Source organism: Nocardioides sp. SR21, assembly GCF_022761125.1.
GTDB lineage: Bacteria > Actinomycetota > Actinomycetes > Propionibacteriales > Nocardioidaceae > Nocardioides.
In genome coordinates this window covers 283009-338016 of sequence record NZ_JAKWJR010000007.1, presented here as the reverse complement: position 1 = coordinate 338016, position 55008 = coordinate 283009, and the positions used below count along the sequence as shown (strand labels likewise).

61 protein-coding genes (2 of these 61 cut by a window edge) are annotated in these 55008 nt (G+C 71.2%); 21 read left to right on the top strand and 40 right to left on the bottom strand.

The features are described 5' to 3' along the window. Both MJ604_RS15695 and MJ604_RS15690 read right to left on the bottom strand, forming a co-directional pair. Window positions 1–788 carry the 5' portion of an ABC transporter permease subunit gene (locus MJ604_RS15695; RefSeq protein ID WP_243059431.1) on the bottom strand. 16 nt of this gene lie to the left of the window's left edge, so only the first 788 of its 804 coding nucleotides appear in the window; the start codon lies at window positions 786–788; its stop codon lies off the left edge, out of view. Continuing rightward, window positions 785–1696 (bottom strand): ABC transporter ATP-binding protein, encoded by a 912-nt coding sequence (locus tag MJ604_RS15690; RefSeq protein WP_243059430.1) that lies wholly within the window; start codon window positions 1694–1696, stop codon window positions 785–787. Before MJ604_RS15690 ends, MJ604_RS15695 begins: the two co-directional genes overlap by 4 nt. A 128-nt stretch (window positions 1697–1824) precedes the next feature. On the opposite strand from MJ604_RS15690, the gene MJ604_RS15685 reads away from it, so the two are divergent. Together MJ604_RS15685 and MJ604_RS15680 are read left to right on the top strand one after the other, a co-directional pair. Continuing rightward, window positions 1825–2973: a sensor histidine kinase gene (locus MJ604_RS15685; protein ID WP_243059429.1), complete on the top strand. Its 1149-nt coding sequence runs from the start codon at window positions 1825–1827 to the stop codon at window positions 2971–2973. Continuing rightward, window positions 2970–3626: a response regulator transcription factor gene (locus MJ604_RS15680; protein ID WP_243059428.1), complete on the top strand. Its 657-nt coding sequence runs from the start codon at window positions 2970–2972 to the stop codon at window positions 3624–3626. The genes MJ604_RS15685 and MJ604_RS15680 overlap by 4 nt, the downstream gene beginning before the upstream one ends. Here MJ604_RS15680 and MJ604_RS15675 read toward each other — a convergent pair whose 3' ends face one another. The 3 genes from MJ604_RS15675 to MJ604_RS15665 all read right to left on the bottom strand — a co-directional run bounded on the left by MJ604_RS15675 (window position 3627) and on the right by MJ604_RS15665 (window position 5649). Then, complete coding sequence (locus MJ604_RS15675) at window positions 3627–4385, bottom strand: MBL fold metallo-hydrolase (RefSeq protein ID WP_243059427.1); 759 nt, start codon at window positions 4383–4385, stop codon at window positions 3627–3629. It abuts the gene before it with no gap. Next, a complete protein-coding gene (gene murI / locus MJ604_RS15670; protein WP_243059426.1) occupies window positions 4382–5197 on the bottom strand; it encodes a glutamate racemase in 816 nt (271 codons plus the stop codon). The genes MJ604_RS15675 and murI overlap by 4 nt, the downstream gene beginning before the upstream one ends. A 62-nt stretch (window positions 5198–5259) precedes the next feature. Then, entirely contained in the window at window positions 5260–5649 is a 390-nt protein-coding gene (locus tag MJ604_RS15665) for a helix-turn-helix domain-containing protein (RefSeq protein WP_243059425.1), read from the bottom strand. A gap of 98 nt (window positions 5650–5747) precedes the next feature. Here MJ604_RS15665 and MJ604_RS15660 point away from each other — a divergent pair, with 98 nt between their 5' ends. Together MJ604_RS15660 and MJ604_RS15655 are read left to right on the top strand one after the other, a co-directional pair. Then, window positions 5748–6602: an SDR family oxidoreductase gene (locus tag MJ604_RS15660; RefSeq protein ID WP_243059424.1), complete on the top strand. Its 855-nt coding sequence runs from the start codon at window positions 5748–5750 to the stop codon at window positions 6600–6602. A gap of 4 nt (window positions 6603–6606) precedes the next feature. Further along, window positions 6607–7584, top strand: coding sequence for an alkaline phosphatase family protein (locus MJ604_RS15655; protein WP_243059423.1), 978 nt, complete (start codon window positions 6607–6609; stop codon window positions 7582–7584). Here the strand turns inward: MJ604_RS15655 and MJ604_RS15650 are convergent. The 9 genes from MJ604_RS15650 to clpS all read right to left on the bottom strand — a co-directional run bounded on the left by MJ604_RS15650 (window position 7581) and on the right by clpS (window position 13595). Further along, a complete protein-coding gene (locus MJ604_RS15650) occupies window positions 7581–8558 on the bottom strand; it encodes a ribose-phosphate pyrophosphokinase (protein ID WP_243059422.1) in 978 nt (325 codons plus the stop codon). The two genes, MJ604_RS15655 and MJ604_RS15650, sit on opposite strands and share 4 nt — an antisense overlap. A gap of 97 nt (window positions 8559–8655) precedes the next feature. Beyond that, window positions 8656–9606 (bottom strand): PLP-dependent cysteine synthase family protein, encoded by a 951-nt coding sequence (locus MJ604_RS15645; RefSeq protein ID WP_243059421.1) that lies wholly within the window; start codon window positions 9604–9606, stop codon window positions 8656–8658. Then, entirely contained in the window at window positions 9603–9878 is a 276-nt protein-coding gene (locus MJ604_RS15640; protein ID WP_243059420.1) for a MoaD family protein, read from the bottom strand. The genes MJ604_RS15645 and MJ604_RS15640 overlap by 4 nt, the downstream gene beginning before the upstream one ends. Window positions 9879–9902: 24 nt before the next feature. Next, window positions 9903–10337 (bottom strand): Mov34/MPN/PAD-1 family protein, encoded by a 435-nt coding sequence (locus MJ604_RS15635; protein ID WP_243059419.1) that lies wholly within the window; start codon window positions 10335–10337, stop codon window positions 9903–9905. Beyond that, complete coding sequence (locus MJ604_RS15630) at window positions 10331–11575, bottom strand: MFS transporter (protein ID WP_243059418.1); 1245 nt, start codon at window positions 11573–11575, stop codon at window positions 10331–10333. The genes MJ604_RS15635 and MJ604_RS15630 overlap by 7 nt, the downstream gene beginning before the upstream one ends. A 47-nt stretch (window positions 11576–11622) precedes the next feature. After that, window positions 11623–12114 (bottom strand): MarR family winged helix-turn-helix transcriptional regulator, encoded by a 492-nt coding sequence (locus tag MJ604_RS15625; RefSeq protein WP_243059417.1) that lies wholly within the window; start codon window positions 12112–12114, stop codon window positions 11623–11625. Window positions 12115–12182: 68 nt separating this feature from the next. Beyond that, complete coding sequence (locus MJ604_RS15620) at window positions 12183–12650, bottom strand: NUDIX domain-containing protein (RefSeq protein ID WP_243059416.1); 468 nt, start codon at window positions 12648–12650, stop codon at window positions 12183–12185. Further along, window positions 12650–13234, bottom strand: a complete 585-nt coding sequence (locus MJ604_RS15615; RefSeq protein WP_243059415.1) for a DUF2017 domain-containing protein — start codon at window positions 13232–13234, stop codon at window positions 12650–12652. The genes MJ604_RS15620 and MJ604_RS15615 overlap by 1 nt, the downstream gene beginning before the upstream one ends. 70 nt (window positions 13235–13304) lie before the next feature. Beyond that, window positions 13305–13595, bottom strand: a complete 291-nt coding sequence (gene clpS, locus MJ604_RS15610) for an ATP-dependent Clp protease adapter ClpS (protein ID WP_374458353.1) — start codon at window positions 13593–13595, stop codon at window positions 13305–13307. A gap of 18 nt (window positions 13596–13613) precedes the next feature. On the opposite strand from clpS, the gene MJ604_RS15605 reads away from it, so the two are divergent. The 3 genes from MJ604_RS15605 to MJ604_RS15595 are packed head-to-tail and all read left to right on the top strand — an operon-like array spanning window position 13614 to window position 16265. Then, window positions 13614–14906 (top strand): nicotinate phosphoribosyltransferase, encoded by a 1293-nt coding sequence (locus tag MJ604_RS15605; RefSeq protein WP_279236104.1) that lies wholly within the window; start codon window positions 13614–13616, stop codon window positions 14904–14906. Between the two features lie 17 nt (window positions 14907–14923). After that, complete coding sequence (locus tag MJ604_RS15600; RefSeq protein ID WP_243059414.1) at window positions 14924–15499, top strand: isochorismatase family protein; 576 nt, start codon at window positions 14924–14926, stop codon at window positions 15497–15499. After that, the gene (locus tag MJ604_RS15595; protein WP_243059413.1) at window positions 15492–16265 is read left to right on the top strand and encodes an enoyl-CoA hydratase; all 774 of its coding nucleotides are present in this window, start codon (window positions 15492–15494) and stop codon (window positions 16263–16265) included. Before MJ604_RS15600 ends, MJ604_RS15595 begins: the two co-directional genes overlap by 8 nt. An 88-nt stretch (window positions 16266–16353) precedes the next feature. On the opposite strand, the gene MJ604_RS15590 is transcribed toward MJ604_RS15595, so the two are convergent. Continuing rightward, the gene (locus MJ604_RS15590) at window positions 16354–17358 is read right to left on the bottom strand and encodes a type IV toxin-antitoxin system AbiEi family antitoxin domain-containing protein (RefSeq protein WP_243059412.1); all 1005 of its coding nucleotides are present in this window, start codon (window positions 17356–17358) and stop codon (window positions 16354–16356) included. 151 nt (window positions 17359–17509) lie between these two features. Beyond that, on the bottom strand, window positions 17510–19348 hold the full coding sequence (locus MJ604_RS15585) for a bifunctional UDP-sugar hydrolase/5'-nucleotidase (protein ID WP_243059411.1): 1839 nt from the start codon (window positions 19346–19348) through the stop codon (window positions 17510–17512). Between the two features lie 85 nt (window positions 19349–19433). Between MJ604_RS15585 and MJ604_RS15580 the strand changes: the two genes are divergently transcribed. Then, a complete protein-coding gene (locus MJ604_RS15580; RefSeq protein ID WP_243059410.1) occupies window positions 19434–20687 on the top strand; it encodes an MFS transporter in 1254 nt (417 codons plus the stop codon). On the opposite strand, the gene MJ604_RS15575 is transcribed toward MJ604_RS15580, so the two are convergent. Then, window positions 20659–21183 carry a DUF1697 domain-containing protein gene (locus tag MJ604_RS15575; RefSeq protein WP_243059409.1) on the bottom strand — a complete coding sequence of 175 codons (525 nt, stop codon included), beginning with the start codon at window positions 21181–21183 and terminating at the stop codon, window positions 20659–20661. The two genes, MJ604_RS15580 and MJ604_RS15575, sit on opposite strands and share 29 nt — an antisense overlap. 55 nt (window positions 21184–21238) lie before the next feature. On the opposite strand from MJ604_RS15575, the gene MJ604_RS15570 reads away from it, so the two are divergent. Genes MJ604_RS15570 through MJ604_RS15560 form a run of 3 tightly spaced genes read left to right on the top strand, consistent with a single transcriptional unit; the run spans window position 21239 to window position 23562 of the window. Beyond that, complete coding sequence (locus MJ604_RS15570) at window positions 21239–21649, top strand: MarR family transcriptional regulator (protein WP_243059408.1); 411 nt, start codon at window positions 21239–21241, stop codon at window positions 21647–21649. A gap of 3 nt (window positions 21650–21652) precedes the next feature. Then, window positions 21653–22876, top strand: a complete 1224-nt coding sequence (locus tag MJ604_RS15565) for an MFS transporter (protein WP_243059407.1) — start codon at window positions 21653–21655, stop codon at window positions 22874–22876. A 26-nt stretch (window positions 22877–22902) separates the two neighbouring features. After that, entirely contained in the window at window positions 22903–23562 is a 660-nt protein-coding gene (locus MJ604_RS15560; RefSeq protein ID WP_243059406.1) for an SIMPL domain-containing protein, read from the top strand. Window positions 23563–23634: 72 nt separating this feature from the next. Here MJ604_RS15560 and hppD read toward each other — a convergent pair whose 3' ends face one another. Continuing rightward, complete coding sequence (hppD, locus tag MJ604_RS15555) at window positions 23635–24828, bottom strand: 4-hydroxyphenylpyruvate dioxygenase (protein WP_243059405.1); 1194 nt, start codon at window positions 24826–24828, stop codon at window positions 23635–23637. Window positions 24829–24909: 81 nt separating this feature from the next. On the opposite strand from hppD, the gene MJ604_RS15550 reads away from it, so the two are divergent. From MJ604_RS15550 to MJ604_RS15525, 6 genes are all read left to right on the top strand, one after another. Further along, window positions 24910–25386, top strand: coding sequence for an Lrp/AsnC family transcriptional regulator (locus MJ604_RS15550; protein ID WP_243059404.1), 477 nt, complete (start codon window positions 24910–24912; stop codon window positions 25384–25386). A gap of 57 nt (window positions 25387–25443) precedes the next feature. Next, window positions 25444–27774, top strand: a complete 2331-nt coding sequence (locus MJ604_RS15545; RefSeq protein WP_243059403.1) for an arylsulfatase — start codon at window positions 25444–25446, stop codon at window positions 27772–27774. 4 nt (window positions 27775–27778) lie between these two features. Then, window positions 27779–28000: a DUF2007 domain-containing protein gene (locus tag MJ604_RS15540; RefSeq protein ID WP_243059402.1), complete on the top strand. Its 222-nt coding sequence runs from the start codon at window positions 27779–27781 to the stop codon at window positions 27998–28000. A 70-nt stretch (window positions 28001–28070) separates the two neighbouring features. Next, on the top strand, window positions 28071–28748 hold the full coding sequence (locus MJ604_RS15535; protein ID WP_243059401.1) for a response regulator transcription factor: 678 nt from the start codon (window positions 28071–28073) through the stop codon (window positions 28746–28748). After that, entirely contained in the window at window positions 28741–30084 is a 1344-nt protein-coding gene (locus tag MJ604_RS15530) for a cell wall metabolism sensor histidine kinase WalK (protein WP_243059400.1), read from the top strand. Before MJ604_RS15535 ends, MJ604_RS15530 begins: the two co-directional genes overlap by 8 nt. Window positions 30085–30170: 86 nt before the next feature. Then, the gene (locus tag MJ604_RS15525; RefSeq protein ID WP_243059399.1) at window positions 30171–30731 is read left to right on the top strand and encodes a PepSY domain-containing protein; all 561 of its coding nucleotides are present in this window, start codon (window positions 30171–30173) and stop codon (window positions 30729–30731) included. A 14-nt stretch (window positions 30732–30745) separates the two neighbouring features. On the opposite strand, the gene MJ604_RS15520 is transcribed toward MJ604_RS15525, so the two are convergent. From MJ604_RS15520 to MJ604_RS15495, 6 genes are all read right to left on the bottom strand, one after another. Next, window positions 30746–31183, bottom strand: a complete 438-nt coding sequence (locus tag MJ604_RS15520) for a hypothetical protein (RefSeq protein WP_243059398.1) — start codon at window positions 31181–31183, stop codon at window positions 30746–30748. Then, window positions 31170–31586, bottom strand: a complete 417-nt coding sequence (locus MJ604_RS15515; RefSeq protein ID WP_243059397.1) for a hypothetical protein — start codon at window positions 31584–31586, stop codon at window positions 31170–31172. Before MJ604_RS15515 ends, MJ604_RS15520 begins: the two co-directional genes overlap by 14 nt. Before the next feature lie 7 nt (window positions 31587–31593). Next, window positions 31594–32232 (bottom strand): IclR family transcriptional regulator, encoded by a 639-nt coding sequence (locus tag MJ604_RS15510; RefSeq protein WP_243059396.1) that lies wholly within the window; start codon window positions 32230–32232, stop codon window positions 31594–31596. Window positions 32233–32280: 48 nt separating this feature from the next. Then, window positions 32281–33963, bottom strand: coding sequence for a DEAD/DEAH box helicase (locus MJ604_RS15505; protein WP_243059471.1), 1683 nt, complete (start codon window positions 33961–33963; stop codon window positions 32281–32283). Window positions 33964–34070: 107 nt separating this feature from the next. Beyond that, complete coding sequence (locus MJ604_RS15500) at window positions 34071–34331, bottom strand: DUF3039 domain-containing protein (protein ID WP_374458352.1); 261 nt, start codon at window positions 34329–34331, stop codon at window positions 34071–34073. 15 nt (window positions 34332–34346) lie between these two features. After that, complete coding sequence (locus MJ604_RS15495; RefSeq protein ID WP_243059395.1) at window positions 34347–34892, bottom strand: PadR family transcriptional regulator; 546 nt, start codon at window positions 34890–34892, stop codon at window positions 34347–34349. A gap of 73 nt (window positions 34893–34965) precedes the next feature. Between MJ604_RS15495 and MJ604_RS15490 the strand changes: the two genes are divergently transcribed. Together MJ604_RS15490 and MJ604_RS15485 are read left to right on the top strand one after the other, a co-directional pair. Continuing rightward, on the top strand, window positions 34966–35106 hold the full coding sequence (locus tag MJ604_RS15490) for a hypothetical protein (RefSeq protein ID WP_243059394.1): 141 nt from the start codon (window positions 34966–34968) through the stop codon (window positions 35104–35106). Beyond that, entirely contained in the window at window positions 35091–35831 is a 741-nt protein-coding gene (locus MJ604_RS15485; protein ID WP_243059393.1) for a PIG-L deacetylase family protein, read from the top strand. Before MJ604_RS15490 ends, MJ604_RS15485 begins: the two co-directional genes overlap by 16 nt. 95 nt (window positions 35832–35926) lie before the next feature. On the opposite strand, the gene MJ604_RS15480 is transcribed toward MJ604_RS15485, so the two are convergent. Together MJ604_RS15480 and MJ604_RS15475 are read right to left on the bottom strand one after the other, a co-directional pair. Then, window positions 35927–36484: a YqgE/AlgH family protein gene (locus tag MJ604_RS15480; protein ID WP_243059392.1), complete on the bottom strand. Its 558-nt coding sequence runs from the start codon at window positions 36482–36484 to the stop codon at window positions 35927–35929. Window positions 36485–36617: 133 nt separating this feature from the next. Further along, complete coding sequence (locus MJ604_RS15475; protein WP_243059391.1) at window positions 36618–37076, bottom strand: hypothetical protein; 459 nt, start codon at window positions 37074–37076, stop codon at window positions 36618–36620. A 136-nt stretch (window positions 37077–37212) separates the two neighbouring features. Between MJ604_RS15475 and MJ604_RS15470 the strand changes: the two genes are divergently transcribed. Beyond that, window positions 37213–37911 carry a TetR/AcrR family transcriptional regulator gene (locus MJ604_RS15470; protein WP_243059390.1) on the top strand — a complete coding sequence of 233 codons (699 nt, stop codon included), beginning with the start codon at window positions 37213–37215 and terminating at the stop codon, window positions 37909–37911. 1 nt (window position 37912) lies between these two features. Here MJ604_RS15470 and MJ604_RS15465 read toward each other — a convergent pair whose 3' ends face one another. The 4 genes from MJ604_RS15465 to MJ604_RS15450 all read right to left on the bottom strand — a co-directional run bounded on the left by MJ604_RS15465 (window position 37913) and on the right by MJ604_RS15450 (window position 41875). Then, on the bottom strand, window positions 37913–38923 hold the full coding sequence (locus MJ604_RS15465) for a DUF3048 domain-containing protein (RefSeq protein ID WP_243059389.1): 1011 nt from the start codon (window positions 38921–38923) through the stop codon (window positions 37913–37915). Between the two features lie 138 nt (window positions 38924–39061). Further along, window positions 39062–39829: an SDR family NAD(P)-dependent oxidoreductase gene (locus MJ604_RS15460; RefSeq protein ID WP_243059388.1), complete on the bottom strand. Its 768-nt coding sequence runs from the start codon at window positions 39827–39829 to the stop codon at window positions 39062–39064. Between the two features lie 54 nt (window positions 39830–39883). Further along, entirely contained in the window at window positions 39884–40291 is a 408-nt protein-coding gene (locus MJ604_RS15455; protein ID WP_243059387.1) for an HIT family protein, read from the bottom strand. Between the two features lie 183 nt (window positions 40292–40474). Further along, complete coding sequence (locus MJ604_RS15450; protein ID WP_243059386.1) at window positions 40475–41875, bottom strand: M15 family metallopeptidase; 1401 nt, start codon at window positions 41873–41875, stop codon at window positions 40475–40477. A gap of 162 nt (window positions 41876–42037) precedes the next feature. Between MJ604_RS15450 and MJ604_RS15445 the strand changes: the two genes are divergently transcribed. Further along, the gene (locus MJ604_RS15445) at window positions 42038–45073 is read left to right on the top strand and encodes an OmpA family protein (protein ID WP_243059385.1); all 3036 of its coding nucleotides are present in this window, start codon (window positions 42038–42040) and stop codon (window positions 45071–45073) included. Between the two features lie 45 nt (window positions 45074–45118). Here MJ604_RS15445 and MJ604_RS15440 read toward each other — a convergent pair whose 3' ends face one another. From MJ604_RS15440 to MJ604_RS15395, 10 genes are all read right to left on the bottom strand, one after another. Beyond that, a complete protein-coding gene (locus MJ604_RS15440; RefSeq protein WP_243059384.1) occupies window positions 45119–45517 on the bottom strand; it encodes a DUF6325 family protein in 399 nt (132 codons plus the stop codon). Beyond that, entirely contained in the window at window positions 45514–45759 is a 246-nt protein-coding gene (locus tag MJ604_RS15435) for an SHOCT domain-containing protein (protein WP_243059383.1), read from the bottom strand. The genes MJ604_RS15440 and MJ604_RS15435 overlap by 4 nt, the downstream gene beginning before the upstream one ends. A gap of 17 nt (window positions 45760–45776) precedes the next feature. Beyond that, complete coding sequence (locus MJ604_RS15430) at window positions 45777–46184, bottom strand: hypothetical protein (RefSeq protein WP_243059382.1); 408 nt, start codon at window positions 46182–46184, stop codon at window positions 45777–45779. Continuing rightward, window positions 46184–48142 carry a clostripain-related cysteine peptidase gene (locus tag MJ604_RS15425; RefSeq protein WP_243059381.1) on the bottom strand — a complete coding sequence of 653 codons (1959 nt, stop codon included), beginning with the start codon at window positions 48140–48142 and terminating at the stop codon, window positions 46184–46186. Before MJ604_RS15425 ends, MJ604_RS15430 begins: the two co-directional genes overlap by 1 nt. A gap of 69 nt (window positions 48143–48211) precedes the next feature. Beyond that, window positions 48212–48532, bottom strand: a complete 321-nt coding sequence (locus MJ604_RS15420; protein ID WP_243059380.1) for a hypothetical protein — start codon at window positions 48530–48532, stop codon at window positions 48212–48214. 32 nt (window positions 48533–48564) lie between these two features. After that, window positions 48565–49797, bottom strand: coding sequence for a nitrate/nitrite transporter (locus tag MJ604_RS15415; RefSeq protein ID WP_243059379.1), 1233 nt, complete (start codon window positions 49795–49797; stop codon window positions 48565–48567). Further along, the gene (gene narI, locus MJ604_RS15410; RefSeq protein WP_243059378.1) at window positions 49794–50549 is read right to left on the bottom strand and encodes a respiratory nitrate reductase subunit gamma; all 756 of its coding nucleotides are present in this window, start codon (window positions 50547–50549) and stop codon (window positions 49794–49796) included. The genes MJ604_RS15415 and narI overlap by 4 nt, the downstream gene beginning before the upstream one ends. Beyond that, the gene (gene narJ, locus MJ604_RS15405) at window positions 50546–51169 is read right to left on the bottom strand and encodes a nitrate reductase molybdenum cofactor assembly chaperone (protein WP_243059377.1); all 624 of its coding nucleotides are present in this window, start codon (window positions 51167–51169) and stop codon (window positions 50546–50548) included. Before narJ ends, narI begins: the two co-directional genes overlap by 4 nt. Next, on the bottom strand, window positions 51166–52836 hold the full coding sequence (gene narH, locus MJ604_RS15400) for a nitrate reductase subunit beta (RefSeq protein ID WP_243059376.1): 1671 nt from the start codon (window positions 52834–52836) through the stop codon (window positions 51166–51168). The genes narJ and narH overlap by 4 nt, the downstream gene beginning before the upstream one ends. Window positions 52837–52971: 135 nt before the next feature. Beyond that, window positions 52972–55008, bottom strand: the 3' portion of a protein-coding gene (locus tag MJ604_RS15395) for a nitrate reductase subunit alpha (RefSeq protein ID WP_243059375.1). The gene runs 1629 nt beyond the window's last position; the window shows 2037 of its 3666 coding nt (coding positions 1630–3666); the start codon falls outside the window, past its right edge; its stop codon occupies window positions 52972–52974.

Here is a 55008-nt window from a genome sequence, read left to right as displayed (position 1 = left end):
CGGAGCACCCGCCAGATCCCGACGGCCAGCGGGATCACCAGCCAGATGATGCCGGTGACCACCAGCTGTGCCCACTCCTCGCCCGAGACGGAGCCGTCGATGAGCGGCACCTGGGCGTTGTTGAAGTCGATCCAGGGGTGGATGTCGGCGAACCAGCCGATCAGCTCGGCACCGATGCCGAAGATCGTCGGGAGGATGAACGAGTAGGCGAAGTAGACGACGATCGCGGCCGGGGAGTTCAGCAGCAGCGCGGCGAACGCGAAGCCGGTCAGCATGCCGATCACCTGCAGCAGCAGGAAGAACGAGGTCTGCTTGATGCCGAAATCCCAGTCCGCCGGGATGTCGGAGAGCGCGCCGTAGATGCCGGTGCACACCGCAGCCAGCGCCAGGGTCACGAGCACGGCCGCGATGGCGAAGAGGATGCCCACGACCATCTTCGCGGCGATCACGTGACCCCGCCGCGGCTCGAGCGAGAACGACACCATCGCGGTGCGCTGGCTCCACTCGCTGGTGAGCAGCAGGATGCCGAGCACCGGCAGGAGGAACCCGATCGAGAACGTGGTCGAGGTCAGGAAGTCGTTGTACGAGACGGCGATGTCCTGCGCGATGGCCACCGAGACCTGGATGACCATCACCAGGGCGGTGACGATGCCGATGGAGATCAGCAGCCACAACCCGGAGCGGGTGTCGTAGGTCTTGCGGAACTCGGTGCGCAGCAGCCTGCTGAACGGCGTGGGCTGGGTGCCCGACAGGTCGATGGTCGCCGGGGCGACCGCGGTGGCGCTCACGAGATCGCCTCCCGCTGGGTCTCGGCGGTGAGCTCGAGGAACAGGTCCTCGAGGCCGCCCTCTCCCCCGCGCAGGTCGGTGAGCACGACGCCGGCCTCGAGGGCAGCGCGGCCGACCTCGACCGACTCGGCCTCGATGCGCAGACCGTCGCCGGCCCCGGCGACGGTGATGCCCTTGGCGGTCAGCGCCGCCGCGAGGGCGGCGTTGTCGAGCGCGGTCGCGTACGAGTGCACGCCACCGCCCTTGGCAGCGGCGCCGGCGAGCAGCGTCTTCTTGTCGCCCTGGGCGACGATCTTGCCGTTGCCGATGAGGATCATCTCGTCGGCGATCTGCTCGACCTCGTGCAGCAGGTGGCTGGAGAGCAGCACGGTGCCGCCGCGCTCGGCGTACCCCTTGAGGAGACCGCGCATCCAGCGGATGCCGGCGGGGTCGAGACCGTTGGCGGGCTCGTCGAGGATGAGCACCGACGGGTCGCCGAGCAGCGCATGCGCGATGCCGAGGCGCTGCTTCATGCCGAGCGAGTAGTTGCGCAGCCGGCGCTTGGCCTCGGTCGGCGTGAGCGAGACCAGCTCGAGCATCTCGTCGACGCGCGACGAGGGCAGTCCCATGGTCGTGGCGCCGAGCTCGAGGATCTCGCGACCGGTGCGCCCGGCGTGCTGGGCGGACGCGTCCAGCAGGACGCCCACGTGCCGGCCCGGGTTCGGGATGTCCTTGTACAGGTGGCCACCGATCGTGACCTTCCCGGAGCTGGCCGGCGTGAGGCCGACCATCACCCGCATCGTCGTGGTCTTGCCGGCGCCGTTCGGGCCGAGGAATCCGGTCACCGTCCCCGGGACGCAGCTGAAGCTGATGTTGTCGACGGCGGTGAACGTGCCGTAGGTCCTGGTCAGTCCTTGCACTTCGATCATGGCCCCAGCCTGCCGGATCGGGGCAGCCGTCACATCGGACGCGCGGATGGAGCTGGGCTGACCAAAGTAGGGGTGGGCCACGACCCCGGCATCGTGTACGTCGCGCTCGCGACGCCTAGCCTTGCCGCGTGGAGCGTCCCGACCCGGCCGAGTACCAGCCGCCGTTGCGCTGGTGGAGCCACGCCTGGCGGTTCGTGGCCATGCTCTCGATCAGCACCGTGGTGTGGCTGACGGTCGTCGACTGGCAGACAGATGCGCGGTTCGTGCTCGACATCGCGCTCGGCGTGCCGACGTTCGTGCTCGTCTTCTTCCGGCGCCGTTGGCCGGTCACCATCGCCGTCGTGCTCACCTTGGCGAGCGGGTTCTCCTCGATCGCCGCAGGCCCGGCCACCCTCGCCGGCGTCTCGCTCGCAACGCGTCGCCGGTGGCGGGAGATCGTCCCGATCGCGGTGCTGTCGCTCGTGTGCGCGCAGCTGTTCACGGTCGTTCATCCCAGCAACCCGACCGACCCCGACTGGCTGATCTTCGTCACCAACCTGGGCGCGGTGTCCGCGACGTTGGCGTGGGGCATGTACATCGGCTCGCGGCGCGAGCTGTTCTGGACGCTGCGCAACCGCGCCGAGCGCGCCGAGGCCGAGCAGGAGCTGATGGTGCGCCAGGCGCGCAGCCAGGAGCAGGCCCGGATCGCCCGCGAGATGCACGACGTGCTCGCACACCGGATCTCCCAGATCTCCATGCACGCCGGGGCTCTGGCCTACCGCACCGACCTCACGCCCGAGGAGGTCCACACCAGCGCCGAGGTCATCCGCGACAAGGCGCACGAGGCGCTCAACGACCTGCGCGGCGTGCTCGGGGTGCTGCGCGACGGCGCCACCGGCGAGCCGATGCTCGCGCCGCAGCCGACGTACGCCGACCTGCCGGGACTGGTGGCCGACGCGCAGGCGTCGGGGATGCGCATCGAGTTCGAGGACCTCGTCGAGGGCACGGTGCCGGACGCGGCGGGCCGCACGGTCTACCGGATCGTGCAGGAGGGCATCACCAACGCCCGCAAGCACGCGCCCGGCGCGCTGCTGAGCGTGCAGGTGAGCGGCACGCCGGACGACGGCATCGACGTGTCCCTGCGCAACCCGGTCGGCTTCGGCCCGACCAGGACGCCCGGCGCCGGCCTCGGCCTGGTGGGGCTCACCGAGCGCGCGCAGCTGCGCGGCGGCCGGCTCGACCACGGCCGCGAGGGCTCGTCGTTCGTGCTGCACGGCTGGATACCGTGGGCCGCATGACTCGCGTGCTTGTCGTCGACGACGACCCGCTGGTGCGCTCCGCGCTGGCCCTGATGCTCGGCGGCCACGACGACATCGACGTCGTCGGCGAGGCCGCGGACGGCCGCGAGGGCGTCCGGCTGGCCGGCGAGCTGCGGCCCGACGTGGTGCTGATGGACATCCGGATGCCGCGCCTCGACGGCCTCGGCGCGACCCGCGAGCTGCACTCCCGGCCGAGCCCGCCGCGGGTCATCGTGCTGACGACGTTCGACGCCGACGAGCAGGTGGTCGAGGCTCTCGCGTCCGGTGCCGACGGCTTCCTGCTCAAGGACACCCCGCCGCCGCAGATCGTCGACGCGATCCGCAAGGTCGTCGACGACGAGCCGATGCTCTCCCCCTCGGTGACGCGCACGCTGATCCGCCGGCTGCGCGACGAGCCCGACGACGGCGCGGACGCCGCGGCCGAGGCCGTCGCCCGGCTGGCCCAGCTCACCGACCGTGAGAGCGAGGTCGCCGACGCCGTCGGCCGGGGGCTGAGCAACGCCGAGATCGCCGGCGAGCTGCACCTGTCCGTGCCGACCGTGAAGGCGCACGTGTCGCGGCTGTTCGACAAGCTCCAGGTCACGAACCGCGTGCAGATCGCGATCGTGGTCCACGACGCCCAGAAGGGCTAGTCAGAACTCGTAGACAGCGCCGCACACCGCGAGCTCGGTGGGGCCGTCGTACGTCGTGGCCGCCTCGGCCAGCGCGTCCGCGGGGTCGTGCCACGGCGGGACGTGCGTGAGCAGCAGCCGCTTCACGCCCGCGCGGGCGGCGACCTCGCCGCCGTCGGCGCCGGTGAGGTGCAGGTCCGGCGGGTTCGTGTGGCCGACGCGGAACGACGCCTCGGCGAGGAACACGTCGGCGTCGCGCGCGACGTCCTCGAGCGACGAGCACGGACCGGTGTCGCCGCTGTAGGCGACGGTGGCGCCGTCCGCGGTCACCCGCAGCCCGAACGCGTCGACCGGGTGCAGCACCGGGATCGGCTCGATCGAGAACGGCCCGAGCTCGATCGTCTCGCCCCAGTCACGGAAGTCGAACTCCTCGTGCATCCCGGGGTCGAGCGGCAGGTCGTAGGCGCGCGCCATCCGGTCCGCGGTGCCCTCCGGCCCGTAGACCGGGATCCGCGGCTGCGCGCCGGTCGGGTGGTACTTGCGCATCACGTAGTAGCCGGACAGGTCGAGGCAGTGGTCGGCGTGCAGGTGGCTGAGCAGCACCGCGTCGATCGTCAGCGGGTCGACGTACTTGTGCAGCGCGCCGAGGGCGCCGCTGCCGAGGTCGAGCAGCACCCGCCACGTCCGGCCGTCGGCGTCGTCGGCCTCGAGCAGGTAGCAGCTGGCGGGCGAGTCCGGGCCGGGGTACGAGCCCGAGGAGCCCACGATGGTCAGCCTCATGCCAGACCTCCGACGAACTGGGACGCGGCGACCATCTCAGGCCCGAGGAAGCGCTTCCCGATGGACTCGAACTCACCGGGCGTGCCCGTGGTGAGGAAGGAGTACGACGGCTCGCCGCCCGGCCGGATCAGGTCGGTGCGGACCAGCATCTTGTAGACGTCCTTCGCGCACTCCTCGGCGCTGCTGACCAGCGTGACGCCGTCGCCCATCACGTAGGAGATGACGCCGGTGAGCAGCGGGTAGTGCGTGCAGCCGAGCACCAGCGTGTCGACTCCGGCGCGGATCAGCGGGTCGAGGTACTCGTGGGCGTGGTCGAGGAGCTCGTCGCCCGAGGTGACGCCGGCCTCGACGTACTCGACGAACTTCGGGCAGGCCTGGACGTGCAGGTCGATGTGGGGCGCGGCGGCGAACGCGTCCTCGTAGGCCATCGACTCGGCGGTGGCGCGGGTGCAGATCACGCCGATCCGGCCGGAGTGGCTGGCCGCCACCGCGCGGCGCGTCGCGGGCAGGATCACCTCGACGACGGGGACGTCGTAGCGCTCGCGGGCATCGCGGAGCATCGCCGCGCTGGCGGAGTTGCACGCGATGACCAGCGCCTTCACGCCGCGGTCGACGAGGTGGTCGAGGCACTCGAGGGCGTACTCGCGCACCTCGCCGATCGGCTTCTGGCCGTACGGCTGGCGGGCGGTGTCGCCGACGTACACGATCGACTCGTGCGGCAGCTGGTCGATGACCGACCGGGCGACCGTGAGTCCGCCGAAGCCGGAGTCGAAGATGCCGATGGGGGCATCGCGCAGCTCAGGCGTGGTCATGGTCGGCACGAGAAGAAACGGTAGGGGGTCGGACGGGTCCGCGCACGGAGTCGCGACGTACCTCACGCGTGCTCGTCGTCACCCTCGCCCTCCCCGCGGTCGAGGATCTGGTCGGCGTGGTGGGTCACCCAGATCATCAGCGGGACCAGCTTCTCGACGAGGCCCGCGCCGAGCGGGGTGAGGGAGTACTCGACGTGCGGCGGCACGACCGGCTTCGCGACCCGGAGCACCAGACCGTCCCGCTCGAGGGTACGCAGGGTCTGGGCGAGCATCTTCTCGCTGATCCCGTCCGCCCGGCGCCGCAGCTCGCTCCACCGCAGCGGCTCCCCGTCGCCGAGGGCGGCGAGCACGAGCGGCGCCCACTTGCTCATCACGTGGTCGAGGACCTCGCGCGTCGGGCAGTTGCGGGTGAAGACCTGGTCGGGGAACGCGGCCGAGAGACTAACCGTCATGCCAGTACCTTACTTCAAAGTGGGTACTAACTTTCGGGAAGTAAGCCAGGGCGCCGCTCGTTCCACCGGGTGACAGCACCTCTCCCGAAAGGTTCACCATGACCGTCCTCGTCACCGGCGCCTCCGGCCACCTCGGCCGCCGTACCGTCCTCGCCCTGCTCGACCGCGGCGTCCCCGCGGCCGAGATCGTCGCCACCGCCCGCGACCTCGACGCGGTCGCCGACCTCGCCGGCCTCGGCGTCCAGGTCCGCCGCGCCGACTACGACGACCCCGCCTCCCTCGACGCGGCGTTCGCCGGCGTCGACCGAGCCCTGCTCGTGTCGTCCAACGCGGTCGGTGCCCGGGTCCCCCAGCACCGCAACGTGATCGAGGCCGCCGTCCGCGCCGGCGTCGAGCTGCTCGCCTACACGAGCCTGCTGCGCGCCGACACCAGCGGCCTCGGCCTGGCCGCCGACCACCTCGCCACCGAGGACCTGCTGAAGCAGAGCGGCCTGCCGGTCACCCTGCTGCGCAACGGCTGGTACGTCGAGAACTACACCGAGAACGCCGCACCGGCGCTCGCCACCGGCCAGGTCATCGGCGCCGCCGGCACCGGCCGGATCAGCGCCGCGACCCGCCAGGACTTCGCGGAGGCAGCCGCCGTGGTGCTCGCCGGTGGCGAGCACGCGGGCGCGGTCTACGAGCTGGCCGGCGACGAGGCGTTCACGATGGCGGAGTACGCCGCCGCCCTCGGCACCGCGACCGGACGCGAGATCGGCTACACCGACCTGTCGGCCGCCGACTACGCCGCGACCCTGACGTCCGCGGGCGTGCCGGCGGCCTTCGCCGAGCTGCTCGCCGACTCCGACCTGGGTGTCGCCCGGGGCGACCTCGAGGACCACTCAGGCGACCTGGCGCGGCTGATCGGCCGGCCGACCACCCGCCTGGCCGAGGCGGTCGCCGACGTAGCGTGACCGGGTGCGCACCCCCGCAGCCCTGGTACTCGCGGCCGCCGTCCTCCTCGGCGGCGCCGCACCCGCTCACGCGATCACCCCGGAGCCGGTCGCCCCGCCGTCGAGCGTCGTGGCGATCTCCGTCGACGGCCTGAACGTCGAGGCGGTCCGGCAGCTCGGGGCCGCGGGGGCGCCGACGCTCCACCGGATGCTCGACGAGGGCGCCGGCACCCTGAACGCGCGCACGGAGCTCGAGCAGACCGTGACGCTGCCCAACCACACCAGCATGCTGACCGGGCGGCGGATCGACGCGGACGCGGGCGGGCACGGCGTGACCTGGGACGGCGACCGCCCGGGCACCACCGTCCAGGGCGCGGCCGGTCATCCGGTCGGGTCGGTGTTCAGCGCCGTGCACACCGCCGGCGGCAGCGCCGCGCTGTACACGACCAAGGAGAAGTTCGAGCTGTACGAGCGGTCCTGGCCCGCCGGTGTCGACACCTGCCGCTTCACGGCGAACCAGCGCCGCCTGGTCCGGCTGGCCCGCGCCGACCTGGCCGACGGGGCGCCGACGTTCACCTTCCTGCACGTCTCGCTGCCCGACCGCGCCGGGCACGCGTACGGCGGGATGTCGCCGCAGTACCTCGACGCGGTGCGGCGTACCGACAAGCAGCTCGGCACGGTCCTGCGTGCGGTGGCGGGCCACGAGGTCACGGTGATTCTCACCGCCGACCACGGGTTCGCGACCGGCGCGACCGACCACTCGGCGAAGCGGAACGTCGAGAACTACCGGATCCCCTTCCTGGTCTGGGGATCCGGCGTCGCGCACAGCGACCTGTACGCGACCAACCCGACGTTCCGCGACCCGCGCGGCAGGCGACCGGCGTACGCCGGGAAGCAGCCGGTGCGCAACGGCGACGTCGCGAACCTCGCGCTCGACCTGCTCGGCCTCGGGCCGGTGCGCGGCAGCGGGATCGACCCGGAGCAGACGCTGAGCGTGGACTAGCCGAAGAGCCGTGCCTGCGGCGGCCCGAGCGACGGGTCGACGCCGTCGAACATGCTGCTGACCGACTCTCCCGCGTGCGAGCGGGCGATCGCCTGGGCGAACAGGCCGGACACCGAGAGGACCTTGAGCTCGGGCCAGTCGGCCGGCGGCGGGACGGTGTCGGTGGTGACGACCTCGGTGACCATCGGGTGGTCGCGCAGGCGCTCGATCGCCTTCCCCACGAACAGGCCGTGGGTGCAGGCGATCGCGGCCTCGGTGCAGCCCTGCTCGGCCAGCCGGTCGAGCAGCTCGACGATCGAGCCGCCGGTCGCGATCTCGTCGTCGAGGACGATCGCGCGGCGCCCTTCGACGTCGCCGACGATCGTGTCGATGACGACCTGGTCGTCGCCGAGGCGCTTCTTGCTGCCCGCGGCGACCGGGACCCCGAGCAGCCGGGCGAGCTGGCCCGCGGTCTTGGCGTTGCCGAAGTCCGGCGAGACCACGACGGCGTCGGTCAGGTCCTGGCCGAGGAAGTGGTCGGCGAGCACCCCGAGCGCGGTGAGGTGGTCGACCGGCACCGAGAAGAACGCGTGCACCTGGGGCGCGTGCAGCGTCATCGTCAGCACCCGGTCGACGCCGGCCGCGACCAGCATGTCCGCGACCAGCCGGCCGCCGACGGAGAGCCGGGAGGCGTCCTTCTTGTCCGAGCGCGCGTAGGAGTAGTACGGGATCACCGCCGAGATCCGCTCCGCGGACGCGCCGCGCGCGGCGTCGATCATCAGCAGCAGCTCCATGAGGTGCTCCTGCGTCGGCGGGCACAGCGGCTGCACGAGGTAGACGTCGCGCTGGCGGCAGTTCGTCTGCAGCTGCGCCTGCAGGCAGTCGTTGCTGAACCTCGTCATCTCGACCGACGACAGCTCGACGTCGAGGTCCTCGCAGATGGCCGTGGCCAGGCCTCGGTGGGCGGATCCGCTGAAGACGACGATCTCGCGCAAGGCTGCTCCCGGGTCGGCGGGTGGCGGTCATGGCCACCGTAGCCAACGGGGTGTGAACCGGCCCATCCCCCGGAGGGGGTGATCTTCGGGCCTGGGGTCAGGCCCAGAGCTGCCCTTCGAGGCGGTCCTCCGCCTCGTCGATGGTGCCCTCGTAGGCGCCCGTCGAGAGGTACTTCCAGCCGCCGTCGGCGACCACGAAGGCGATGTCCGCGGACTCCCCCGCCTTGACCGCCTTGGCGGCCTGACCGATCGCGGCGTGCAGGATCGCGCCGGTGGAGATGCCGGCGAAGATGCCCTCGAGCTCCAGCAGCTCGCGGACGCGGCGTACGGCGTCGCGCGGGCCGACCGAGAACCGGCTGTCGATCAGGTCGGCGTCGTACAGCTCGGGCACGAAGCCCTCGTCGAGGTTGCGCAGGCCGTAGACGAGCTCGCCGTACCGCGGCTCGGCGGCGACGATCCGCACCTCGGGCTTGGCGGAGCGGAAGTACCGGCTGACGCCCATCAGCGTGCCGGTGGTGCCGAGGCCGGCGACGAAGTGCGTGATCGACGGCAGGTCCGCGAGCAGCTCCGGCCCGGTGCCCTGCTCGTGCGCGAGAGCGTTGGCGGCGTTGCCGTACTGGTAGAGCATCACCCAGTCGGGGTGCTCCGCCGCGACCTGCTTGGCGACCCGGACGGCTTCGTTCGAGCCACCGGCGGCGGGCGAGGAGATGATCTCGGCGCCCCACATGCGGAGCAGCTGGCGGCGCTCCTCGGAGGTGTTCTCCGGCATCACGCAGACGATCCGGTAGCCCTTGAGCTTCGCGGCCATCGCCAGCGAGATGCCGGTGTTGCCGGACGTCGGCTCGAGGATCGTGCAGCCGGGACGCAGCGTCCCGTCCTTCTCGGCCTCCTCGATCATCTTCAGGGCCGGGCGGTCCTTGATCGAGCCGGTGGGGTTGCGGTCCTCGAGCTTCGCCCAGAGGCGTACGTCGGGACTGGGCGACAGCCTCGGGAGGCCGACCAGCGGGGTGCCGCCGACCGACGAGAGGAGGTTGTCGTAGCGGGTCACTGGCCGCCGGCGACAGCCGGGAGGACGACGACCTGGTCGCCGTCGCTGAGCTCGGCCCCGAGACCGCCGATGAAGCGGACGTCCTCGTCGTTGACGTAGACGTTCACGAAGCGGCGCAGGTCGCCGTTCTCGATCAGGCGGTCCTTGATCCCGGGGTGGTTGGCCTCCAGGTCGTCGATCAACGCGCTCAGGCTGGCGCCGTCGCCGGTGACCGCCTTCTCGCCGCCGGTGTAGGTGCGCAGGATGGTCGGGATCCGGACCTCGATGGCCATGGGTGTGACTCCTTGTGAAACGGCTCAGTTGCTGGGCAGTGCGTCGACGACCGTGACCTCTTCCTCGGTCACCTCGCCGTCGATGATTCTGTAGGACCTGAACTCCACGGGGCCGTCGTTATTCCCGTGCTCGCGCGTGCTGACCAGCACATAGTGTGCCCCCGGCTCGCTGGCGAGCCCGATGTCGGTCCGGCTCGGGTACGCCTCCGTCGCGGTGTGCGAGTGGTAGACGATCACCGGCTCCTCGTCGTTCGCGTCCATCTCCTTGTAGAGCTGGAGCAGGTCCGTGGAGTCGAACTCGTAGAACGTCGGCGACCCGGCGGCGTTGACCATCTCGACGAACCGCTCGGGGCGGTCGCTGCCCTCGGGTCCGGCGACGACGCCGCAGGCCTCGTCGGGGTGGTCGCGCTTGGCGTGCGCGACGATGGCGTCGTACGTCGCCTGGTCGATGGTCAGCACCGTTCCAGCGTAGGGGCAGCGGCCGGTCCGGCCGTCACCCGCCCGGACCCCGGACCGGTGCGCAGCCGGGTGGCGGCGAGCGTGGTACCGCCCGCGAGCACCACGGCGGCGACCAGCAGCCCGACACCCAGACCGGACCCGTCGGCGACGATGCTCACCACCGCCAACCCGACCACGCCGCCGACCTGCTGCGTGGTGGTCACGAATCCGGACGCCACCCCACCGTGCTCGAGCGGCGCGTCGCCCATGGCGATCGAGGTGACCTGGGGCATGGCCAGCCCGAAGCCGGTGCCCATCACCGCGAACGCGGGTGCGACGTCCAGCCAGAACGTTCCCTCGGCCGGCGTACGGGCCAGGAGCAGGAGACCGCCGACGAACAGGATGAGCCCGCCCAGGAGCACGCGCTCCGGGCCGTACCGCTCGGCCAGTCGACCGCTGAGCACGAGCGACGCGACCGCGATGGCCACGGTGACCGGGAGGTAGGAGAGTCCCGTCGCCATCGGGCCGAGACCCAGCACGTCCTGCAGGTAGAGCGCACTGAGGAACTGGAAGCTGAACCCGGCGACGGTCATCGTGAACAGCACGACGTTGGCGACCACGAAGCGCTTGGCCCGGAACAGCGCCAGCGGCACCAGGCCGGACCTGCGCGCACCGCTCCCGCGCGCCGGATCGAGGTGGCGCAGCGCGACCGGGATGACGAGCAGCCCGATCGGGACGTTGACCAGGAACACCCAACGCCAGGACACCAGCTCGACCAGCACCCCTCCCGCGATCACCCCGAGCGAGGCCCCGGCCGCGCCCACGAAGGCCAGCAGCCCGAAGGCGCGGGTCCGCCCGCGCTCGTCGTCGGCGTACAGCGCGGCGATCATCCCGAGCACCACGGCCGACGCGAGCGCCCCGCCGACACCTTGCAGGAACCGGGCGACGACCAGGAGCTCGGCGTCGGGCGCGAGGCCGCACAGGGCGGACGCGGCGGTGAACACCACGAGGCCCGCGAGAAAGACCCGGCGAGCACCGATCAGGTCGGCGAGCCGACCCGCCGGCAGCAGCAGGAGGGCGAAGGCGATGAAGAAGGCGTTCACGACCCAGGCGAGGCCGGTGTCGGAGAACCCGAGGTCGGCGCGGATCGTCGGTAGCGCGACGTTCACGATCGTGCCGTCGAGGATCACCATCAGCTGGGTGGCGGTCAGCGCGAGGAGCGCTGAGGCGCGCGAGCGGGAGCGAGTGAGGGAGGTCATGACGAGACCGTATCAAATAGTCCCGTACAAAACTATCCCTTTCCGTTTTATCCCGAAGCTGACGGCACGCGGCGCCGCCGCTGGGGCGCCGTGTGCGACGGCGTGGCGAGCACGCCCCGGGTCAACGCCTCCAGCGCCTCGACGAGCACCGTCCGCTGGATCTCGTCGAGGTCGAGCAGCACCCGGTCGACGACCTCGCCCGCCACGCCGTGCGCCCGGTGCAGCAACCGCCGACCCTCGGGCGTCACCGCCACCACCCGGGCCCGCCGGTCGGTCGAGGAGACCCGCCGCTCGGCGTACCCGGTCCGCTCGAGGGCGTCGAGGGTGACCACCATCGTCGTCTTGTCCAGGCCGGCGAGCTCGGCGATCACGGTCTGCGAGCGCTCCTCCTCGTCGGCCTTCCACAGCACGCAGTACTCCCGCACGGTGAGACCGACGTCGTCGAGGGCGGCGCCCATCTGAGCGGCCAGGGCATAGGAGGCCTGGTTGAGCAGGAAGGAGAGGTCGACCGGGGGTGGCGTCGCGGAGTTGCGGGACATACCTCGACTGTAACCGGAACGTTCCGGTGCGGGACGATCTGTCAACAGACCGTTCCGTCAGAGGTAGTTCAGCGGCGGAACCTTGCCGCAGTCTCACCGGCACGGACGTCGGCGATCCGCTCGCGCAGCCAGTCCGCCATCGGCGGCAACGCGTCGACGGGCCACCATCGGACGTCCACGTTCTCGTCGTCGGCGACGCGCGCCTCGCCGCTGACCCAGGTGCAGGCGAAGGTGAGGTCGAGGTAGACGCCGAGGTCGCCGTTGGCGTGCACGACCTGGGGGCTCGAGCTCACCGACGCCAGCCGGTCGACGGAGACGACCACGCCGGTCTCCTCGAGCGCCTCGCGGGCGGCGCCGACGGCCGGCTCCTCACCGGGGTCGAGGATCCCGGTGACCGGCGCCCACTCGCCGTTGTCGGAGCGCAGGGTGAGCAGGATCTGGTCGTCCTTCTGGACCACCGCGGTGACGGCGGGCAGCCACAGCTCGTGGGTGCCGACCAGCTCGCGCAGGGCGACGACGAACGGCGGGATCGGCATCAGTCCATCAACGCCTGGACCAGGGTCTCCTGCAGGTAGCCGACCCATTCGTAGATGTCGTGCGCCTGCGCGGTCGGGTCGTCGTCGGGCAGCGAGTGCCAGTACTCCTCGTCGCCCTCCTCGACCCCGAGCCGGGTCGCGAGCGCCAGCCGCAGGTCGGTGAACGACCGCATCCAGGTCTCCGCGCTCGCGGCGTCGAGCTCGACGTCGATCATCAGCCCGTCCTCGGTGAGCTCGGGCGGCAGCCCGGCCTCCTCGAGACCGTCGATGATCGCGATCGCGGCGTTCGCCTTGCCGTCGCGCAGGCCTCCCTCGGTGAACCGGCGGAACTCGGCCGCCGCCTCCTCGTCGCTCGGGTACGCCGTCGGGAACAGCCGGGCGAGCACCGGGTCCTCGGGCTCCTGGGTCGGACCCGAGAAGTCCAGCATCGCCTCGAGCGGGTCGACGTCGTCGCGCGGCACGGCGGCCTCGTTGCGCAGCAGCTCGACGAGCTGGGACGCCAGCGAGCGCAGCAGATCGGCCTCGAAGCCGGTGAAGTTCGCGATGATCAGCTTGCTCCGGCGGTGCCGCTGGAAGCCGCTCATCTGTTGGGGTCCCCGCGGAGCTGTGGGCTGGAGGAGCGGAGCGGGGGAAGCCCGCAGTGTCGTGGGGTGTTCATTCCTGCCGGTCCATCGTGGCCCAGAGGCCGTACTCGTGCATCGCCTGCACGTCGCGCTCCATCTCCTCGCGGGTGCCGTGGCTGACCACGGACTTGCCGTCCTCGTGGACCTCCATCATCAGCTTCTCCGCCTTCTTCTTCGAGTAGCCGAAGTACTTCTGGAAGACGTAGGTGACGTAGGACATCAGGTTCACGGGGTCGTTCCACACGATCGTCACCCACGGCTTGGCGGTCAGGGTGATCTCGTCGGGAGTGAGGTCGGGCTCGATCTCGACGGGGGCGGACACGCCCTCAATGTTGGCACACTGACGTCCGTGTCCCCGTCAACAGCCCTCCTCACCGACCACTACGAGCTGACCATGCTCCAGGCCGCGCTGAGGTCCGGCGCGGCGCACCGTCGCTCGGTCTTCGAGCTCTTCCCGCGGCGGCTCCCGGAGGGGCGCCGGTACGGCGTGGTCGCGGGCGTCGGACGCGCGCTCGACGCGATCGAGTCGTTCCGGTTCGACGACGAGGTGCTGACCGTCCTGGAGGACGTCGTCGACACGCCGACGCTCGAGTGGCTGGCGTCGTACCGCTTCTCCGGGGACGTGTGGGGCTACGCCGAGGGCGAGACGTACTTCCCCTACTCGCCGCTGCTGATCGTCGAGTCGACGTTCGCCGAGGCGGTGCTGCTCGAGACGTTGCTGCTGTCGATCTACAACCACGACTCCGCGGTCGCGTCGGCGGCGTCGCGGATGACGCTCGCCGCCGGCGACCGGCCGTGCATCGAGATGGGCTCGCGCCGCACCCACGAGGACGCGGCGGTCGCCTCCGCGCGGGCGGCGTACGTCGCGGGCTTCGCGGCGAGCTCGAACCTCGCGGCGCGGCAGCGGTACAGCGTCCCCACCACCGGCACCAGCGCGCACAGCTTCACGTTGCTGCACGACACCGAGGCCGACGCGTTCCGCGCGCAGGTCGCGTCGCTGGGGTCCGCGACCACGCTGCTCGTGGACACGTACGACGTGCGCGAGGCCGTGCAGCAGGCGGTCGAGGTCGCGGGGCCGGATCTCGGCGCGGTGCGGCTCGACTCCGGCGACCTGGCGGTACTGGCGGCCGAGGTGCGCGTGCAGCTGGACGGCCTCGGTGCGACGAAGACGCGGATCATCGTCACCAGCGACCTCGACGAGTACGCGATCGCGGCGCTCGCGGCGGCGCCCGTCGACGGGTACGGCGTCGGCACCGAGCTGGTCACCGGCAGCGGGCACCCCACGTGTGGCTTCGTCTACAAGCTGGTCGCGCGGGCGTCCGACGCGGGCGAGATGGTGTCGGTCGCGAAGCGCAGCGTGGACAAGGCGTCGGTCGGCGGACGGAAGTACGCCCTGCGGCGGCTGACCTCGGCCGGAGTCGCCGAGGCCGAGGTGATCGGGATCGGGCACCGGCCCGACGACGACGGCGACGACCGGGCGCTGCTGGTGCCGCTGGTCCGCGACGGGGAGGTGGTCGGGCGCGAGTCGCTGGAGGCCGCGCGATCGCGGCACCTCACGTCGCGCAGCGAGCTGCCGGTGGCGATCCAGCAGATGTCGCGCGGTGAGCCGGTGATCCCGACCGTCCACGAGTGACGGGTAGCCTCCGGGGAATGAAGCGGGCGCTGATCGTGACCGACGTCCAGAACGACTTCTGCGAGGGCGGCTCCCTGCCCGTCGCGGGCGGGGCGAGGGTGGCCGCCGACATCGGTGCCGTCCTCCACCACTGGTCGTCCGGCGAACCGGACGCTCCGGCGTACGACCATGTCGTCGCGACCAAGGACCACCACATCGACCCCGGCGGGCACTGGTCGCGTGAGCCGGACTTCAAGGAGTCGTGGCCGATCCACTGCCGCGTCGGCACGGACGGCGAGGCGTTCCACCCCAACCTCGACCCGCAGCCGTTCGACGCGATCTTCCTCAAGGGCGAGCACGAGCCGGCGTACTCCGGGTTCCAGGGGCGCGCTACCGGCGAGGTGCTGCTCGCGGACTGGCTGCGCGCGCACGAGGTCACCGCGGTCGACGTCTGCGGGATCGCCACCGACTACTGCGTGCGGGCCACGGCGCTCGACGCGGTCGCGGCGGGCTTCTCGACGCGCGTGCTGCTCGACCTGTGCGCGGGCGTCGCGCCCGAGACGTCGGAGGCCGCGATCGCCGAGCTGCTCACGGCCGGGGTCACCGTTGTCTGAGCACCTCACCGTCGAGTTCCGGGAGTCCGTGCTCTGGCTGACGTTCAACCGGCCGGAGATCCTCAACGCCGTGTCCGGCGAGATGATGACGACGCTGGCGTCCTCGCTCGAGGGCTCGGCCGTCCGTGAAGACGTGCGCGTCGTCGTGATCACCGGCACCGGCGCCGGGTTCAGCGCCGGCGCGGACATGGAGACCCTGCAGCTCGCGCCGCAGTACCCGATCGAGACCATGGACGGCGCGAACCGCGTGATCCGCGCGGTCGTCGGCTGCCCGAAGCCGGTGCTCGCCGCCGTGAACGGCATCGCCGCCGGCGTCGCCTGCTCGGCCGCGCTGGCCGCCGACATCATCGTCGCCGCGGAGTCGGCGTCGTTCCTGCTGCCCTTCTCGAAGGTCGGCCTGATGACCGACGGCGGCGCATCCTTGACCGTCGCCGCCTCGATCGGCCGGACCCGCGCGATGCGGATGGCCCTGCTCGCCGAACCGCTGTCGGCCCAGGAGGCGCTCGACTGCGGGCTGATCACGCACGTGGCTCCCGACGCGTCGTTCCCTGACCTCGTGACCCGGCTCGCTCGGCGCCTGGCCGCCGGTCCCGCGATCGCCCAGACCGGCATCAAGAAGGCGATCAACGCCGCCACCCTCGGCGACCTCGAGGCCGCGCTCGACCGCGAGCACTCCGGCCAGCGCGCCCTCTTCACCACCGCCGACTTCACCGAGGGGGTCGCGGCGTTCCTCGGCGGCCGGAAGCCAGAGTTCCGCGGCGACTGACCGCTTGTAACGCGGGGTTAGCACCTCTAGTGACCCCGAAATTTCGGGGTGCCTGGTGGCCATAACCCCGCGTTACATGTCTCGGGAGTCAGCGGCGACGACGCCGGATGACGTACGGCGCGAGGTCCTCGATCGACGTGCCGAACCGAGCGTTGGTGTCGGCGATCTCCCGCAGCAACCGACGCTTCGTCGCTTCCCAGGTGTCCGGCTGCAGGTCGGCCCAGACGAGGCGCGACATGCCGAGCTTGAAGCCGCAGAGCCAGTCCTGGCGCCTCTTCTCGCGCCAGACGATGTCGGCGGGCGACAGTTCGGCGTACCCGCCTTCCTCCTGACGCTGGTACTTGTGCCAGCCGTCGAACTCGATCAGGTGGCGACCGACCCGGAAGTCGACCCACGCCGTCCGCCCGCGATCGCGCAGGCCGAACTGGGGATGCACGACGCCCAGCGCGATCTCCTCGAGCATCAGCTTCGTCAGGTCCTCCCCCGGGTTCTCGCAGCGGCGGTCGGCGAGCTCGATGGACTCCCGCGACTTGGTCACGTACGGCCAGTTGCGCATGGGAGCCACCGCCGCCCAGAGCGCCCCCTTCGACACGCCCATCCGGAGCGCGGAACCCGCCGCCACGATCCCGTGGCGCGATCCGTGCTCGCGGGCGATGTCCGCGACCGTGCGCGGGATGTCGAGGAGCGGCTGACCGTCGACGAACACGATCTGCTCGTCCGCGAACGGCGCCTTGTGATGCTTGACGCCGTGCCGCGTCCGACCGCCCAGCACGCCGAACCTGGTGACGTGCACCAGCCGCGGCCGGGCCTCGAGGATGTCCAGGCCGTGCAGGTACGCCGCGGAGTCGTGACTGATCAGCTGTGGCGTCCGCATCCTCAAGACCGCCGCCCAGACCTCGAGCCGCGGGCGGCCGACGTACGGGTCGAGCACGGACCAGTGGGTGGCGGTCGTGTACGCACCATGCCGCACCGCTACCCAGTCGCCGTGACGAAGAAGCTCCCCGACCTCCTTGGCCGTGGCCCCGGCTGCCAGCGCCTGACGTCGAAGGATCAGGCCGTGCTGCTCGGCGAAGTAGTGGGCGAATCTCGGCATGCCGCGACCATTCCCGGCCGGCCGAGCATGACTCTGGCGAGTTCATCGCCTGTGGAGAGAGCGGCTGTAACGCGGGGTTAGACCCTCTGGTGGCCCCGAAATTCCGGGGTTCCTAGAGGTCGTAACCCCGCGTTACAAGGGCGGAGCCGCGTCAGCTGGTGACGGTGATCGGGGCACCGCCGGAGACGAGCCGCCAGTCGACGGAGGCGAACCCAGCCGGGTCGATGGTGCCGTTGGCGGTGACCCAGTCGATGAGGAGCTGGCGGATCTCGTTCTGGCGGTTGTAGACCACGGTCGCGGTGGAGACGGCCGGGAAGCCGCCGCCGCCGGACTGGCGGTAGTTGTTGACCGCCATCACGAACTGGTCGCCGTCGGCGACGGCGACACCGTCGTACGACAGCCCGACGATCCGCGAGCCGACGGGCTGGGAGACGTCGATGTCGTAGGTGAGCGGGGCATCGAGGCCGGCGACGGAGTCGAAGTTGTAGTCCGGCGTGCCGTTGGGGGCGGTCGGGGTGACGGCATTCGTCACCTGGGCCATCGTGAACGGACCCGTCCCGGTCACCTGCTTGAAGTACCGCGCGGAGTACTCCAGGTACGCACGCACGTCCGCGCCCGACACCTGCACGCCGAGCAGCGTGTTGTCGTAGATGTACAGCCCCGCGACGTCGCGGACGGTGACCTCGCCGGCCGGGAAGGACGCGGCCCGGTTGAACGGCGCCGCGATCGACAGCACCGGGAGCGTCGCCGCGTCACCGGTCAGGCCGGCCTTCACCGCGTCGGCCTGCACGAAGTTCACGAAGTCGATGATCGGGACGTCCTCGACGACCGCCCGCGCGGCCGACATGGCGGCGGCCGACGTGCCGATCACGGAGTTCACGTACTCGATCACCGTGTCGTGCTGCGCCTGCACAGCCGCGACCACGGCGGGGTCGGCGTCCACGGTGTTGGAGTTCAGCACCTGCGAGCCCGCAGCGACGAGCGTCCACTGACGCCGCCCCTTCTTCGTGTACGTCTCCTGGACGATCAGGTCCATCGCCGCGACCCGCATGCCCCAGTACGCCGGCTCGCACAGCAGCACCTGCTGCCCGGTCTTCTCGTTGCGCACGAACTGCTGGGCGATCTCCTTGTGCGCGTGGCCGACGAGGATCGCGTCGACGTGCGGCACCTGCTGCGCGACGAGCGACGCGGCGTTCTCCGGGTACGGCAGCGCGTCGCCGTACGACGACGACGTGTCGGCACCCGAGTGGGCCGAGATCACCACCAGGTCGCAACCGCGCTTCTTCATCTCCGGCACGAACTTCTTCGCCTGCTCGACCAGCCCGGGGAACTCCATCTTCCCCTCGACGTTGGCCTTGTCCCAGATCGCGATGCCCGGGTTCGTCAGCCCGAGCACGCCGACGCGCAGCGTGCGGCCGCGGCCGACGCGGAAGGTCTTGATGACGTACGGGCGGAACGCCGGCCGCTTCGTCGCCGGGTCGACGGCGTTGGCGCCGAGCAGCGGGAAGTTCAGCTGCTCCTCGAAGGTGCGCAGGGTGTCGAGGCCGTAGTTGAACTCGTGGTTGCCGAGCGCGGCCGCGTCGTACCCGACGAGGTTCATCGCGTTCGCCATCGGGTGGGTCGCGCCCTCGGTGATCGGGTCGATCTTCGCGTAGTAGTACGCCAGCGGCGTGCCCTGGATCGTGTCGCCCGCGTCGAGCGTCAGGATCGGCTCGCCCTTGCGCTGCTTGCGCATCGCCTTGATCAGGGTGGTCGCCTTGGCGAGCCCGATGTCGTCGTGCGCGCTGTTGTCGAACTCCGCGTTCTTGAAGTAGTCCCAGTTGTAGACGTTGCCGTGCAGGTCGGTCGTGCCGAGCACGGTGAGGCGCACCCGGTTGCCGGGCTTGCGCGGGTTGTACTCGCCGCCGTACGACGGCGCGGTGAATCCGGCGGCCGCGAGGGCGGCGGCGCCGGTGACCCCGCCGGCGAGAACGGAACGGCGAGACGGCATGGCGACAGACACGAAGATCCTCCCGAGAAACTGATTCGACGGCGAACGTTCTATCCCGGATCCCCTCCCCGACACAAGGGCTGACATGATCCGTTGCACGATGTTCACCGGCCCCGCCACCGCGCCCCTGCGCGAGCCCAAGTTCCGGTGGTACTTCCTCTCCCGCCTGGTCAACCTCAGCGGTACGACGATGGCGCCGGTCGCGCTCGCGTTCGCGGTGCTCGAGGTGACCGACTCCCCCAGCGCGCTGGGGCTGGTGCTCGCGGCGCACAGCATCCCGCAGGTGATCTTCCTGCTCGCCGGCGGCGTGCTCGCGGACCGGTTCGGCCGGACCGTGGTGATCCAGACGGGCAACGTGTGCGCGGGCGTCACCCAGGGACTGCTCGCGATCCTGCTGCTCTCCGGCCAGGCCGAGCTCTGGCACTTCGTGGTGCTCGGGGCGCTCAACGGCACGGTGTCGGCGATGACCATGCCGGCGCTGATGGGCATCGTCCCGGCGCTGGTCCCGCGCGAGCAGCTGCAGGCCGCGAACGTGCTCAACTCGCTGGTGCGCAACGCGCTCGGCGTCCTCGGCCCGAGCGTCGCCGCGCTGCTCGTTGTGACCGTCGGCCCGGGCTGGGCGCTCGCGGTCGACGCGGTCACCTGGCTCGCCGCCGCGCTGCTGCTGCTACCGGTCAAGCTCCCGCCGCGCCCGCACACCGGCGTCCAACCGTCGATGTTCGCCGAGCTGCGCAGCGGCTGGCACTTCGTGCGCAGCACGACCTGGCTGTGGGTGGTCGTGCTCGCGTTCATCCCGCTCAACGCGATCCACGCCGGCGGGCTCGACACCCTCGGCCCGATGCTCGCCGACGAGACCGACATCGGCGCGCACGGCTGGGGCCTGATCGTCTCCGCCCAGGGCGTCGGCCTGCTCCTGATGAGCCTGCTGATGATGCGGATCAGGCTCCGCCGGCCGCTGCTCGCCGGCACGGTCGGCATCATCTTCTTCGGCCTGCCGCTGCTCGTGATGGGCGTCTACCCGCAGACGTACGCCGTGATGATCGCGGCCGTCCTCGCCGGGATGGGCATCGAGATCTTCGGCCTGGGCTGGAACCTCGCGATGCAGGAGCACGTGCCCGACGACATGCTCGCCCGCGCCTACTCCTACGACCTGGTCGGCTCGTTCCTGGCGATCCCCGTCGGTCAGCTCGCGTTCGGCCCGCTCGCCGTCGCCTACGGCATCCAGGACGTCATGTTCATCGGCGGCATCGCGTACGTCGCGATCGCGGCCGCGATGCTGCTCTCGCGGTCGGTGCGCACGTTGGACCGCGTCAGCACCACTTCTCCGCCAGCGCACTGATCACGGTCAGGTTGCGGTTGGTCGCGACCCCGAGCTTCTTCTCGACGGCGGCGTTGGTCAGCCGCGCCTCGTGGTAGTTGTCCCCCAGCAGCAGGTGGACCGCACGGCCGCCGACCTTCGCGACCTCCTCGGCCGTCGACGTCTCCTCGACCGCCTTGACCGCCGCGTCCGTGGGCACGTCCTTGAGCAGCGACACGTAGTGCCGCCCGCCGTGGCCGAACGACGCGGCCTCCTCGGCGATCGCCGCCAGCTCCTTCTGCGTGAACACGATCGTCGGCACCTCGAAGCCGCGGTCCGCCAGGAACGCCTTCTCCAGCGCGGCCTCGATCTTCGCGCGCGAGCGCAGTGTCGAGTCGAGCCGCACGTTGCCGGTGTTGATGTACGTCTCGACGTTCGTGAAGCCGGCGCCCTCGACCGCCGCCTTGATCGCGTCCTTCGGGAACTTCCGCTTCGCACCGAGGTTGATCGCCCGGAGGAACGCGATGTACGTCGCCATGGTCACATCCTGCCCGAGTAGATTTACATAGGTTTCCGATGTAACGTCGCGGGACGTGACCGACTCCCAGCTCGCCAGCGACCTCGTCGTCCACGCCGCGCGGCTCATCCGCGCCGTACGCCGTGAGCTCGAGCTCCCCGCGGGGACGCGGATCCTCTCCCAGCTCGACGAGGCGGGTCCGATGGGCATCACGCAGCTCGCCGAGCTCGACCGGAGCTCCCAGCCGACGATGTCCGGCGCCGTCGCCCAGCTCGTCGAGCGCGGCTGGGTCACCAAGGAGCCGAACCCGGCCGATGCCCGCGCGTCGGTCGTCACCCTGACCCCTGCCGGCCGCGCCGAGCTCTCCCGGATCCGCCGCCTGCACGGCGACCGGGTCGCGGAGCTCGTGGCGGCCCACCCCGACATCACCACCGAGGACCTCGCCACCGCCGTCGCGGTCCTCAGAGGCATCCTCTCGGAAAGGTAAGAAGTGAAGTCACAGCTCCTCAAGCAACCCCGCGCCGTCTGGGCGGTCGCGTTCGCCTGCGTCATCGCGTTCATGGGCATCGGCCTCGTCGACCCGATCCTCAAGGAGATCGCGGTCCAGCTGGAGGCGACGCCGAGCCAGGTGTCGCTGCTGTTCACCAGCTACATGGCGGTCATGGGCATCGCGATGCTGGTGACCGGTGTCGTCTCGAGCCGGATCGGCCCGAAGCGCACGCTGCTCTCCGGCCTGGTCGTGATCATCGTCTTCGCCGGGCTGGCCGGCATGTCCGGCAGCGTGCAGGCGGTCATCGGCTTCCGCGCCGGCTGGGGCCTGGGCAACGCACTGTTCGTCGCGACGGCCCTCGCCACGATCGTGAGCTCGTCGAAGGGCTCGGTCGCGCAGGCGATCATCCTGTTCGAGGCCGCGCTCGGCCTCGGCATCGCGTCCGGCCCGCTCGTCGGCGGCCTGCTCGGTGAGCACTCGTGGCGCTGGCCGTTCTTCGGCGTCTCGGTGCTGATGACGCTCGCGCTGGTCGCGACCGCGTTCTTCCTCCCCGCGACCCCGCCGACCGGACGCCGTACGTCGCTCGCCGACCCGTTCCGCGCGCTGCGCCACCCCGCGCTGCTGGTGCTCGCGCTGGTCGCGATCTGCTACAACCTCGGCTTCTTCACGCTGATGGCGGCCGGCCCGTTCGCGCTGCCGACGTACGACATCATGCAGATCGGCTGGACGTTCTTCGGCTGGGGCGTGCTGCTCGCGTTCACGTCGGTCGTGGTCGCACCAAGGCTGCAGCGGGTGTTCGGCACGCTGCCGACGCTGGTCGCGATGCTCACGCTGTTCGGCCTCGACCTGGTCGCGATGGCGGTGTTCACCGAGCACGAGACCGCGGTCGCCGCCTGCATCATCGTGGCCGGCGCGTTCCTCGGGGTGATCAACACCCTGGTCACCGAGGCCGTCATGGGCGCCGCCCCGGTCGAGCGGCCGGTCGCGTCCGCGGCGTACTCCTTCGTCCGCTTCACCGGCGGCGCCATCGGCCCGTACGTGGCGCTCAAGCTCGCCGAGCACGTCGGCGTGCACGCGCCGTTCTGGTTCGGCGCGGTCGCGGTCGGCGTCGGCGTGGTGATCCTGGCGATCGGGGCGGCCACCGTCGCCCGCGCCCTGCACGGCGCTCCCGCCGCACACTCGGAGACCGAGGCCCAGGCGGAGCTCGTGGGAGACCTGGCCTAGCTCGCCGGGTCGGGCACACTCGACCCATGCCGGAGACCGTGATCACCGTCCAGGGCGGCCACGACGCCTACTACCCCGCCGAGCGTGCGGTCGTGACCGTCGCGATCGCGTTCGAGGGGCCGGAGCGCACCGACGTCGTCGCCCGGACCACCGCGGGCACCCGGGCGCTGGTCGCCGGGATCGTCGACCGCCACCACCCCGACAACGGCCCGGTCACGTGGTACGCCACCGACCGGATCCAGGTCTGGTCGCACCGCCCGTTCAACGACAAGGGCGAGCAGGTCCCGCTCGTCCACCACGCCCAGACGTCGACCCGCGCCAAGTTCCGCGACTTCGACGAGCTGGCCGGCTGGGTCGAGCGCGCCGCGGCGTACCCCGGGGTCCGGGTCGACGGCATCGAGTGGAGCCTCACCGAGAAGACCCGGCTCGGCGCCGTCAACGCCGTCCGGACCCGCGCCGTCGAAGAGGCGCGCGCCAAGGCGCAGACGTACGCCGAGGCGCTCGGTCTCTCCGGCCTGCGCTGCATCGCGATCGCCGACCCCGGCCTGCTCGGCGACACCGGCGCGACGCCGGGCTACCAGCCGGCCGCGTGCTCCCGGCAGGCCAAGGACGCCGGCGGCCTCGCGTTCACGCCCGAGGACATCGCGGTGTCCGCGGCCGTGGACGCGAGGTTCGTCGCTTCCTAGATCTCGAGACACGTCGCGCGCCTCGACCTGTTCGCTGCCTCCTGCCCTGCTCGCAGGCTCGCAGCGCAGGGCTCACAGGTTCCCGCGGGCGTCCTGCTCGCGCTCGATCGCCTCGAACAGCGCCTTGAAGTTGCCCTTGCCGAAGCCCAGCGAACCGTGCCGCTCGATCAGCTCGAAGAACACCGTCGGCCGGTCGCCGAGCGGCTTGGTGAAGATCTGCAGCAGGTAGCCGTCCTCGTCGCGGTCGACCAGGATCCCGCGCTTCTGCAGCTCCTCGATCGGCACCCGCACGTTGCCGATCCGGGCGCGCAGCTCGGGGTCGAGGTAGTAGGAGTCCGGGGTCGTCAGGAACTCCACGCCGTTGGCGCGCAGCGCGTCGACCGAGGCGAGGATGTCGTTGGTCGCGACCGCCAGGTGCTGGGCGCCGGCGCCGCGGTAGAACTCGAGGTACTCGTCGATCTGCGAGCGCTTCTTCGCGATCGCCGGCTCGTTGAGCGGGAACTTCACGCGGTGGTTGCCCGATGCGACGACCTTCGACATCAGCGCCGAGTAGTCGGTCGCGATGTCGTCGCCGATGAACTCCGCCATGTTCGTGAAGCCCATGACCCGGTTGTAGAACTCGACCCACTCGTCCATGTGGCCGAGCTCGACGTTGCCGACGATGTGGTCGAGCGCCTGGAACAGCCGCTTCGGCTGCCCGGCCGGCTTCACGAAGGTGCTCTCCTTGGCGACGTACCCGGGCAGGTACGGGCCGTCGTACCGGCTGCGGTCGACCAGCGTGTGGATGGTCTCGCCGTACGTCGCGATCGCGGCGACCCGGATCGTGCCGTGCTCGTCGGTCACGTCCTCGGGCTCGCGGACGACCTTCGCGCCCGCCGTGCGCGCCTGGGCGATGCACCTGTCGACGTCGGGGACCTCGAGCGCGATGTCGACGACGCCGTCGCCGTGCCGGCGGTGGTGGTCGGCGAGCGGGCTGTCGGGGTCGACCGCGCCGTTGACGACGAACTTGATGGAGCCCGACCGCAGCACGAACGACTTGTGGTCGCGGTTGCCGTTCTCGGGACCGGAGTACGCGACGAGGTCCATGCCCCACGCGGACTGGTAGTAGTGCGCTGCCTGGGTCGCGTTGCCGACCACGAAGACGATCGCGTCCCAGCCGGTGACCGGGAAGACGTCGCCCTCCGCGTCGTACTCCACGAGTCCCACCAGCTCCTTGAGCTGTTCGAGGGTGAGGTCGGCCTTGAGCTCGTCAGGGGTCAGCGTCATGGGAGGAGCCTGTCCGCGGCTGACATTGTGTGCAACAGTACGTCGAAACACTGGTCAACTTGCACAGGACGGGCGGACGACATGGACTCCTTGGACGGCAGGTTGATCGACCTGTTCGCCGCCGACCCGCGGGTCGGCGTGCTCGAGGCGTCGCGCCGGCTCGGTGTCGCGCGCGGCACCGTCCAGGCCCGGCTCGACAAGCTGGTGGGCAGCGGGGTGATCACCGGGTGGGGACCGGACCTGTCGCCGGAGGCGCTGGGCTACCCGGTGACCGCGTTCCTCACGCTGGAGATCCGGCAGGAGCCGGCCCAGGGCGGCGGCCACGACCGGGTCGCGGAGCACCTCGCGGAGATCCCCGAGGTGCTCGAGGCGCACACGATCACCGGCGCCGGCGACATGTGGGCGCGCGTGGTCGCCCGCTCCAACACCGACCTCCAGCGCGTCATCGACCGGGTGCTGGAGAACCCCGCGATCGTGCGGTCGTCGACGGTGATCGCCCTCGCGACGCAGGTGCCGTACCGGGTCCGACCTCTCGCGCGGTGCGCCATTGAGGGGTGAGTCGTTTCACCCGACGCGGGTGATACCGGCCCCCGGGAGCGCTGCCACGGTGGTGCGATGAGCCCGAGCACCGAGTACCCGCGCCTCCCCCGCCAGGACGCGCTGCCCTTCCCGCCGACCCCGTCGGGGTCGACGGCCGGGCGCACCATGCAGGAGTCGGTCTACCAGCCGCGCGAGCAGGCACGGCACCTCCCGCCCGACTCCCCGAACATCCTGGTCGTGCTGATCGACGACGCCGGCCCGGGCCTGCCCGACACGCACGGCGGCGAGGTCCGCACGGACACCTTGACCCGGGTGATGTCCGAGGGCATCGGCTACAACCGCTTCCACACCACGGCGATGTGCTCCCCGACGCGCGCCTCGCTGCTCACCGGCCGCAACCACCACCGCATCGGCAACGGGCAGATCGCCGAGCTCGCCAACGACTGGGACGGCTACTCCGGACACATCCCGACCAGCACCGCCCTGGCCGCCGAGGTGCTCACCGACTACGGCTACTCGACGGCCGCGTTCGGCAAGTGGCACAACACCCCGGCGGAGGAGACGACCGCCGCCGGGCCGTTCCACAACTGGCCGACCGGCCGCGGCTTCGAGTACTTCTACGGGTTCCTCGCCGGCGAGGCGTCGCAGTGGGAGCCCAACCTGGTCCGCAACACCACCAGCGTGCTGCCGCCGAAGACGCCGGAGGAGGGCTACCACCTCAGCGAGGACCTGGCCGACGACGCCATCGCCTGGCTGCGCCGGCACCAGGCGTTCGAGCAGGACAAGCCCTTCTTCATGTACTGGGCGAGCGGCGCGATCCACGGTCCGCACCACGTGGCGAAGGAGTGGGCCGACAAGTACGCCGGGAAGTTCGACGACGGCTGGGACGCCTACCGCGAGCGCGTGCACGCCCGCGCCAAGGAGAAGGGCTGGATCCCGCAGGACGCCGAGCTGACGCCGCGCGACCCGAGCCTGCCGGCGTGGGACGACATCCCGGAGGACCAGAAGCCGTTCCAGCGCAGGTTGATGGAGGTCGCCGCCGGGTTCGGCGAGCACGTCGACGTGCAGGTCGGCCGGCTCGTCGACGAGGTCGAGCGACTCGGATACGGCGAGAACACCCTGGTGTTCTACATCTGGGGCGACAACGGCTCGTCCGGCGAGGGCCAGAACGGCACCATCAGCGAGCTGCTCGCCCAGAACGGCATCCCGACCACGGTCGACATGCACATCGCGGCGCTCGACGAGCTCGGCGGGCTCGACGTGCTGGGATCGCCGCTGGTGGACAACATGTACCACGCGGGCTGGGCGTGGGCCGGAAGTGCGCCGTACAAGGGGATGAAGCTGCTGGCCTCCCACCTCGGCGGCACCCGCAACCCGATGGCCGTGCGCTGGCCGGCGCGGATCGCACCGGACTCCCGCCCGCGCTCGCAGTTCCACCACTGCAACGACCTGGTCCCCACCATCTACGAGGTCGTCGGCATCACGCCGCCCCGCGTGGTGCGCGGCGTGGAGCAGCAGCCGCTCGACGGCGTCAGCCTGGCGTACACGTTCGACGACCCGGACGCCGCGGACCGGCTGCGGACGCAGTACTTCGAGATCATGGGCAGCCGGGCGATCTACCACGACGGCTGGATGGCGTCGGCGTTCGGACCCCGAGCCCCCTGGGTCCCGGGACTGCCGCCGGGGATCCACGAGTGGACCCCCGACCAGGACACGTGGGAGCTCTACCACCTCGACGAGGACTGGACGCAGGCGCACGACCTGGCCGCCACCCACCCGGAGAAGCTCGCGCAGCTCAAGGAGGTCTTCGCCATCGAGGCGGCGCGCAACAGCGTCTACCCGGTCGGCGGCGGGCTCTGGATCGTCGCCATCCACCCCGAGCTCCGCATCGCCACGCCGTACCGGAGCTGGACGTTCAGCGGCGACATCGTGCGGATGCCGGAGTTCTGCGCGCCCGCGCTCGGCAACCGCGCCAACACCGTCGTCATCGACGCCGACCTGGGCGAGGGCGCCAGCGGGGTCCTCTACTCGCTCGGCGCCAACAGCGGCGGGCTGACCTGCTACCTCGACGACGGCTACCTCTGCTACGAGTACAACCTCTTCATCCTGCAACGGACCAAGATCAGGTCCGCCGACCGACTGCCGGCCGGCCGCACGCAGATCGAGGTCCGGACCGTGTACGCCGACCCGCGCCCCGGCGGGCCGCTCGACGTCACCCTGAGCGCCGCCGGCGAGACGGTCGCCTCGGGGCAGGTGCCGATCAGCGCTCCGCTGCTCTTCACCGCCAACGACTGCCTGGACATCGGGCGGTCGCTCGGCAGCCCGGTGTCCCTCGACTACCGGGAGCGCGCTCCGTTTGCGTTCGATGGCACCATCGACAACGTCACCGTCACCTACCTGGGGTAGTCACATGGCCGAGCTGATCCGCACCAACGACGTCGCGCTGATCTCCGTGGTCGAGGCCCTGCTCGGGGAGGCCGGGATCCCCTACCAGGTCACCGACCGCAACATGAGCGTGCTCGAGGGCACCATCCCGGTGATCGTGCCCCGGATCCTGGTCGCCGACGACCGCGAGGCCGAGGCCCGCGAGCTGATGGTCGACGCCGAGCTCGGAGAGTGGCTGCGCGCCTAGGGCTCTGACACCGCGCCTGGAGCCTCGCCGTTCAGCGGGGGTTCAGGGTCGATGCGGGACACTGACGTCCATGCGGGTGCTCGTGGTCGACGACGAAGTCCGGCTCGCCCGCTCGCTGCGCGTGGGGCTCGAGGCCGAGGGCTTCGCGGTCGACGTCGCGCACGACGGCACCGACGGGCTGTGGCTCGCTCGCGAGAACAGCTACGACGCGATCGTCCTCGACCTGATGCTGCCGGGGATCAACGGCTACCGGGTCTGCTCGGCGCTGCGCGAGGAGAAGGACTGGACGCCGATCCTGATGCTCACCGCCAAGGACGGCGAGTGGGACCAGGTCGAGGGTCTCGACACCGGCGCCGACGACTACCTGACCAAGCCGTTCTCGTTCCCGGTGCTCGTGGCCAGGCTCCGCGCGATCGCTCGCCGCGGCGCCCGCGAGCGACCCACCCGGCTCGAGGTGGGCGACCTGCGCGTGGACCCGGCCGCGCGACGCGTGTGGCGCGGCGACACCGAGATCGACCTGACCGCCCGGGAGTTCTCCCTGCTCGCGTTCCTCGCCCGCCACCCAGGGGACGTCCTCTCCAAGCGTCAGATCATCGACGCCGTCTGGGACGTCGACTTCGACGGCGACCCCAACATCGTCGAGGTCTACGTCCGCCACCTGCGCAACAAGATCGACCGGCCCTTCGGTCGCGAGGCGATCCAGACGCTGCGCGGCGCCGGCTACCGGTTGGCGAGCGACGGTGGCTGAGCGTCGCTGGAACCGCGCGTCGGTGCGGGTGCGGACGACGGTCGCGGCCGTGCTGGTCGTGGCCCTCGCGCTGCTCGTCGGCGGCGTCGCCCTCGTGGCCCTGGTCCGCGACTCGATGCGCGACGGCCTGGAGAGCACGGCCGAGCAGCGGGCCGGTGAGCTGGCCGACCAGATCGAGACGACCGGTCTCCCCGACCCGCCGCCGGCGGACGACGAGGAGGACGACGACGAGCCCGACGAGCTCCTGTGGCAGGTGACCGACACGTCCGGCGCCGTCGTACGCGCCTCGCCACCGCTCGCCCGGCCGCTGCCGACCGAGGACACGGACCGGGTGGAGGTCGCCGGCGCCGACCACGCGTACCTGGTGGTCACCGAGGACGCCACGACCGACGGCCAGGAGTACGTCGTGTCGGTCGCGGTGTCGCTCGAGGACGTCGACGACTCGACGGCCGCCCTGCTGCTCCCCCTGGCCGTCGGGCTGCCCGTGCTGGTGCTGCTCGTCGGCGCCACGACGTGGGTCGCGACCACCCGGGCGCTGGCCCCGGTGGAGCGCATCCGGCGGGAGGCCGAGCAGATCACCGGCGACCGGCTCGACCGACGGGTGACCGAACCCCCTGCGCGCGACGAGATCCACCGCCTGGCGCGGACCGTGAACGAGATGCTCGGCCGGCTGCAGGACTCGCGCGACCGGCAGCGCCAGTTCGTGGGCGACGCCTCGCACGAGCTGCGGTCGCCGCTGGCGAGCATCCGCCAGACGGCAGAGGTGGCCCGGGCGCATCCCGGGGCACTGCCGGAGGGCGAGCTCGCCGACGCCGTGCTAGAGGAGTCCGCGCGGATGCAGCGGCTCGTCGAGCAGCTGCTGCTGCTCGCTCGGGCCGACGAGGGGGCGGTGTCCCGGGCCGACCACGACGTCGACCTCGACGACCTGGCGCTCGCGGTGGCCCGAGGGACCCGGCGTCCCGGGCTGCGCGTCGACACCTCGGGGATCGGACCGGGTCGCGTGCGTGGGGACCTGGTGGGCCTGACCCAGCTGGTCCAGAACCTCGTCGACAACGCCGTACGTCACGCCGCCGAGGTCGTCGCCCTGACCGTCCGCGACGCCGACAGCACCGTGGAGCTGGTCGTGGAGGACGACGGTCCCGGCATCCCCGAGGAGGACCGGCAACGGGTCTTCGACAGGTTCGTCCGGCTCGACGAGGCCAGGGCCCGGGACGCGGGCGGCAGCGGCCTCGGGCTGGCCATCGTGAGGGAGATCGTGGCGGCCCACCACGGGACGGTCGACGTCACGACGTCCGCGCTCGGTGGCGCCCGGTTCGTCGTACGCCTGCCCACCTGAAGATCCCTTCAGACACGTTCAGGTGGGGTTCAGCGACCTCCGTGCACGCTGACGGCGACAGTCATCCCGTCACGAAAGGCACTGCCGTGAACCTCAGCAAGCTCCGCAGGAAGCGCATCATCATCCCCGCCGTCGCGACCATCGCCGTCCTCGGCGCCGGCGCCACCGTCTGGTCGGCCACGGCTGACGACAGCGTCGGCGGAAGCGAGCGCGACCGCGTCGCCGCCGCGGCCGTCGAGATCGCCGGCGGAGGCACGGCGGACGAGGTGGAGACCAGCGACGACCCGGGCGTGGCCTACGAGGTCGAGGTCCGCGCGGACGACGGCACCGAGATCGACGTCGCGCTGGACGGCGACCTGAACGAGGTCAGCACCGAGACCGACGCTGACGACAACGACGCCGACGACGCTGGCGACACCCCGGACGCGGACGACCGGGCCCTCGGCTCCGAGGAGCGGACCGCCGCCGAGCAGGCGGCGCTCGAGGCAGTCGGCGGCGGCACCGTCCTCCAGGTCGAGGCCAGCGACGACCCGGGCGAGGCCTACGAGGCCGAGGTCCGTGCCGACGACGGCACCGAGTGGGATGTCACCCTCGACGCCGACTACGGCGTGGTGAGCAAGACCGCCGACGACCGGACGGACGACTGAGCCGCGACGACGCGTCAGGCGGTCCTGTCCACGCGGCCGGGGCGCGACAGGACGTGCGTCGCGCAGGTGAGAGACACGACGACCACAGCGATGATCGGCGCGAGGAGGAGCATCGCTCGCGCGTCATCGCTGAGCGAGAGCGGTCGGGGTTCTCCGTTGACCAAGAGGCTCGTGTCCCACGCGCTCTTCTCGACCGCGTCACCCACGTCGACGAGATCGGCGACGTGGGTGTCGACGTGTCGGAGGTCGCCGTCGTCGACCGAGATCATCCAGACGTCATCGACCCCGGGATGCTTCTCGTGACGTAGCTCGATGCCCGTCACGGTGCCGTCGAGCTCGGCAGGGATCGTCGAACGCGCCACCAGGGTCCACGCCGCCAGCGCGGCGAACAGCACGCCGGTGACAGCCAGCGCGATGGCCGCCCAGACGAACCCGTGCTCACGCGAAGGCATAGAAGAACCCCGTCACCAGGAGGACCAGCCCGGCCGCGGCGGCGACGGTGGAGGATCGGTCGTACGGACGGGCATCGAGCATGCCGACCCCGGCCAGCACGGCGCCGAGACTCTGGTTGGCCAGGTCCACCGGGTCGAACTCCGCGAGCCGGAACACCGTCGCCTCGGTCACCACCCCCAGCAGCACCGCCACCCAGACCGTGATCACCACCGGCCAGCGGCGCTCGGGGGCCGCTTCGACGACGACCGCCAGCAGCCAGTAGGTCGCACCCGCCCCGGCAAGGAAGTGGCCTACGTAGTCCGTCCGGTCCGCGAACAGGAGCCCGTACGCAGCGCCGACCAGCACGACCGCGCCGACGCCGAGCATCAGCGCCGGGCGTGGCCAGGCAGTGAGCGGGTGCACCGGTCGCCTAGGACAGGCGCAGCGCGACGGCCGCTGCGGCGTCGCGCACCAGCGGGCCGATCCGGTCCACGTCGATCGCGCCGCCGAGGGTCACGATGCCGACGCTGGCCTCGAGCCCCTCGACACCGCGCACGGGCGCCGCGAGCCCGTGCGCCCCGGCCTGGAGCTCGCCGGCGGTGAGGGCGTACGGCGGACCGTCCGGCTGCCGGCCGAGCAGGATCGCCTTGCCGGCCGCGCCCTGGTTGAGCGGGTGCCGCGAGCCGACGCGGTAGCTCACGTGGAAGTCGGTCCACGAGGGTTCGACCACCGCCAGCGCCAGCGCCTCCTCCCCGTCGGCGACGGTGAGGTGGGCGGTGCTGCCGACGGCCTCGGCCAGCTCGCGCAGCACGGGTACGGCGAGGTCGCGCAGCACGGGCTGGACCGCGGACGCCAGGTGGAGGACACCGAGCCCGACGTGGAGCCGGCCGCGCGGGTCGCGGCGTACCAGGGCGTGCTGCTCGAGGGTGCTCACCAGCCGGTAGACGACGGTCCGGTTCACGTCGAGACGCGTGGCGAGCTCGGTGACGGTCAGCCCGCCGGGAGCCGACGCGAGCACATCGAGGACACGAAGCCCGCGGTCGAGCGTCTGGGAGGTCTCCGCGGGCATGGCCCCAGCCTAGGGCGCGTCCCGCACGTCGATGGCCGTGCTACGCGTCTAGGAGGTCTTGCGGACGGCCCACTCGCGGATGCGGTCGATCCGGGCCGTGAGCTGCTGGGCGGTGGCGACCGCGGCCGCCGGTCCACCGCACTCCTTGCGCAGAGCGGCGTGGGTGATCCCGTGCGGCTGCTTGGTGCGGTGGTGCCAGGCCGCGACCAGCCCGTTGAGCTCGCGGCGCAGCACCGCGAGCTGCTCGTGGGTGCTGACCTCGGCGACGGAGTCCGCGTCGTCCCGCACCCGCGACGACGCCTTCTGCTTCTTGGCCCGGTCGCTCTGCCGCTGGTGCAGCAGGTCGCGCATCTGGTCGGGGTCGAGCAGGCCGGGGATGCCGAGGAAGTCCATCTCCTCCTCGGAGCCCACGTGCACCTCGCCCTCGTGGCCGAACTCGCCGCCGTCGAACAGCACCCGGTCGAAGCGCGCCTCGGACCCGAGCGCCTCGAACGAGCCGAGCAGGTCGTCGGAGGCGGCGTCGCTCGCGTTGGCCTCGGCGAGGAGGTCGTTCTCGGCGGCGAAGATGTCGCCCTCGTCGTTGACCTTGCGCTTCAGCACGTGGTCGCGCTGGACCTCCATCTCGGAGGCGAAGCCGAGCAGGTTCGGCACGGACGGCAGGAAGACCGACGCGGTCTCGCCGCGGGTCCGGGCGCGCACGAAGCGGCCGACGGCCTGTGCGAAGAACAGCGGCGTCGAGGTCGTGGTGGCGTACACGCCGACGGCGAGACGAGGGACGTCGACACCCTCCGACACCATGCGGACGGCGACCATCCAGCGCTGGTTTCCCTCGCTGAACTCGGTGATCTTCTTCGACGCGGCCTTCTCGTCGGACAGGACGACGGTGGCGGGCTCCCCCGCGATCTGGCGCAGCAGCTTGGCGTAGGCGCGCGCGGAGTCCTGGTCGCTCGCGATCACCAGGCCGCCGGCGTCCGGCACGTGCCGGCGCACCTCGTCGAGGCGCATGTCCGCGGCGGTCAGCACCGACGGCATCCACGAGCCCTTCGGGTCGAGCGCGGTGCGCAGCGCCTGCGAGGTCATGTCCTTGGTGAGCGGCTCGCCGAGGCGGGCGGCGATCTCGTCACCGGCGCGGGTGCGCCACTGCATCTCGCCGGAGTACGCCATGAACAGCACCGGCCGGACGACGTGGTCGGCCAGCGCGTGCGCGTAGCCGTAGGCGTAGTCCGCGACCGAGGTCGGGGTGCCGTCGTCGCCGGGAGCGTAGGTGACGAACGGGATCGGGTTGATGTCGGAGCGGAACGGCGTACCGGTCAGCGCCAGCCGCCGGGTCGCCGGCTCGAACGCCTCGCGGACGCCCTCGCCCCATGACAGCGCGTCACCGGCGTGGTGCACCTCGTCGAGGATCACCAGGGTCTTGAAGCGCTCGGTGCGGATGCGCATCGCGAGCGGGTTCACCGCGACACCGGCGTACGTCACCGCGATGCCGACGAAGTCCTGCGAGGTCTTGCCCTTGCCGGCGGAGTACGTCGGGTCGATCGGGATGCCCGCTCGCGCGGCCGCCTCGGCCCACTGGAGCTTGAGGTGCTCGGTCGGCGCGACGATGGTGATCCGGTCGACCATCCGGCGGCCGAGCAGCTCCGCGGCGACCGACAGGGCGAACGTGGTCTTGCCGGCGCCCGGCGTCGCGACCGCGAGGAAGTCGCGCGGGTTGGTGTCGAAGTACCTCTTCATCGCGGCGGTCTGCCACGCACGCAGGGAGGTGGCCGTGCCCCATGCCGCGCGCTCCGGCCAGGCCGGGGTGAGCGCGTTCGGCTGGAGGTCGGCCTCGGGCCGGCCCGTCACTCGTCGGAGCCCGAGTCGTCCTTGAGGGAATCCCAGGCTTCCTTGCACTCAGGGCAGACGGGGAACTTCTCCGGCGCCCGGCTGGGCACCCACACCTTGCCGCAGAGGGCGACGACGGGCGTTCCCATCACCATCGCCTCGGTGAGCTTGTCCTTCTCCACGTAGTGGGAGAACCGCTCGTGATCACCGTCGTCTGTCGGGACGGTACGACGGTCCTCGCGGACGTCGGTGTCTGTCGAGAAGCCGATGGTGGTCACGGCCCCAAGGGTACGTCACCCAGGGCTCGTGGTCGCGTCCCACCGCGCCACCTCGGCGCTCGCCCAGGTCGCCCAGTCGATCATCGTCTGCTCCTGCCGCTGCTGGAGCCGCATGGCCAGCCGGGTGATGTGACGGCGCTCCGGGAAGGGGTACTCGCCGCCCTCCATCGCCTCCAGCTCGGCCAGCCGGACCCGGGCACCGTCGGCCATCGCGGCCAGCGTGACCTGCAGCGACGCGACGTCGCCGCCGTCGGCGAAGAACACCCGGACCATCGCCTCGTTCTCCATCGAGGGCGGGGCCGACGGCTCGCCGAGCCAGGCGCGCAGCGCGGCGCGGCCCGCGTCGGTGATCTCGTAGACGGTCCGCTTGCGCTTGCCGGTGAACTCCTCGCGCGCGGTCGCGAACCCGGCGGCGACCAGCCGCTTCGGCTCGTCGTACAGCTTGCGCTCGGTGCGCGGCCAGAACCAGCTCAGGCTGCGGCGGACCTGCTGGGCGAGCTCGTAGGTCGTCCAGGGCCGCAGCGCGAGCAGGCCGAGGAGGGCGTAGCCGGTGGTGGTCATGGCACATCTTGACACACTGCCATGGGCAGTATCTACTTACTGCCAACGGCAGTATTCATCCGAGGAGCCCGCCATGTCCCACACCCCGATCCCGGACCTCCCCACCGGCCAGGAGCTCGAAGCCGCCGGGCGCGGCGTCGAGACCGTGCTGCGCGCACGCCGCAGAATCGTCGTCGCCGCCCGCAACGAGGAGCTCACGTGTTCGCCGATGTGACCCCGCGCCACGACCCGCCGCGACTGCTGGTCGTCGTCGCGCACCCCGACGACGAGACGTATGGGTGCGGCTCGCTGCTCCTGCACGCCGCGAGCGAGGGCTGGGAGACGACGGTCGTCTGCGGGACCCGCGGCGAGGCCGGCGAGCCCGCGCCCGGCACCGATCTCGCCGGGCGGACCCTCGGCGAGGTGCGCGAGCGGGAGCTGTGGGAGGCCGCGGGCGTGATGGGCGTCGCGCGCCTGGCCCTGCTGGACTTCACCGACTCCGGCATGGAGGGCGACGCCCCCGCCGGATCCCTGTGCGGCGTCGACGCCGAGGCCGTCACCGAGGCGGTGCGGGCGGTCGCCGCCGACGTCGACCCGGACGTCGTGGTCAGCCTCGACGCCAGCGACGGGCACCGCGACCACACCCGCGTGCGGGACGCATCGGTCACGGTCGCCGCCGAGCGCGGGGTGGCGGCGTACCTCCAGGCGCTGCCGCGCTCGCTGATGACGCGCTGGGCGGAGCACATGGCCGGGGTCCGGCCGGAGCTCGAGGTCTACCTGAGGAACGCCGACCTCGGTACGCCGGACGAGCATGTCGCCCTCGTCATCGACACCTCCGCCCACCTCGACGCGCGCGAGCGCGCGATCGCCGTCCACGCCTCGCAGACCTCGCCGTTCGAGGGACTCCCGCCCGAGCTGCGCCGCGACTTCCTGACCCGCGAGCACCTGGTGCGCGCCTAGGTCTCGATGCGCTCGTCGCGGCCTCGTGCCTCGGCCGCGGAGCTGCTCGACCTGGGTGCCGGTTCGCAGACCCCGCAAGCTCGGGCCACGGCACCTCAGTTGAGCTCGGGGTCCATCGGCCGGGTCGAGTGCCAGGCGAGCTCACCGGGCTGGCGGCGCAGCACGTCGCGCCAGAGGCTCGCGGGGTCGAGGCGGAACACGTCGGGCTCGAGCGCGGGCACGACGTACCAGCTGCCCTCCTCGATCTCGCCGGCGAGCTGCTCGGCGCCCCAGCCGGCGTACCCGGCGAAGATCCGCAGGCCCTCGAGGCTGCCCTCGAGCAGCTCGACCGGGGTGTCCAGGTCGAGCAGGCCGAGTCGGCCCTCGACCGAGCGGAACCCGACCGGAACGTCGTCCTCCGCGCGCAGGGTCGCGACCGCCAGCGCGCCCTGGGTGCTGACCGGCCCGCCCTGGAACAGCACCTCGGGCTCCACGACGACGTCGCCCCACCCGTCCAGGACCGCGTCGACCGGGATCGCCGAGGGCCGGTTGAGCACGACACCCAGCGCGCCCTGGTCGTCGACGTCGAGCAGCAGCACGACGGTCTCGACGAAGTTCGGGTCGAGCAGGACAGGCGTCGCCACCAGGAGCATCCCGGCGCGCACCTCGGTCATGCCCCCATCATCACCCAGACCGGTCACCGGCGCAGGCGCACAGCAGCCCCGGGTCCCGACGCCGAGGGGATGCGGTGGGAGGCCGCGTGGGAGGGGGGCGTCGGGCCGGGGCTGCCGGGTGTGGGTGCGGCGCTCAGGCCGCGAGGACCGCCGTACGCCGGCGGGCGCGGCGCTCGATCGAGGCGCCGACCTGGTCGGCGTCGTCCGAGGAGCTGGCGCGCCCGGCCATCATGGCCAGCAGCGCGTGCTCCTTGACCGCCGAGCGCGCCATCGCGTCGGCCATCTCGGGACCGGTCGGCGCGGCGCGATGCCGGTCGACGATCGCGAGCACGCCGGGCAGCTCGTCGGCGGTGGCCCGCCACGCGGCGACCACGGCGTCCTCGAGGTCCATCGGCTGCTGCATGAGCTCGCGCTCGATGCGCCCGGCGAGCCGGGTGTGCCACCGGAGCTGGAGGGCGCCGAGCAGGGCCAGCTCGCCGTCGAACGCCTCGGTCGCACCGGGGACGTCGAACGGGAGGGCGCCGTCGCGGCGGGCGTTGGCGGCGGTGATCACGTCGCGGAGGATCGCTCCGCGGGAGGTGCTGAGAGTCATGGTGTGCTCCTGGGGATGGAGGGATGCATACCGCGAGTACGTACTCACGGTATGCCCACATACCAACGGTATGCAACCGACACGGCTGAGATCCAGGTCACCCCATACCGACGGTCGGTATTAGGGTCTGGGGACTATGAGCAAGTCGTCGGTCTCCAAGCTGGTGCCGCGCGTCCCGGGCGTCCCGGGCGCGACCCGCCGCCAGCAGTACTCCGCGACGACCAAGCGCGGACTGGTCGACGTGGCCGAGGAGCTGTTCACCGAGAACGGCTACGCCGCCACCTCGCTCGACGCGATCGTGGCCGGCGCCGAGGTCACCAAGGGCGCGCTCTACCACCACTTCAGCGGCAAGCAGGCGCTGTTCGAGGCGGTCTTCGAGCGGGTCGAGTCCGACGCCGCACGCGCGATCCAGAAGGCGCTCAAGGGCCACAAGGACCCGTGGGAGAAGGCGACCGCCGGGCTGCGCGCGTTCCTCTCGGTGGTGCAGGAGCCGCGCTACCGCCGGATCGTGATCCAGGAAGGGCCGTCGGTCCTCGGCTACGAGCGCTTCCGCGAGCAGGAGGAGCGTTCGACGTTCGCGAACGTCCTCGAGATCGTGCGCTCGGTGCTCGCCGCCGGCCAGTGGGACCTCGACGAGGACCTCACCCAGACCTTCGCCCGGATCTTCTTCGGGGCGATGTCGTCGGCCGGCGAGTCGGTCTCCGGCGCGGAGGACCCGCTCGCCGCGGCCGCCAACGTCGAGACCGCGATCGGCTTCATCCTCGCCGGCTTCCGGGCCTTGGCCGAGAGCGGCGTGGACCTGGAACCCGGCGCTCCGGGCCTACCGACTGCCTGAGCTACTTCGTGAAGGTCACGTCGCCGTTGGCGGCGGGGACCAGCTCGATCCAGGTGCGGCCGGCCGGGACGGTCAGCTTGCCGGCCTTGGTGGACAGGGAGATCGGCGAGTCCAGGGCGGCCTTGCTCCACGTGCCGCGCACGAGGCGGCCGTCGTGGAAGATCAGCGCCTCGCCCTTGCCCTCGAGCTTGGTCTCCGGGACCGGGTTGCCGGCCGGGTCGAGGTAGCCCGCGTCGCCGACCTGGACGCGCAGCACCAGCACGGTGTCGGCCGGGAACTCGTCGCCCTGCTCGGCGTACGTGTTCTCGTTGACGTAGCCCTTGCCGTCGAACGTCCAGTTCGTCGTGTGGCTGCCACCGAACGACGCCGCGATCTTCTTCGCGGGCTGGCCGCTCGGGAAGTCCTCCTCGGTCCCCCACGGCAGGTAGTCCTGCGGGCGGGTGGCGTCGATCGCGGCGTCCTCGGCGACCGTCTGGAGGTTCGCGAACAGGTTGTACGGCGCGCTGCGCGAGCTGTCGCGGGAGAAGCCGGTGTCGCCCTCCTGGTAGAACGGGATGCCGGCGTCGTTGATCCGCGCGATGGTCTTGCCGGCCGCGCCGCTGGTCACGACGGTGGCGTCGACCGGGGAGACGATCCCGATGTCGCTGGCGCGCATGGACCGCACCGGGCCCACGTTGTCCGGGAGCTCGGAGTAGTAGAACGCAGCGAGGCGGGTCAGGCCGCCCTCGACCAGCTCCTCGACGACCAGGTCGGCCGAGCCGAGCCCGATCTGCGGGGAGCTGGAGTAGGTGTTGTCCATCTTGGTGACCAGCACCGGGTGCGGCTGCGCCGCGTCGTCGTCGCCCTCGACCGGGAGGCCGGTCATCGGCCACGTCGAGGCGACCTCCTCGGCGCCGGCCACCTGCTGGGCGGCCGGGGCGGCGTCCTCCTCGGAGTCGCTCCCTCCCCCGCAGCCCGCGAGCAGCAGGCCGGAGGACAGCAGGACGGTGGTGATCAGCCGGGCACGGCGCACAGGATCGCTCCGTTTCGTGAAACTAGTGTGTTTTGGTCGACTTCCAGTGTGCAGCGGCGATCGTCGCATGCGGGGAGGCGCGCCAGAGAATCGGGGGTTCGCCAGCCCGGGCGACCCGGTCTCGACGCGCCGGTCGCGCTAGCCGAGCTTGGCGCCGCCGTCGACGTACAGCGTCTGGCCGGTGATGTACGACGCCTCGTCGCTGCAGAGGAACGCCGCAGCGGCCGCGATGTCCTCCGGGTAGCCGACGCGGCGGACCGGGTTGGCCTCCGCGTTCATCTTGCGGAAGTCGTCGACGTCGATCTTGAGCCGGGCCGCGGTGGCGTCGGTCATCTCGGTGGCGATGAAGCCGGGCGCGATCGCGTTGGCGTTGACGCCGAACGGGCCGAGCTCGATGCCGAGGGTGCGGGTGAAGCCCTGCACGCCCATCTTCGCGGCGGAGTAGTTGAGCTGGCCGCGGTTGCCGAGCGCGGAGACGCTCGAGAGGTTGAGGATCTTGCCGTACTTCTGGGCGACGAAGTGCTTCTGGGCGGCGCGGGTCATCACGAACGCTCCGCGCAGGTGCACGCCCAGGACCATGTCCCAGTCGTCGTCGGTCATCTTGAACAGCAGGTTGTCGCGGGTGATGCCGGCGTTGTTGACCAGCACGTGGATGCCGCCGAGCTCGCTGACGACCCGCTCGACCGCGGCCTCGCCGGACTCCGTGTTCGCCACGTCGCAGCCGATGCCGATCGCCTTGGCACCGTCGACGAGGGGGAGCTTCGCCGCGGCCTCCGCGGCGGCCGACTCGTCCAGGTCGAGGATCGCGACCGAGGCGCCCTCCTCGGCGAACCGCGTGGCGGTGCCGAACCCGATGCCGCGCGCGGCTCCGGTGACGACGACGACCCGTCCGTCAAAACGACCCATGGTGCTGACTCCTAGCGATCGGTCTTGGCTGTCGAGAAGACACCATAGGACGGATCAGAGCACGGCCCGCAGTCGGGAGGCGTACGTCACGGCCTCCCCGTCGGTGTACGTCGTCCGCGGCCAGAAGAACCCGCGCAGCCCGTCACCCTTGGTGCGCGGCACCACGTGCAGGTGCAGGTGGGCGACCGACTGGCTGACCACGTTGTTCATCGCGACGAAGCTCCCCTGGGCGCCGAGCCCCTCGACCACGGCGGTCGCGAGCCGCTGGGCGGCGCCGAGGAAGCCGTCGCGCAGCCCGGCCGGGAGGTCCGGCAGCGTGACCACGTGCTCGCGCGGCACCAGCAGCACGTGCCCCTTGAACACCGGGCGCCGGTCGAGGAACGCGACCAGGTCGGGCTCGTCGAGCACCACGTCGGCCGGCACCTCGCCGGCCACGATCTGGCAGAAGACGCAGTCGGCCATGGTGTGGAGGCTAGCCGTCTTGGTGGGGCCGCTGCCGGTTCACCATGTTCAGTGGGTGAGCCTGCACTTCTCATGGCCTGCACGCCATGTGAAGTGCAGGTTCGCCTGCATCACATGGTGAAGCTGCGACACAGACCGAAACCACGCAAAGCCGCGCTCAGACCGCCACGGGCGACTGATCCGCTAGTCGCAGTACTTGTCACACGCCCGCGGCGCGACCGCGGCCCGGCCGTAGCTGCCGACGTAGTCGAAGTGCTGGGTGTCGCCGGTGCCGTAGGTCCAGCGGAACCCGTGCCGCGCCATCAGCGCGACCACCGGGTGGGACCGGGAGCGCCACGCGATACGCGGGTGCGAGCGGCTCTGCCACCAGGTGTTCGGGACGATCCCCTGCGCGGAGCGGTACGGGTTCTCCCAGGTGTTGATGTCGAGCGACCGGCCGTAGCTGTGCGGCGAGCGGACACCGGGGCGGCCGGTGACGTCGCGGCAGTTGAACGCCGACGTGTTGCCGGCCGACATGGACGCGTAGTCGTCGCCGCCGCGCGAGCGGTGGCCGTACCCGAACCGGTCGACGCGGTACATCGCCCGGATCGGCAGCTTCTCGTCGAACATCTCCGCCAGCGCGTCGCCCATCGCCCCCGCCGCCGAGGAGGCCGCGACGACCTCGCCGCGGCGGACGTAGCCGTGGTAGTCCCAGTAGTTGACCCGCACCAGCCGCAGCCCCGACCGGCCGACCGGGCAGCCCCGGTGCCAGGAGACGCCGGTCATGTCGCGCCAGACGTAGTCGGGGATCCGGGTGACCCGGACGTTCGCTCCCCCGTCGGTGCCGCGCGCCTGCGGGGGCAGCTTGATCCGCGGGTACGGCGCACCCTTGGGCATCCGGACCGGCACGCCGGGCGGGAGGTTGTCGATGCGGTGGACCGCACTCTTGTCACCGACGACCCAGGACTGCCGCAGCGCGCGGGCGAACCAGCGCGAGTCCGCGCGCGGGGTGGTCTGGAACGTGGCGCGGCCGTCGGACCCGGTGGTGACGACCCGGTCCAGCCGCCAGTGGCCGCCCGCGACCGAGCGGTACACCTTGACCCGGCCGGCGACGGGCTCTCCGCCGGGGGTCGTCCAGAGGACGTTGATCGCCACCGCCCGGCCGTCCTTGACCTCGCGGGGACCGCCCAGCCGCACCGCGCTGGCGCGACGCTTGAGAGCGATCCGCTGCTGCGCGGCGCCGGGGTCGTGGGTCTCGTCGCCGGCGTACGTCGCGCGGAAGACGTTGCGGTCGCGGTTGCGCTCCAGGACCACCGGCAGCGTCGCCGAGCCGCGCTCGTCGGTGGTCACGACCGCGACGGGCCCCCACCCCTCGCCGGTACGCCGCTCGACGGTCACGTCGGCGCCCGCCACCGGAGCGCCCCCGGGGTCGGCGAGCCCGACCCGGAGCGTGGTCTCCTCGCCGGCGAAGTCCGCCGGGCCGCCGATGCTGACCGTGGTCGGCGTGGCGCGCGCGGCCTGCGCGGCGGCGGTGCCGCCCACGAGCAGAGCGAGGACCGAGACCACGACGGTCACGGGAAGGAGCAGCCGGTTCCCGAGCGACATGGGCGCAGTGTGCCCAGCGGAACTGATCCGAACCCCCCAAAAGGGTGGTTCCGGGATGGTCCCCAGGAAAACGCTCAGCCGACGGCGTGTCTTTACCGAAGGGCCAGGACGACCCCCATTCCCATCCGGTGCCGTCGAGGCGCCGACCTCTGGAGAAGAATCTTGAACAGGCAATCCCTGACAGGCCCGCGCAGCCGGGTCCGCCGCGTCGTCGCGACGCTGGCATCCGCGGCCGTCGTGGTCGGAACCGCAACCCTGGTCTCCGCCTCGCCGGCCACCGCCGACGTCGGGACGATCGACCCCTACGACGTGCACACCGTCGCCGACTCCGGCACCACCCTGGAGGAGGAGTTCTACCCGGTGGACGTCGAGGCCGCGTCTCCGTCCTACGTCGCCGACCTGTTCACGAGCGAGGTGCTCCGGGTCGACTCCCTGAGCTCGTCCTCGACGGTCTTCTCGACCGTGGAGAACCTGGTCGCGGTCGACCGGGCCACCGCCGGCCGCCACGTCGTCGCCACCGGAGGCGCCGTCTACCTTCAGGACCTCGCCGGCGAGAGCACCACCCAGGTCGCGACCCTCCCGGGCGTCTCCGGACTCGCCGTCGACGACAGCGACCACGTCTACGTCGCCTGGGGCGCCGATCCCTTCGACATCAAGATCGACCGGTTCCAGCTCACGCCGCCGTACGCCCGGACCACGGTCGTGACCGGCATCAGCAGGCCCACCCGCGTCGATGTCGACAACAACGGCAACATCTACTACTCCGACGGCTACGACCTGAAGCGCTTCGACGCCGACACCGAGACGTCGTCGGTCGTCGTGTCCACCTTCGACGGCCCCATCAACGGCATCGCGCTCGGTGGCGACGGCGCGATCTACTTCGGCGCCACCAACTTCGAGGTCAACGGGTCGCTGCTCTGGCGCTACACGCAGGCACGCGGGCTCGACCTGATCGACCTGCCGACCGAGACGTTCAAGTCGATCTCCGGCATCTACGCCGACGGCACCGACGTGTACGTCAGCGACCTCGGCACGAAGCGGGTCCTCAAGGTCGAGCTGGAGGTTCCCGGCGACCCGCAGACCATCACCTTCCCCGACCTGGACGACCTGCTGATCGAGCGCAACCAGGTCCTGAAGGCGACGTCCGACAAGGGCACCACGGTCTCCTACGCTGCCGCGCCGGAGGACGTGTGCCACATCGACGGCTTCGGTGACGACGTGATCGTCGTCGGCGACGCCGCCGGCGAGTGCACGGTCACCGCGGCCGCGAAGGGTGGCGACGGGATCCTGGACGCGACCCCGGTCGACAAGACCTTCACGGTCAAGAAGCACCCGCAGACCCTGACGATCGAGCCGCTGGCCGATCTGTTCGTCGGCCAGGACCAGGACATCGACGCGAGCTCCACCGCGGACGTCGTCCCCGCCCTCGAGGCCGGCCCCGAGAGCGTCTGTGCGCTCGGCGACGGCGACTACGTCGTCGCCATCGCGCCGGGCACCTGCACCGTGACCGCCACCGAGGCGGGCGGCTCGTTCTTCGACGCGGCCACCCCGGTGTCGAAGACGTTCGAGATCGGCAAGCGCACCCAGACGATCACGTTCGCCCCGCTCGGCGGGCTCCTGGTCGGCGCCAGCCAGCCGGTCGCCCCGACCGCGTCGTCGGAGCTGCTCGTCGGCGCCTCGGCCGGCCCGGAGGGTGTCTGCCACCTCACCGATGGCTTCGTCATCGCCGACGGTCCGGGCACCTGCTCGGTGACCGCCACCCAGGAGGGCAACAAGACGTACCAGGCCGCCGAGGACGTGACCCGGACGTTCCAGGTCAGCACCGTCCCGGTCAACAACCCTGACCCGCAGCCCGAGCCGCAGCCGGTCACCAAGAAGAAGCAGTCCATCACCCTCGGTGCGCTGGCCGGCGGCCCGATCGGCACGGTCAACGCCCTCGACGCGAGCGCGTCCTCGCAGCTGCCGGTGACGCTCGCGGCCGGCCCGGCCGGTGTCTGCCACATCGACGGCAGCACCGTCGTCGCCGACGGCGCGGGCACCTGCTCGGTGACCGCCACCCAGGCGGGCAACGACGAGTACGAGGCCGCCGCGGCCGTGACCGGCTCGTTCACGGTCACGAAGCGGACGCAGTCGATCGCGTTCGACGGCCTCGCCGACCTCGAGGCCGGCGCCCAGCAGGGCCTCGCCGCGAGCGCCACGTCGTCCCTGGCGGTGGCCTTCGGCGCCGGTCCGGCCGGTGTCTGCCACGTCGACGGCACGTCCGTCGTCGCCGACGGCGCCGGCACCTGCTCGGTGACCGCCACCCAGCCCGGCAACGACACGTACGCCGCGGCCGACGACGTGACCCGCTCCTTCGCGGTCACCGCCGTCAAGGTCAACAAGAACCCGGCCATCGCAGGCGGAAGCGCCCAGCTGCTCGCTGGTGCCCGCACGAAGGTGGAGATCTCGGTGTCCGACCCGGACCTCGACGACCTGAAGGTCTCGGCGAAGTCGGTCCCCGGCCTCGACGTGACCATCGCCCAGGTCGCCGACGGTCAGGCGACGGTGACCATCACCGCCACCAAGGCCGCGTCCGGTGACTACTCCGTCCCGGTCACGGTGAACGACGGCAAGGGCGGCAAGGACCAGGCCGCCGTCGCGGTCCGCGTCTCCCCCCGCTCGGTGAACGGCCTGGCTGCGAAGGCCGAGACCAACGGCTCGCAGATGGTCGTGTCCTGGAACGCGGCACCCACCGCCGGTGCCCGCTACGAGGTCAGGGCCGGCGACAAGACGGTCACCACGAAGGCCACGTCGGTGAAGTTGCCGGCGACCGGTGCCGGTACCCGCGTGTCGGTGAAGGTCCTCGGCCTCGACGGCACCAGCTCGAAGGCCGAGAAGGCCCTGGTGACGAACGCCGTCGCCGGCACCTTCTACTTCGACTCCGCGATCGGTGCGCTCACCGGCAAGCAGTACGACCGGATGGTCAGCCTGGTGAAGCGCCTCAAGGCCAAGGGGTACACCCGGGTCGTGGTGCGCGGCTACACCGATCCGCTCGGCTCCGACGAGGCCAACCTGGCCCTGTCGAAGGAGCGCGCGCAGGGCGTCGCGGCGTACCTCCGCGGCAACGGGATCGACGTCGTGGCCGAGTGGTTCGGCGAGTCGCAGCAGATCGGCAACGACCCGGCGAAGAACCGCCGCGTGGTCCTGATCGCGCAGTGAGACACGAGAACGCCCCCGGCCACGAGCCGGGGGCGTTCTCGCATTTCAGGCTTCCAGCAGCTCAGGTGGCAGCCAGCGCTCGTCGAGCGGTCGGCCACCGGCCCGCCGGATCGCACCGACCAGCGGGTCCGCCCACAGGTGCTCGATGAGCGCGACCGCCGCCAGGGTGCCGGGCGGGACGGAGTCGGCGAGCGACCACGACCCGTCGTCGGGGTCGCCGCCACCACCGCCGAGCAGCTCCGCGGCGAAGCGGCCCAGCTCGGGGTCGGTGCCCGGCGGCGGCTCCAGGGTGTCGAAGGTGCCGTCGTCGGCGCGCTGCACGAGCAGCACGTCGAGCAACCGGACCACGCCCTGCTCACGCAGCCGCTCGAGCTCCGCGAGCACCTCGCCGGAGAACGTCGGCTCGTCGAAGCCGACGACCAGCACCTGCACCGGCGCCGTCACGGGTCCAGCCTGGCGCGCAGCTCGTCGTACTCGGCCGGCGTGATCACGCCGTCGGCGAGCAGGTACTTGAGCGCGCTCAGCGACTGCTGGCGCTCGGGAGCAGGCTCCGGCGCAGGCGGTGGAGGAGGCGGCGCCGGGTGCGCGGCGGCGTACGCCTGTGCGGGAGTGAACCGGCCGCCGTAGTACGGCACGTTGCCGGTCATCCCGGTCATCCGGACCTGCCTGGGCACGAGGACCACCATGCGCCCAGCATGCCGCATCAGCCGGCGGCGACGACCTCGTCGCGGCCGCGGATCCGGTGCACCAGGCCGCCGACGGCCACCCCGGCCAGCGCCGGCAGGAACAGCAGCAGCCCGAAGAAGAGGCCGCTCTCGCCGAGCTCGTCGGTGATCGCCGAGTCGTTCACGATCGCGATCGCGGTCGGGATCCCGATGCCCGCGACCGCGGAGGTCAGGAGCCACAGCACCGTCGCGACCACGAAGCCCTGCCGGATGCCGTCGACCAGCGACCACACGAACGCGAACCCCACGAGCAGGAAGAACGCGAGCAGGCCGGCGCTCAGCGCGTCGGTCGTGTCGCTGTTGTTCAGCACCGCGGCCCAGCCCGCGATCACCAGCACGAGGGCGGCGGCGCGGACCACCACGCCGAGCAGCATCCGGCCTGCCATCACGGGACCTCGACGTACGAGCTCACCGTGCTGAGGTTGCCGCCGAAGTCGTAGATCGAGAGGTCGACCTGGAGCGGCGTCCCGGAGTCGAGCGGCACGAAGTCGTAGTTGAGGCTCGGGATGTCGGCGTACAGCCCGACGTCCGTGGTCGGCTCCCAGACCTGCTCGCCGTCCGCGGTGATCGTCAGGACGTCGGGGACGATGATGCCCTCGGGGTCGGGCGCGAGCTCGCCGTAGCCGCCGGACTCCTCGTCGTAGATGTAGATCGTCTCGCTCTCGAACTCGCCGGCCTCGATGTTGAGCACCAGCGAGAGCAGCGCGTCCTGCGGGGTCTCGGGATCGGTCGAGGCGTAGTAGGTCAGCGGGACGTCGAAGAACGCGGTCTCGAGGTCGTCGCTCAGGTCGAGGGTGACGTACGCCGTGGCCGAGTCCTCGCCGTCGGTGATCTCCATCGCCGTGAGGTCGTAGGTGCCGTACGCCGTCGGCGTGCCGTCGTCGGCGACCTCGAAGTCGGCGATCTCCTCACCGAAGTACGTGATCGAGCCGTCGTCGTTGACGAACGCGTAGCTGATCGTCGCCTCGGTGATGTTGTCGAGGCCTGCGGGGTCGAAGACACCGGTCAGCGTCACGCCGTCCGCGTCGAAGGCGACGTCCGGGCCGTCGCTCACGTCGGTGAACTGCGCCTGCTCGTCGGCCGGGATCGCCTCGCCGGCGCCGTAGTAGGCGGCCAGGAAGTCGCCCCAGTCCTCGGTGCTCGAGACGTCGAGGTAGGCCGCGTCCGACAGCTCGGCCACCGGCGGGATGTAGATCGTCAGGCCGGTCGCGCCGGCGGTGGCGGTGCCGTCGACGGAGTCGAGCACGGCGTCGTCGAGCGCGGAGACGACGGCGTCCGAGAGGTCGGCGACCTCGGGGGCGTTCTCACCGATCGCCGCGGCGAACAGGCCGAGGTCGCGCAGGTGCTTGTCCTGGGTCTCGTCGGGGTTCTTGCCGAAGCCCAGCGTGGTGGCCTCGGACTGGCCGACGGCCGCTGCGACCTCGGCCGACTCGGAGGTCATCGTGTCGGCGAACTCGGACATGGCGTCGTCGAGCGCGCCCATCTTGGTGAGGTCGACCATCGACAGCGTGATGGTGTCCTGGGTGCCGGACTCCACGGCCTGGCCCTCGAACCCGTCGATCAGCGCCTCGCCCAGCTCGTCGGCGGTCGCGTCGGGGTCCTCGGCGAGGACCTGGAGCGACCGGTAGTCCCAGCCGTGGCCGGGCTCGAGCTCCTGCGAGGCCACCAGCCGGTCGGCGAGCGGCGCCACCGCGCTGGCCACCTCGTAGTTGGCCATCAGGCAGGCGTCGAAGCCGAGCAGGTCGAGCTGGTCGACGCCGGCCTCCTCGAGGCCGGTGGAAACGGCATCGACGATCTCGTTGAGGTCGAGCACGTTGTACTCGGGAGCGGTGCCCTCGTCCGGGCCGATGCCCGGCCACGAGGCACCGTGGTCGGAGATGATCAGCGCGTAGTGCCCGGCGCGGTTGGCCTCGATGCCGTCGGCGATGAACTGCGCCAGCACCGCGGGGTCCGCGGAGTCGACGTCGCCCATGTCCTCGACGACCTCGCTCGTGCCCGGCTCGCCGAGGTCGAGGATCCGGCCGCCGACCCAGTCGCCCTGGTCGAGCAGCGGGTCCTCGCCGTACTCGGCGGAGCGGTCCATGAACTCACGGATGTGAAGGTTCTCGTTGGAGCCGATCTCGCCGAGCTCGTTGACGTCGGTGACCATGAACGGCTCGAGGTTCGTGTCGCCCATCGAGTAGTGGAGCACCGTCCACCCGTCGCCCTCACGGCCGGTGTGGCCGGGGTTGCTCGAGCTGTCGGACTTGTCGTCGTCACTCCCTCCCCCGCTGCAGGCGGCGAGGAGGAGCAGGACGGACGTCGCGGCCACGAGACTCGTGATGCGCGTGGGGAGGGGGCTCACGCTCGAACAGTAGGGGCGCGTGAACCACGCTGTCGTCGGATCGCGTGACCGGGCTAGATGGGTCGCACGTCACATGCCGGAACCGCTCAGGTACGAGCGCAACGACTCCGGGATCCCCAGGACGAGCGAGTTGTCACCGTGGCTCAGCCGGACGCCGCGCGGGTCGTGCTGCAGGTCCCAGTGGTGCGTGTCGACCTCGTGCGCGAGGGCACGCAGGGCCAGGATCCGCCGCTCGTCGAGCGTCGTCGCCTCGTGGTCGGTCGTGAGGGCGATCCAGACGTGGATGCCCTCCTCCGTCAGGTGGTCCAGCTCGGCGAGCTGGCGGTCGATCCGCAGCGCGACGGGCGCGAGGTAGAGGTCGGTGATGTCGGTCGGTCGGGTAGTGGTCATACCTCCATCACGCCAGAACCGGCCCGGGGCATCTAGGGACCAACGTCCTGTCGTGCAGAGACGTTCGCCGGCTTCTTCTTGATGCCGAACAGCGTGAAGAGCAGCGCCCCGACCGCGGTGATGCACAGCAGCATCAGACCGATCGTGTAGCTGTGGTCCTCCTCGTTGTACGTCGCGCCCATCACCAGCGGCGGGAAGAAGCCGCCGAGGCCGCCGGCCGCACCGACGATGCCGCTGACGCTGCCGACCCGCTCCTTGGGAGCGGCCGCGGCGACCCAGGCGAACACGCCACCGGTGCCGAGGCCGAGGAAGGCGGCCATCACGACGAACGAGACGCCGGCCGGGACCTCGGCCGCGGGCTGCAGCGCGACGACGACCGCCATCACGGCGGCACCGGCGAACGCGACAGCGGCGACCAGACGCGGGCCGACCTTGTCGGAGAGCACCCCGCCGATCGGTCGGCAGATCACCGCGGCGATCGCGAAGCCCGCCGTGCGGGTGCCGGCCTGGGTGAGGTCGAAGTCGTAGACGTCCTTGAGGTACGTCGGGAGGTAGGTCGAGAACGCGACGAACCCACCGAACGCCACGGCGTACAGGAACGACATCTGCCAGGTGATCGGCAGCTTCAGCGCCGCGGACAGCTTCGGGACGACCGGGTCGGTGTTGGGCGACCAGGCCGGCGAGTCCTTCATCAGGGACCAGACGATGAACGCGACGACGACCAGCGCAGCGGCGATGATCACGTGCGTCATGCCGTAGCCGAACCAGTTCACGAAGCGCGGCGTGAAGAACGACGACAGCGCCGTACCGCCCATGCCGGCGCCGAAGACGCCGGTGGCGAAGCCGCGCCGGTCGGCGGTGAACCACGCGTTCACGAACGGGATGCCGACCGCGAACGTCGTACCACCGATGCCGAGGAAGAAGCCGAAGAGCAGCAGCAGCCCGTAGGACCCCTGCTCTCCGGCGTACGCCACCAGCAGCACGAACGGCGCGGTCGCGAGCAGGAGGACCGTGAACATCCGCCGGCCGCCGAACCGGTCGGTCAGCGCGCCGGCGAGGATCCGGCCGAGCGAGCCGACCAGCACCGGGGTCGCGACCAGCAGCGACTTCTCGCCCGAGGTCAGCCCGAGCTCCTCGGTGTAGCGGACGCCGAGCGGCGCGATCATGTTCCAGGCCCAGAAGCTGATCGCGAAGGCGAGCGTCGCGAGCGCGAGGTTCTTGGACTGGCCGGACTTCAGATCGGCGGTGACGGCGGTGCCGCTCATCGGGGACTCCTGTCTCGATCGGGCGTGCCGACCGGGCTCCAGCCCGCGCGCGGGCGGCCGGTCGGGGCCGGGGTCCGGGCGTCCCGGCTCCGGTAGACGATGTACGGCCGGAACAGGTAGTGCACCGGCGCGGTGAAGGCGTGCACGAGTCGGGTGAACGGCCACGCCGCGAACAGCAGCATGGCGACGAGCACGTGCACGTGGAACTGGATGGGCGCTGCGGCCATCGCGTCGACATCGGGCTGCAGCGTGAACAGCGAGCGGAACCAGGGCGAGACGGTCTCGCGGTAGTTGTGGGCATCGTGGCCGGCGCCGACCGAGACCAGCGTGGTCCACAGGCCGAGGGTGATCGCGCCGACCAGCAACACGTACATCACCTTGTCGTTGGTGGTGGTCGCCATGAAGACCGGGCCGGTCTTCCTGCGTCGCACGATCAGGATCAGGATCCCGGCGAGGGTGCACACGCCCGCGATGCCGCCGAACAGCAGTGCGTTGAAGTGGTAGAGGCTCTCGGAGATGCCGACCTTCTCGGTCCAGTCCTCCGGGATCACCAGTCCGCCGACGTGCCCGATGAACACCATCAGGATCCCGAAGTGGAACAGCGGCGAGCCGATCCGCAGCATCCGCGACTCGTAGAGCTGCGAGGACCGCGTGGTCCAGCCGAACTTGTCGTAGCGGTAGCGCCAGATGGTGCCGAGCACCAGCGTGGCGAGCACCAGGTAGGGCAGCACGCCCCAGAGCAGCACGTTCACCGGTAGCCCCCGATCGGTCCCAGCTGGACGAGCTCGAGCCCGACGGTCTCCGTCGGTGGCGCGCTGTCCACCATCGCCTGCACCGCGGCCCGGTCCTTCGGCGACGGGCCCGGCAGGGTCGCGCACACCGCGGCCACCACGTCGGCGTACGGCGTCCGGTCCTCCTCGAGCCCGATCCGCAGCAGCTCCAGGCTCGGGCGGTACTCGCGCAGCAGCGTCTCCCCCGCCACCGGGTCGGCGACCGCGGCGAACTCGAGCACCATCGGCAGGTAGTCGGGCAGCTCGCCCGACGTGTCGACGACGAAGCCGCAGGCGCGATAGGCCGCCTTGAAGCCGGCGAGCACCTCGCCGCGGCGCCGGGTGTCGCCGTCGGTCCAGTACGACAGGTACAGCGCGTGCCGCTTCGACAGGTCGAACACGTCGACGTACCGACGCTCGAGCTCGCGCAGCGACCTCGACTCGAGGTCATCGAGGAACGCGTCCATCGACGTCACCCGCTGCTCGGCGAGCGCCGCGCGGATCGTCGGGACCCGGCCGAGCAGCGCCTGGTCCGGGTAGGCCAGCAGGTACGACGCCGCCTGCCGCGTCACCCGGTGGTCGAGCCTGTCGAGGCCCCTCATGACGTCGGCTCCTCACGCTTGGTCGGGAAGAGCCCCGGCGGGGAGCCGTTGCCGTCCCAGTTGAGCAGGTTGACCCGGCCGCGCAGCTCCTCGTCGCCGGCCGGCTCGTCGGAGGTCTGGCGCTGCTTGAGCGCGTGGAAGTTCTCCACCGCGACCGGCACCGGGCGCCCGCTGGCCTCGCCGAACGGGCCGGAGTCGTACATGCCCGGGCCGTCCTCGTAGTCGAGCGAGCACCCGATCTCCTCGAGCTCGTGGGCATCCTCGACGTGCGCCTTGGGGATGACGTAGCGCTCGTCGTACTTGGCGATCGCCATCAGCCGGTACATCTCGTACATCGACTCGGGCGTCATCCCGACCGACTCCGGGATGGACTCGTCGGGGTCGCGGCCGAGGTTGATGCCGCGCATGTAGGCGCGCATCGCGGCGAGCTTGCGGAGCACCCCGTCGATGACGTCGGTGTCACCAGCGGTGAAGAGCTCGGCGAGGTACTCGGCCGGGATCCGCAAGGCCTCGATCGCGCCGAACAGCACGCCCTGGTCCTCGGCGTCGTGGCCCTGCTTCGAGAGCAGGTCGACGATCGGCGAGAGCGGCGGGACGTACCAGACCATCGGCATTGTGCGGTACTCCGGGTGGAGCGGCAGCGCGACGCGGTACTTCTTCGCGAGCGCGTACACCGGCGACCTGCGGGCGGCATCGAGCCAGTCCTCCGGGATGCCCTGCTCGCGGGCGGCCGCGATGACGGCCGGGTCCTCGGGGTCGAGCAGCAGGTCCATCTGCGCCTCGTAGAGATCCTTCTCGTCCGGCACCGACGCGGCCGCGGTGACCGCGTCGGCGTCGTAGAGGAAGAGCCCGAGGTAGCGCAGCCGGCCGACGCACGTCTCGGCGCAGACGGTGGGGATGCCGACCTCGATGCGCGGATAGCAGAACGTGCACTTCTCGGCCTTGCCGGACTTGTGGTTGAAGTAGATCTTCTTGTACGGGCAACCGGTGATGCACTGGCGCCAGCCGCGGCAGCGGTCCTGGTCGACGAGGACGATGCCGTCCTCCTCGCGCTTGTAGATCGCGCCGGACGGACACGACGCCATGCACGACGGGTTGAGACAGTGCTCGCAGATCCGCGGCAGGTAGAACATGAACGTCTGCTCGAGCTCGAACTTGATCTTGTCCTCGGACTCCTTGCGGATCTTCTCGACGATCGGGTCGAGGTGGCCCATCTCCGAGGCGCCGCCGAGGTTGTCGTCCCAGTTCGCCGACCAGGTGACCTGGGTGTCCTCGCCGGTGATCAGTGACTTGGGCCGCGCGACCGGGAAGTCGTCGCCGAGGGGCGCCTCGACCAGCGTCTTGTAGTCGTAGGTCCACGGCTCGTAGTAGTCCTTGAGCTCCGGCTGGACCGGGCTGGCGAAGATCGACAGGAGCCGCTTGAGGCGACCGCCGGTCTTGAGCCGGAGTCGCCCGCGCTTGTTGACCTCCCAGCCACCCTTCCACTGCTCCTGGTCCTCGTAGCGGCGCGGGTAGCCCTGGCCGGGCCGGGTCTCCACGTTGTTGAACCAGACGTACTCCGTGCCGGCGCGGTTGGTCCACGCCTGCTTGCACGTCACCGAGCAGGTGTGGCACCCGATGCACTTGTCGAGGTTCATCACCATGCCCATCTGGGCCATGACGCGCATGTCAGTGCTCCCTTCCGGTGGACGAGCCGCACCGGTGGTCGAGCTTGTCGAGACCCCCGCAGCCAGCGCGCCGCCGTCGGGTCTCCGGGGTCTCGAGGACGCTCGCCAGCGCTCGCTGCTCGACCAGCGTTGCCATCAGTACGTCACCTCCTGCGACCGGCGGCGGATCGTCGTCACCATGTCGCGCTGGTTGCCGGTGGGGCCGAGGTAGTTGAACGTGTACGACAGCTGGGCGTACCCGCCGATCAGGTGGGTGGGCTTCACCAGCAGCCGGGTCACCGAGTTGTGGATGCCGCCGCGGCGGCCGGTGGCCTCGGACTTCGGTACGTCGATCGTGCGCTCCTGCGCGTGGTAGACGTACACGACGCCCGCCGGCATCTTGTGGCTGACGATCGCGCGAGCGACGAGCACGCCGTTCGCGTTGGTCGCCTCGACCCACTCGTTGTCCTTGACCTCGATCGCGGCGGCGTCCTGCGGGCTCATCCAGACCGTCGGGCCGCCTCTGCTCAGCGAGAGCATGAAGAGGTTGTCCTGGTACTCCGAGTGGATCGACCACTTCGAGTGGGGCGTCAGGTAGCGGACGGTGATCTCGAGACCGTTGGGGCCGAGCGCGGGCTCGCCGAACAGCCGCTGCATGTCGAGCGGTGGTCGGTACGTCGGGAGTGCCTCGCCGACGTCGGTCATCCAGTCGTGGTCGAGGTAGAAGTGCATGCGTCCGGTCAAGGTGTGGAACGGCTTGAGTCGCTCGATGTTCACGGTGAACGGCGCGTAGCGGCGACCGCCGGTCTCCGACCCCGACCACTCGGGCGAGGTGATCACCGGCATCGGCGCGGCCTGGGTGTCGGCGAAGCTGATCCGCTTCTCCTCCGAGCCCTCGGCCAGGTCGTGCAGCTTCTTGCCGACCCGCTCCTCGAGGGTCTTGAAGCCCTGCACGGCGAGCTGGCCGTTCGTCGTGCCCGAGAAGCGCAGGATCGCCTCGGCCATGTGCTGGTCGGTCGCGATCGACGGCCTGCCGGCGCCCGCGCCGCTGGACATCACGCCGTTGCTCTTGGCCAGCGCGGCGACCTGCTCCTCGAGCCGGTAGGTGACGTTCTTGACCGTGAAGCCGAGCTTGTCGGCGAGCGGACCGACGCTGCCGAGCTTGTCGGCGATCGCGGTGTAGTCGCGCTCGACGACCTGGAACACCGGCGCGGTGTCGTACGGGTCGCGCGGCGTCTCCCCCGGGGTGTCGTGCTGCAGCGGAACGCTGACCAGGTCCTGACGCGTGCCGAGGTGGTCCTTCGACAGCTCCGACAGCCGCTGCGCGATCGCGTGGAACGCCTCGAAGTCGGTGCGCGCCTCCCACGGCGGGTCGATCGCCGGGCTGAACGCGTGCACGAACGGGTGCATGTCCGTCGACGACAGGTCGTGCTTCTCGTACCAGGTGGCCGCCGGCAGCACGACGTCCGACAGCAGCGTCGTCGACGTCATCCGGAAGTCGGCGGAGACCAGCAGGTCGAGCTTCCCCTCCGGCGGGTCCTCGTGCCAGGCGACGTCACGCGGCCGCGGCGCCTCCGGGTTCTCTCCCCCGAGTCCGTCATGGCCGAGCACGTTGGAGTGGGTGCCGAGCAGGTTCTTGAGGAAGTACTCGTTGCCCTTGGCGCTCGACCCGAACAGGTTGGAGCGCCACAGCACCAGCGTGCGCGGCCAGGACTCCGGAGCGTCGATGTCGGCGATCGCGGGCTTCAGGCTGCCGTCGGCCAGCGCGTCCTTCACGTACTGCGCCGGGTCGTCGGTCTGCGCGGCCTCGGCGCCGACGTCCAGCGAGCTCCGGTCGAACTGCGGGTAGAACGGCATCCACCCCTTCTGCGCCGACCGGGCGATCACGTCGGCGGTGTGCATGTCCTTGAGGTGCCCGCGGGCCAGCGGCGAGCTGAGCGAGTCGGCGGAGTAGCCGTCGGTGCGCCACTGCCCGGTGTGCATGTACCAGAACGACGTGCCGGTCATCGTGCGCGGCGGGCGGCTCCAGTCGAGGCCGTTGGCCAGCGAGATCCAGCCGGTGATCGGGCGGCACTTCTCCTGCCCGACGTAGTGCGCCCAGCCGCCGCCGTTGCGGCCCATCGAGCCGGTGAGGATCAGCAGCGACAGGATCGCGCGGTACGTCGCGTCGCCGTGGAACCACTGGCAGATGCC

Coding starts and splice junctions, on each gene's coding strand:
- murI (WP_243059426.1), bottom strand. CDS start 5,197: ATGACCACGCCTGAGCTGCGCGATGCCCCCATCGGCATCTTCGACTCC.
- MJ604_RS15640 (WP_243059420.1), bottom strand. CDS start 9,878: ATGGCCATCGAGGTCCGGATCCCGACCATCCTGCGCACCTACACCGGC.
- MJ604_RS15480 (WP_243059392.1), bottom strand. CDS start 36,484: ATGACCGAGGTGCGCGCCGGGATGCTCCTGGTGGCGACGCCTGTCCTG.
- MJ604_RS15575 (WP_243059409.1), bottom strand. CDS start 21,183: ATGGCGACGTACATCGCGTTCCTCCGGGCGATCAACCTCGGTGCGAAG.
- MJ604_RS15675 (WP_243059427.1), bottom strand. CDS start 4,385: ATGAGGCTGACCATCGTGGGCTCCTCGGGCTCGTACCCCGGCCCGGAC.
- MJ604_RS15535 (WP_243059401.1), top strand. CDS start 28,071: ATGCGGGTGCTCGTGGTCGACGACGAAGTCCGGCTCGCCCGCTCGCTG.
- MJ604_RS15630 (WP_243059418.1), bottom strand. CDS start 11,575: ATGACCTCCCTCACTCGCTCCCGCTCGCGCGCCTCAGCGCTCCTCGCG.
- MJ604_RS15625 (WP_243059417.1), bottom strand. CDS start 12,114: ATGTCCCGCAACTCCGCGACGCCACCCCCGGTCGACCTCTCCTTCCTG.
- MJ604_RS15580 (WP_243059410.1), top strand. CDS start 19,434: ATGATCCGTTGCACGATGTTCACCGGCCCCGCCACCGCGCCCCTGCGC.
- MJ604_RS15560 (WP_243059406.1), top strand. CDS start 22,903: ATGCCGGAGACCGTGATCACCGTCCAGGGCGGCCACGACGCCTACTAC.
- MJ604_RS15415 (WP_243059379.1), bottom strand. CDS start 49,797: ATGAGCGGCACCGCCGTCACCGCCGATCTGAAGTCCGGCCAGTCCAAG.
- MJ604_RS15505 (WP_243059471.1), bottom strand. CDS start 33,963: ATGAAGAGGTACTTCGACACCAACCCGCGCGACTTCCTCGCGGTCGCG.
- MJ604_RS15660 (WP_243059424.1), top strand. CDS start 5,748: ATGACCGTCCTCGTCACCGGCGCCTCCGGCCACCTCGGCCGCCGTACC.
- MJ604_RS15435 (WP_243059383.1), bottom strand. CDS start 45,759: ATGGTGGTCCTCGTGCCCAGGCAGGTCCGGATGACCGGGATGACCGGC.
- hppD (WP_243059405.1), bottom strand. CDS start 24,828: ATGACGCTGACCCCTGACGAGCTCAAGGCCGACCTCACCCTCGAACAG.
- MJ604_RS15680 (WP_243059428.1), top strand. CDS start 2,970: ATGACTCGCGTGCTTGTCGTCGACGACGACCCGCTGGTGCGCTCCGCG.
- MJ604_RS15615 (WP_243059415.1), bottom strand. CDS start 13,234: ATGAGCGGCTTCCAGCGGCACCGCCGGAGCAAGCTGATCATCGCGAAC.
- MJ604_RS15510 (WP_243059396.1), bottom strand. CDS start 32,232: ATGCCCGCGGAGACCTCCCAGACGCTCGACCGCGGGCTTCGTGTCCTC.
- MJ604_RS15590 (WP_243059412.1), bottom strand. CDS start 17,358: ATGCCGAGATTCGCCCACTACTTCGCCGAGCAGCACGGCCTGATCCTT.
- MJ604_RS15450 (WP_243059386.1), bottom strand. CDS start 41,875: ATGTCGCTCGGGAACCGGCTGCTCCTTCCCGTGACCGTCGTGGTCTCG.
- MJ604_RS15585 (WP_243059411.1), bottom strand. CDS start 19,348: ATGCCGTCTCGCCGTTCCGTTCTCGCCGGCGGGGTCACCGGCGCCGCC.
- MJ604_RS15620 (WP_243059416.1), bottom strand. CDS start 12,650: ATGCCGATCCCGCCGTTCGTCGTCGCCCTGCGCGAGCTGGTCGGCACC.
- MJ604_RS15600 (WP_243059414.1), top strand. CDS start 14,924: ATGAAGCGGGCGCTGATCGTGACCGACGTCCAGAACGACTTCTGCGAG.
- narJ (WP_243059377.1), bottom strand. CDS start 51,169: ATGAGGGGCCTCGACAGGCTCGACCACCGGGTGACGCGGCAGGCGGCG.
- MJ604_RS15495 (WP_243059395.1), bottom strand. CDS start 34,892: ATGACCACCACCGGCTACGCCCTCCTCGGCCTGCTCGCGCTGCGGCCC.
- MJ604_RS15690 (WP_243059430.1), bottom strand. CDS start 1,696: ATGATCGAAGTGCAAGGACTGACCAGGACCTACGGCACGTTCACCGCC.
- MJ604_RS15490 (WP_243059394.1), top strand. CDS start 34,966: ATGTCCCACACCCCGATCCCGGACCTCCCCACCGGCCAGGAGCTCGAA.
- MJ604_RS15540 (WP_243059402.1), top strand. CDS start 27,779: ATGGCCGAGCTGATCCGCACCAACGACGTCGCGCTGATCTCCGTGGTC.
- MJ604_RS15665 (WP_243059425.1), bottom strand. CDS start 5,649: ATGACGGTTAGTCTCTCGGCCGCGTTCCCCGACCAGGTCTTCACCCGC.
- MJ604_RS15520 (WP_243059398.1), bottom strand. CDS start 31,183: ATGCCTTCGCGTGAGCACGGGTTCGTCTGGGCGGCCATCGCGCTGGCT.
- MJ604_RS15455 (WP_243059387.1), bottom strand. CDS start 40,291: ATGGCCGACTGCGTCTTCTGCCAGATCGTGGCCGGCGAGGTGCCGGCC.
- MJ604_RS15545 (WP_243059403.1), top strand. CDS start 25,444: ATGAGCCCGAGCACCGAGTACCCGCGCCTCCCCCGCCAGGACGCGCTG.
- narH (WP_243059376.1), bottom strand. CDS start 52,836: ATGCGCGTCATGGCCCAGATGGGCATGGTGATGAACCTCGACAAGTGC.
- MJ604_RS15550 (WP_243059404.1), top strand. CDS start 24,910: ATGGACTCCTTGGACGGCAGGTTGATCGACCTGTTCGCCGCCGACCCG.
- MJ604_RS15430 (WP_243059382.1), bottom strand. CDS start 46,184: ATGGCAGGCCGGATGCTGCTCGGCGTGGTGGTCCGCGCCGCCGCCCTC.
- MJ604_RS15470 (WP_243059390.1), top strand. CDS start 37,213: ATGAGCAAGTCGTCGGTCTCCAAGCTGGTGCCGCGCGTCCCGGGCGTC.
- MJ604_RS15475 (WP_243059391.1), bottom strand. CDS start 37,076: ATGACTCTCAGCACCTCCCGCGGAGCGATCCTCCGCGACGTGATCACC.
- MJ604_RS15460 (WP_243059388.1), bottom strand. CDS start 39,829: ATGGGTCGTTTTGACGGACGGGTCGTCGTCGTCACCGGAGCCGCGCGC.
- MJ604_RS15420 (WP_243059380.1), bottom strand. CDS start 48,532: ATGACCACTACCCGACCGACCGACATCACCGACCTCTACCTCGCGCCC.